48 protein-coding genes and 2 pseudogenes (2 of these 50 cut by a window edge) are annotated in these 57,671 nt (G+C 66.8%); 28 read left to right on the top strand and 22 right to left on the bottom strand.

Translation table 11 applies throughout. The features are described from left to right. On the bottom strand, nucleotides 1-127 hold the beginning of the coding sequence (locus H7K34_RS22615; protein ID WP_264064235.1) for a helix-turn-helix domain-containing protein. The gene continues 383 nt to the left of window position 1, outside the view; the window shows 127 of its 510 coding nt (coding positions 1-127); its start codon is at nucleotides 125-127; its stop codon lies off the left edge, out of view. Then, complete coding sequence (locus H7K34_RS22610; RefSeq protein WP_264064234.1) at nucleotides 124-3,153, bottom strand: MMPL family transporter; 3,030 nt, start codon at nucleotides 3,151-3,153, stop codon at nucleotides 124-126. The genes H7K34_RS22615 and H7K34_RS22610 overlap by 4 nt, the downstream gene beginning before the upstream one ends. A 231-nt stretch (nucleotides 3,154-3,384) precedes the next feature. Between H7K34_RS22610 and H7K34_RS22605 the strand changes: the two genes are divergently transcribed. Beyond that, nucleotides 3,385-3,912 carry a hemophore gene (locus tag H7K34_RS22605; RefSeq protein WP_264064233.1) on the top strand — a complete coding sequence of 176 codons (528 nt, stop codon included), beginning with the start codon at nucleotides 3,385-3,387 and terminating at the stop codon, nucleotides 3,910-3,912. A gap of 11 nt (nucleotides 3,913-3,923) precedes the next feature. Here the strand turns inward: H7K34_RS22605 and H7K34_RS22600 are convergent, their stop codons facing one another. After that, on the bottom strand, nucleotides 3,924-5,138 hold the full coding sequence (locus H7K34_RS22600) for a lysylphosphatidylglycerol synthase transmembrane domain-containing protein (RefSeq protein ID WP_372510836.1): 1,215 nt from the start codon (nucleotides 5,136-5,138) through the stop codon (nucleotides 3,924-3,926). Between the two features lie 122 nt (nucleotides 5,139-5,260). Between H7K34_RS22600 and H7K34_RS22595 the strand changes: the two genes are divergently transcribed. Next, nucleotides 5,261-6,406: an AI-2E family transporter gene (locus tag H7K34_RS22595; RefSeq protein WP_264064232.1), complete on the top strand. Its 1,146-nt coding sequence runs from the start codon at nucleotides 5,261-5,263 to the stop codon at nucleotides 6,404-6,406. A 13-nt stretch (nucleotides 6,407-6,419) separates the two neighbouring features. Here H7K34_RS22595 and H7K34_RS22590 read toward each other — a convergent pair whose 3' ends face one another. Genes H7K34_RS22590 through trmB form a run of 3 tightly spaced genes read right to left on the bottom strand, consistent with a single transcriptional unit; the run spans nucleotide 6,420 to nucleotide 10,853 of the window. Continuing rightward, entirely contained in the window at nucleotides 6,420-9,266 is a 2,847-nt protein-coding gene (locus H7K34_RS22590) for an MMPL family transporter (protein ID WP_264064231.1), read from the bottom strand. 52 nt (nucleotides 9,267-9,318) lie between these two features. After that, nucleotides 9,319-10,032 carry an NYN domain-containing protein gene (locus H7K34_RS22585; protein ID WP_264064230.1) on the bottom strand — a complete coding sequence of 238 codons (714 nt, stop codon included), beginning with the start codon at nucleotides 10,030-10,032 and terminating at the stop codon, nucleotides 9,319-9,321. Nucleotides 10,033-10,034: 2 nt separating this feature from the next. Further along, the gene (trmB, locus tag H7K34_RS22580) at nucleotides 10,035-10,853 is read right to left on the bottom strand and encodes a tRNA (guanosine(46)-N7)-methyltransferase TrmB (RefSeq protein WP_264064842.1); all 819 of its coding nucleotides are present in this window, start codon (nucleotides 10,851-10,853) and stop codon (nucleotides 10,035-10,037) included. Nucleotides 10,854-11,075: 222 nt separating this feature from the next. Between trmB and H7K34_RS22575 the strand changes: the two are divergent. From H7K34_RS22575 to H7K34_RS22545, 7 genes and pseudogenes are all read left to right on the top strand, one after another. Further along, a pseudogene (locus H7K34_RS22575) lies at nucleotides 11,076-12,132 on the top strand (hypothetical protein). Beyond that, nucleotides 12,129-13,661 carry a hypothetical protein gene (locus H7K34_RS22570; protein ID WP_264064229.1) on the top strand — a complete coding sequence of 511 codons (1,533 nt, stop codon included), beginning with the start codon at nucleotides 12,129-12,131 and terminating at the stop codon, nucleotides 13,659-13,661. The pseudogene H7K34_RS22575 and the gene H7K34_RS22570 overlap by 4 nt, the downstream one beginning before the upstream one ends. Before the next feature lie 176 nt (nucleotides 13,662-13,837). Beyond that, nucleotides 13,838-15,667, top strand: coding sequence for a phosphoenolpyruvate carboxykinase (GTP) (locus H7K34_RS22565; RefSeq protein ID WP_264064227.1), 1,830 nt, complete (start codon nucleotides 13,838-13,840; stop codon nucleotides 15,665-15,667). A gap of 166 nt (nucleotides 15,668-15,833) precedes the next feature. After that, complete coding sequence (locus H7K34_RS22560; RefSeq protein WP_108922103.1) at nucleotides 15,834-16,124, top strand: hypothetical protein; 291 nt, start codon at nucleotides 15,834-15,836, stop codon at nucleotides 16,122-16,124. A gap of 92 nt (nucleotides 16,125-16,216) precedes the next feature. After that, a complete protein-coding gene (locus H7K34_RS22555) occupies nucleotides 16,217-17,314 on the top strand; it encodes an alpha/beta fold hydrolase (RefSeq protein ID WP_264064226.1) in 1,098 nt (365 codons plus the stop codon). Nucleotides 17,315-17,394: 80 nt separating this feature from the next. Further along, nucleotides 17,395-18,912: a fatty-acid--CoA ligase FadD4 gene (gene fadD4 / locus H7K34_RS22550; protein ID WP_264064225.1), complete on the top strand. Its 1,518-nt coding sequence runs from the start codon at nucleotides 17,395-17,397 to the stop codon at nucleotides 18,910-18,912. 3 nt (nucleotides 18,913-18,915) lie between these two features. Continuing rightward, a complete protein-coding gene (locus H7K34_RS22545; RefSeq protein ID WP_264064224.1) occupies nucleotides 18,916-19,896 on the top strand; it encodes an enoyl-CoA hydratase/isomerase family protein in 981 nt (326 codons plus the stop codon). Here the strand turns inward: H7K34_RS22545 and H7K34_RS22540 are convergent. Together H7K34_RS22540 and H7K34_RS22535 are read right to left on the bottom strand one after the other, a co-directional pair. After that, nucleotides 19,890-20,330 (bottom strand): CD225/dispanin family protein, encoded by a 441-nt coding sequence (locus H7K34_RS22540; protein WP_108922107.1) that lies wholly within the window; start codon nucleotides 20,328-20,330, stop codon nucleotides 19,890-19,892. The genes H7K34_RS22545 and H7K34_RS22540 overlap by 7 nt on opposite strands. Before the next feature lie 112 nt (nucleotides 20,331-20,442). Then, complete coding sequence (locus tag H7K34_RS22535; protein ID WP_264064223.1) at nucleotides 20,443-21,609, bottom strand: acyl-CoA dehydrogenase family protein; 1,167 nt, start codon at nucleotides 21,607-21,609, stop codon at nucleotides 20,443-20,445. Between the two features lie 9 nt (nucleotides 21,610-21,618). Between H7K34_RS22535 and H7K34_RS22530 the strand changes: the two genes are divergently transcribed. The 3 genes from H7K34_RS22530 to H7K34_RS22520 are packed head-to-tail and all read left to right on the top strand — an operon-like array spanning nucleotide 21,619 to nucleotide 25,129. Further along, nucleotides 21,619-22,626: a MaoC family dehydratase gene (locus H7K34_RS22530; RefSeq protein WP_264064222.1), complete on the top strand. Its 1,008-nt coding sequence runs from the start codon at nucleotides 21,619-21,621 to the stop codon at nucleotides 22,624-22,626. An 11-nt stretch (nucleotides 22,627-22,637) separates the two neighbouring features. Continuing rightward, nucleotides 22,638-23,834, top strand: coding sequence for a CoA transferase (locus H7K34_RS22525; RefSeq protein WP_264064221.1), 1,197 nt, complete (start codon nucleotides 22,638-22,640; stop codon nucleotides 23,832-23,834). Next, nucleotides 23,828-25,129, top strand: a complete 1,302-nt coding sequence (locus tag H7K34_RS22520) for an amidohydrolase family protein (protein ID WP_264064220.1) — start codon at nucleotides 23,828-23,830, stop codon at nucleotides 25,127-25,129. Before H7K34_RS22525 ends, H7K34_RS22520 begins: the two co-directional genes overlap by 7 nt. On the opposite strand, the gene H7K34_RS22515 is transcribed toward H7K34_RS22520, so the two are convergent. Further along, nucleotides 25,126-26,028, bottom strand: a complete 903-nt coding sequence (locus H7K34_RS22515; protein ID WP_264064219.1) for an alpha/beta hydrolase — start codon at nucleotides 26,026-26,028, stop codon at nucleotides 25,126-25,128. The two genes, H7K34_RS22520 and H7K34_RS22515, sit on opposite strands and share 4 nt — an antisense overlap. 282 nt (nucleotides 26,029-26,310) lie before the next feature. Between H7K34_RS22515 and H7K34_RS22510 the strand changes: the two genes are divergently transcribed. The 8 genes from H7K34_RS22510 (at nucleotide 26,311) to H7K34_RS22475 (ending at nucleotide 34,354) form a co-directional block, all read left to right on the top strand. Continuing rightward, the gene (locus H7K34_RS22510; RefSeq protein WP_264064218.1) at nucleotides 26,311-26,967 is read left to right on the top strand and encodes a class I SAM-dependent methyltransferase; all 657 of its coding nucleotides are present in this window, start codon (nucleotides 26,311-26,313) and stop codon (nucleotides 26,965-26,967) included. After that, complete coding sequence (locus tag H7K34_RS22505) at nucleotides 26,964-28,196, top strand: molybdopterin-dependent oxidoreductase (RefSeq protein ID WP_264064216.1); 1,233 nt, start codon at nucleotides 26,964-26,966, stop codon at nucleotides 28,194-28,196. The genes H7K34_RS22510 and H7K34_RS22505 overlap by 4 nt, the downstream gene beginning before the upstream one ends. Before the next feature lies 1 nt (nucleotide 28,197). Continuing rightward, nucleotides 28,198-28,689: a hypothetical protein gene (locus H7K34_RS22500; protein ID WP_264064215.1), complete on the top strand. Its 492-nt coding sequence runs from the start codon at nucleotides 28,198-28,200 to the stop codon at nucleotides 28,687-28,689. 139 nt (nucleotides 28,690-28,828) lie between these two features. Further along, the gene (locus H7K34_RS22495) at nucleotides 28,829-30,064 is read left to right on the top strand and encodes an alpha/beta hydrolase (protein WP_264064214.1); all 1,236 of its coding nucleotides are present in this window, start codon (nucleotides 28,829-28,831) and stop codon (nucleotides 30,062-30,064) included. A gap of 15 nt (nucleotides 30,065-30,079) precedes the next feature. Next, nucleotides 30,080-31,489 (top strand): WS/DGAT/MGAT family O-acyltransferase, encoded by a 1,410-nt coding sequence (locus tag H7K34_RS22490; protein WP_264064213.1) that lies wholly within the window; start codon nucleotides 30,080-30,082, stop codon nucleotides 31,487-31,489. Nucleotides 31,490-31,616: 127 nt separating this feature from the next. Beyond that, nucleotides 31,617-32,402, top strand: a complete 786-nt coding sequence (locus H7K34_RS22485; protein WP_264064212.1) for a crotonase/enoyl-CoA hydratase family protein — start codon at nucleotides 31,617-31,619, stop codon at nucleotides 32,400-32,402. 138 nt (nucleotides 32,403-32,540) lie between these two features. Next, nucleotides 32,541-34,037, top strand: coding sequence for a class I adenylate-forming enzyme family protein (locus H7K34_RS22480; protein WP_264064211.1), 1,497 nt, complete (start codon nucleotides 32,541-32,543; stop codon nucleotides 34,035-34,037). A 20-nt stretch (nucleotides 34,038-34,057) separates the two neighbouring features. Then, nucleotides 34,058-34,354, top strand: a complete 297-nt coding sequence (locus H7K34_RS22475; RefSeq protein WP_264064210.1) for a hypothetical protein — start codon at nucleotides 34,058-34,060, stop codon at nucleotides 34,352-34,354. A gap of 27 nt (nucleotides 34,355-34,381) precedes the next feature. Here H7K34_RS22475 and H7K34_RS22470 read toward each other — a convergent pair whose 3' ends face one another. Next, on the bottom strand, nucleotides 34,382-34,951 hold the full coding sequence (locus H7K34_RS22470; protein ID WP_264064841.1) for a TetR/AcrR family transcriptional regulator: 570 nt from the start codon (nucleotides 34,949-34,951) through the stop codon (nucleotides 34,382-34,384). Nucleotides 34,952-35,400: 449 nt separating this feature from the next. Between H7K34_RS22470 and H7K34_RS22465 the strand changes: the two genes are divergently transcribed. Further along, nucleotides 35,401-36,225 (top strand): crotonase/enoyl-CoA hydratase family protein, encoded by an 825-nt coding sequence (locus H7K34_RS22465; protein WP_264064840.1) that lies wholly within the window; start codon nucleotides 35,401-35,403, stop codon nucleotides 36,223-36,225. Between the two features lie 48 nt (nucleotides 36,226-36,273). Here the strand turns inward: H7K34_RS22465 and H7K34_RS22460 are convergent, their stop codons facing one another. Both H7K34_RS22460 and H7K34_RS22455 read right to left on the bottom strand, forming a co-directional pair. Then, complete coding sequence (locus H7K34_RS22460; protein ID WP_264064208.1) at nucleotides 36,274-37,740, bottom strand: aldehyde dehydrogenase; 1,467 nt, start codon at nucleotides 37,738-37,740, stop codon at nucleotides 36,274-36,276. A gap of 41 nt (nucleotides 37,741-37,781) precedes the next feature. After that, on the bottom strand, nucleotides 37,782-38,552 hold the full coding sequence (locus H7K34_RS22455) for a class I SAM-dependent methyltransferase (RefSeq protein ID WP_264064207.1): 771 nt from the start codon (nucleotides 38,550-38,552) through the stop codon (nucleotides 37,782-37,784). Between the two features lie 40 nt (nucleotides 38,553-38,592). Here H7K34_RS22455 and H7K34_RS22450 point away from each other — a divergent pair, with 40 nt between their 5' ends. Further along, nucleotides 38,593-39,747 (top strand): glycosyltransferase family 4 protein, encoded by a 1,155-nt coding sequence (locus H7K34_RS22450; protein ID WP_264064206.1) that lies wholly within the window; start codon nucleotides 38,593-38,595, stop codon nucleotides 39,745-39,747. On the opposite strand, the gene H7K34_RS22445 is transcribed toward H7K34_RS22450, so the two are convergent. Both H7K34_RS22445 and H7K34_RS22440 read right to left on the bottom strand, forming a co-directional pair. Beyond that, nucleotides 39,744-41,441, bottom strand: a complete 1,698-nt coding sequence (locus H7K34_RS22445) for a hypothetical protein (RefSeq protein WP_264064205.1) — start codon at nucleotides 41,439-41,441, stop codon at nucleotides 39,744-39,746. The two genes, H7K34_RS22450 and H7K34_RS22445, sit on opposite strands and share 4 nt — an antisense overlap. A gap of 42 nt (nucleotides 41,442-41,483) precedes the next feature. Next, complete coding sequence (locus tag H7K34_RS22440; protein WP_108922123.1) at nucleotides 41,484-42,746, bottom strand: DUF3068 domain-containing protein; 1,263 nt, start codon at nucleotides 42,744-42,746, stop codon at nucleotides 41,484-41,486. 89 nt (nucleotides 42,747-42,835) lie between these two features. Here H7K34_RS22440 and H7K34_RS22435 point away from each other — a divergent pair, with 89 nt between their 5' ends. Beyond that, nucleotides 42,836-44,005 (top strand): acyltransferase family protein, encoded by a 1,170-nt coding sequence (locus H7K34_RS22435; protein WP_264064204.1) that lies wholly within the window; start codon nucleotides 42,836-42,838, stop codon nucleotides 44,003-44,005. Here the strand turns inward: H7K34_RS22435 and H7K34_RS22430 are convergent. The 3 genes from H7K34_RS22430 to H7K34_RS22420 are packed head-to-tail and all read right to left on the bottom strand — an operon-like array spanning nucleotide 44,002 to nucleotide 46,995. Beyond that, on the bottom strand, nucleotides 44,002-44,481 hold the full coding sequence (locus H7K34_RS22430) for a YbjN domain-containing protein (RefSeq protein WP_264064203.1): 480 nt from the start codon (nucleotides 44,479-44,481) through the stop codon (nucleotides 44,002-44,004). The genes H7K34_RS22435 and H7K34_RS22430 overlap by 4 nt on opposite strands. Nucleotides 44,482-44,529: 48 nt before the next feature. Next, nucleotides 44,530-46,017 (bottom strand): AMP-binding protein, encoded by a 1,488-nt coding sequence (locus H7K34_RS22425; protein WP_264064202.1) that lies wholly within the window; start codon nucleotides 46,015-46,017, stop codon nucleotides 44,530-44,532. Beyond that, complete coding sequence (locus tag H7K34_RS22420) at nucleotides 46,018-46,995, bottom strand: phosphotriesterase-related protein (protein ID WP_264064201.1); 978 nt, start codon at nucleotides 46,993-46,995, stop codon at nucleotides 46,018-46,020. A 165-nt stretch (nucleotides 46,996-47,160) separates the two neighbouring features. Between H7K34_RS22420 and H7K34_RS22415 the strand changes: the two genes are divergently transcribed. Next, a complete protein-coding gene (locus H7K34_RS22415; protein ID WP_264064200.1) occupies nucleotides 47,161-48,861 on the top strand; it encodes an acyl-CoA dehydrogenase in 1,701 nt (566 codons plus the stop codon). Between the two features lie 80 nt (nucleotides 48,862-48,941). Here the strand turns inward: H7K34_RS22415 and H7K34_RS26690 are convergent, their stop codons facing one another. From H7K34_RS26690 to H7K34_RS26995, 4 genes and pseudogenes are all read right to left on the bottom strand, one after another. Next, complete coding sequence (locus H7K34_RS26690; protein WP_457852192.1) at nucleotides 48,942-50,087, bottom strand: PPE family protein; 1,146 nt, start codon at nucleotides 50,085-50,087, stop codon at nucleotides 48,942-48,944. Between the two features lie 127 nt (nucleotides 50,088-50,214). Continuing rightward, nucleotides 50,215-51,303, bottom strand: coding sequence for a helix-turn-helix transcriptional regulator (locus H7K34_RS26825; protein WP_308205456.1), 1,089 nt, complete (start codon nucleotides 51,301-51,303; stop codon nucleotides 50,215-50,217). After that, a complete protein-coding gene (locus tag H7K34_RS22400) occupies nucleotides 51,264-52,322 on the bottom strand; it encodes a hypothetical protein (RefSeq protein ID WP_264064199.1) in 1,059 nt (352 codons plus the stop codon). Before H7K34_RS22400 ends, H7K34_RS26825 begins: the two co-directional genes overlap by 40 nt. An 85-nt stretch (nucleotides 52,323-52,407) precedes the next feature. Beyond that, nucleotides 52,408-52,710 (bottom strand): annotated as a pseudogene (locus H7K34_RS26995) (AAA family ATPase); the annotation flags it as partial. A gap of 184 nt (nucleotides 52,711-52,894) precedes the next feature. Here H7K34_RS26995 and H7K34_RS22390 point away from each other — a divergent pair. Then, the gene (locus H7K34_RS22390; protein WP_264064197.1) at nucleotides 52,895-53,584 is read left to right on the top strand and encodes a TetR/AcrR family transcriptional regulator; all 690 of its coding nucleotides are present in this window, start codon (nucleotides 52,895-52,897) and stop codon (nucleotides 53,582-53,584) included. Then, entirely contained in the window at nucleotides 53,581-54,516 is a 936-nt protein-coding gene (locus H7K34_RS22385; protein ID WP_264064196.1) for a R2-like ligand-binding oxidase, read from the top strand. The genes H7K34_RS22390 and H7K34_RS22385 overlap by 4 nt, the downstream gene beginning before the upstream one ends. Nucleotides 54,517-54,520: 4 nt before the next feature. Here H7K34_RS22385 and H7K34_RS22380 read toward each other — a convergent pair whose 3' ends face one another. Continuing rightward, the gene (locus tag H7K34_RS22380; protein ID WP_264064195.1) at nucleotides 54,521-55,897 is read right to left on the bottom strand and encodes an NADP-dependent succinic semialdehyde dehydrogenase; all 1,377 of its coding nucleotides are present in this window, start codon (nucleotides 55,895-55,897) and stop codon (nucleotides 54,521-54,523) included. 81 nt (nucleotides 55,898-55,978) lie between these two features. Here H7K34_RS22380 and H7K34_RS22375 point away from each other — a divergent pair, with 81 nt between their 5' ends. After that, a complete protein-coding gene (locus H7K34_RS22375) occupies nucleotides 55,979-57,625 on the top strand; it encodes an acetolactate synthase large subunit (protein ID WP_264064194.1) in 1,647 nt (548 codons plus the stop codon). A 5-nt stretch (nucleotides 57,626-57,630) separates the two neighbouring features. Continuing rightward, a protein-coding gene (locus H7K34_RS22370) for a LysR family transcriptional regulator (protein ID WP_264064193.1) crosses the window boundary here: on the top strand, nucleotides 57,631-57,671 show its beginning. 868 nt of this gene lie beyond the right edge of the window; only the first 41 of its 909 coding nucleotides appear in the window; the start codon lies at nucleotides 57,631-57,633; its stop codon lies beyond the right edge, outside the window.

Raw genomic sequence — 57,671 nt, 5'->3', positions numbered from 1 at the left:
CCTGCAGCGCCGAGCGGACGGCGGAGGTCGGCCAGAACTCCACCGGCTGGTCGAGATCATGAGGACGAGGTTCCGCGGCGGGCTGCTCGGGCGGCGGCACGCGTCGTCGGTCGGCTGCCAACGTCACCTCGCCTCCTCTAGCATTGCGACGGCCACCGACAGGCAGCGCTGCCTGACCTCATCCCAGTCTGCCTTGGCCTCTGGTTCTGACCAATGATCGTCAGGCAAATCCGAAGGATGCGGATCCGCGAGTTGACGGACCAACTCCGACGCGATCCATTGCTGTCTGGGCGGTTGACAACAGTAATACCTGTCCATTCCGGCCAGCACCACTGCCGCTGTTTCGGGTTCTAATGTGTCGACCATGTCAGCAAATTCGGCATAATCGCGGCTGCTGTTACGGCACATGATCAGGTAGCCCTTTAGGCGCAATGTCTCGGCACCGGTCGGGACCTGCAGCCGATCGCCGGTAGGCAATTGCACGTGGGTGGTTTCCACCGGGCTGCGACGTGCGAATTGCGGCGGGTTGGCCGATTTGGCGCCGGCCTCGAGTGCGTCGATGGCAACCGACAAACGCCCACGCCACAGCGTGACCGGATGCACCGGCCGGTCGCCCCACGGCATGGCTCGGGTGATGCTATTGCGCGACGCCAGGCCGTCGACCAACTTCTTGGCCCCCGACTGGGTACGCGGGTGGCCGTTGGTTCCGCTTTTCGGCCCGCCGGCGCCCACCGCGATGCTGACAGCGTCCTCGCTGATGTTGACCTGATGCGGAATCTGTCCGGGCCCCTGGCCGCGGGGTTCCTCGGTGTCCTTGCAGTTGCGCCCACAGCCGGTGAAGGCCAGCGGATCGGCCACGGTGATGGCGTCGGGTGCCAGGTGCTTGAGCTTCGCGGCCGACTTGAGCATCATCCGCAGGTCCGCGCTGGGCGCGGTCAGCGCCGAGATGTCGTCGGGGATGACGACGACATCGCCGAGGTCGACCTCGGGCAGCGGCCTGTCGAAGTCGACCGACGGCAGCACCCTGCGCAGCCATCCCGGCAGCCACCAGTTCCACTGCGCGAACATCGCCATCAGCGCCGGCACCAGCACCAGCCGCACCACAGTGGCGTCGACCGCGATCGCCACGGCGCACGCCACCCCGATTTCGGCGACCAGCGGCATGCCGGCGAACGCGAAGCCGATGAACACCGCGATCATGATCAGCGCGGCGCTGGTGATCGTTCGGGCGCTGGTGCTCACGCCGTAGGCCACCGCGTCGCGGGTGTTCCCGGTGTGTAGGAAGCGTTCCCGGATGCGGGTGAGCAGGAAGATCTCGTAGTCCATCGACAACCCGAACGTCATCGCCAGCACCAGCGGCGGAACGGTGCTATCGATCGACGTGATGTGGGCGAAGCCGAGATCCCGCAACCACCCCCACTGGAACACCATCACCAGGCTTCCGTAGGCGGCCGCGACCGAGAGCAGTGTCATCAGCACGCCCTTGAACGCCAAGAACACCGAGTGGATCGAGAGCAACAGCATCACGAACGCGATCGCCGCGACGAAGAGCAACACCAGCGGCTCGGTGGCCGACACCCGGTCGTCGAAATCCTTGATCAACGCCGTCGGGCCGCCGACATCGACGCGCGCCGTTCCCTCGCTGGGCACCCTGGGTAGCTGGGCGCGCATCCAGTCGACGGATTGCCGGGCGCCCATGTCCTCGGGATCGACCGACAACACCGCCGACAGCAAAGCGCTGCTGTTGTCGTCGGCGAATTGCGGCGGGGTGACCGAACCGATGTCGGGGGCCTGCGCCATGCGCTGCCGGATAGCGGCCAGCGTCTGGGTGTGCTCGGGCGAGGACGCATTGCCGTCGGGGAAGCTGACCATGACCTGGATCGGACCGAGCGCGCCGGGCCCGAGGGCTTGGGATGCGTCGGCGACGCCGGCGCGGATCTCGTGCGCGGAGTCGAACTGGCGCAGCAAGCTGTTGCCCAACACCATCGATGTCGCGGGTGCGGCCATCACAAGCAATACCGTGGCCGCCGCGATTGACGATATCCACGGCCGGCGCATCACCGATGCGACCCAACGGTTCCAGAACCGGGACTGCGTGCTCTCCGGGCGGCGCGACCAGTGCAGCAGCATCGATCTCTTGGCGGCGGCCCGGCCGAACGTCGCGAGCGCCGCGGGTGTCAAGGTCGTCGATGTCAGCATGGCCACCGCGACGGCCAGAATCGCGCCGGTGGCCATCGATTTCAGCGCCGGGGTGTTGATCAGGTAGATCCCGGTGAGCGAGGCGACGACGGTCATCCCGGACAGCACCACCGCCAGTCCGGAGGTGGCCATCGCGGCGTCTACCGCTTCGCGGTGCTGGCGCCCGGAACGCAGTTCCTCGCGGAACCGCATCAGGGTGAACAGTGAGTAGTCCACCGCGAGCGCGATGCCGAACATCGACACCGTCGAGGTCACGAACACCGACATCGTGGTGAAGGCGGACAAGAAGTAGACCAGGCCCATGGTCACCACGACCGTGCAGACACCGAGGGCCAGCGGTATCGCGGCGGCGGCCAGCGAGCCGAACACCGCGAGCAAGACGATCAGGATAATCGGCAGGTTCCAGCGTTCCGCCTCGGCGATGTCATGTTTGGTGTTTTCCGCGGCGGCGGCACTCAGCGCACCCTGCCCGATGACGTAGAGCCGCACTCGGCCGTTCGCGGTCTGTCCGGACTGGTCGCCCTTGACGCCCACTTTTTGGCGTAACCGCTTGGCGATGTCGCTGGTACCGGCGTTGCGGGAGTCGAGCCGCAGCGTCAGCACATAGGGCCGGTCGGGTTGCGGTGGGCGCTGGGTGGGGTTGGTTTTCTCCGTCACGCCGGGAAATTCGCCGGCGATTTGCCGCAGCTGTGCCACGGCGTCGTTCATGTCCTCATAGCTGGCGTCGGGGCGAGGGGCGGCGACCAGCGCAAGCGAGGAGGCTCCGAGGTCGTGGTACTGATCCTCGAGCTGGTCGTGGACCTTCAACGACTGCGAGCCGGACACTTCGAAACCACCGCCGGTAAGATTCCCGGACTGCGTCATGGCCAGATAGATCGCCGGGACCAACGCCAGCAACCAGCATGCGAAGACCAACAAGCGGTACCTGCGCAGACTGCGGCTGAGGCGCATCATAAACTGCTGGATTTCAGGCTCCCCGAATATCTCGCTTACGCGTGGTGGCGACGATACCGCAGCAGCCTATGCATTAGTTCGGCTTAACGAATTCGTGAGCTGCGCAGACGCCTCTGTTGCCAAGCTGCGGCCAAGTCGTTGCGAACCGGTGACCAAGCGGGATCTCGGTCACCCAGCTGGCAAGGCACCGGCCCGGATGGCAGGATGTCGCTGGGCCGAGCCGGGGGGGACATGAAGAAACTATTTGCGACCAGACGACACAAGCTCGTTGCAGGGGTGATCGCCGGCGCAGTGCCCGCCGCGGCCGCTGCACTGATGGCCGGGCCGCCGGCGACGGGCGCCACCGACCCGTGCGCCGCCAGCGAAATCGCCCGCACGATCGGTTCGGTCTCCAAATCGATGGGCGACTACCTGGACTCGCATCCCGAGACCAACCAGACGATGACCTCGATGCTGCAGCAGCAGGCCGGCCCGCAGTCATTCACCGGGTTGAAGACTTACTTCGAGGCCAACCCGAAGGTCGCCGCTGACATGACATCCATCGCGCAGCCGCTGACCAACCTGTCGACGCAGTGCAAGCTGCCGATCAGCATCCCGCAGGTGATGGGCATGATGCAGCAGGCGCCGGGCGCCGGCGGCTTACCCGCGTTGCCCGCCGCGCCGGCCGCTGGCCTGGGGATCCCGCCCGCGAAGACCGCGCCGGTCCCGCCCGCCGGTGGCGCGCTGGGTGGCCCGTCGCGGCAGAACAACGTCGGCTAGCGCCACAATCGCTAGCCGTTGGCGTCGGGCGGCGGTAACGGACCCTGCAGCGCGGCCTCGTCGGCGGCGGGATCGTCCCAGTGCCGCAGCCTGGGCTCGATCACGGGCAGTGGACCGGTTGGCGGGTCGTCGTCGGAGCTGTCCGGCTTTTCGGTCCGGAACACGAAGAAGAACACCACCCAGCCGATAGCGGAGATGAGAAGCCAGCTGATCAGCCGGTAGAGCAGCATCGCCGAGATCGCATTGGGCAACGACATGCCGCTGGATACCAGGCCGGGCACCAGCACCGCTTCGACGACCAACAGCCCGCCGGGCATCAGCGGAATCGTGCCGACGGCGCGTGCGGCCGCGTAGGCCACCGTCAGTCCGGCGATGGATGCGTGGTCGCCGGCGGCGTACGCGGCGAACGCCAGGCAGGCCACGTCAGCGATCCAGTTGAACATCGACCAGCTGAACGCCACCCCGAGGTCGCGCCGGCCCAGGCTGACCGACTCGAGCTGCATCAGAATCTCGCGCCACTTCGCCAGGCCGGTGTCGATGGGCTTGCCGCGCACCGAGTTGAACCGGGACAGGATGCGGGTGCCGATGCCCTCGATCAGCTCCGGCCGAGATGCCACCGTCTGAGAAAGCAGCAGCAATGCGATGAAGCCGCCGAGGGTGAACAACAACGAGAAGGGGTTGTTCTTCGCGCCCAGGAAGAAGGCGCCGCCCAGCCCGAGCAGCGCTAAACCCACGGCCTGCAGTACGCCCGACATCACCAGCTGCCAGGACGCCACCACGGTCGAGGCGCCCCAAATGCGTTGCTGTCGAAGCAGAAACGTCGCCGACAGCACCGGCCCGCCGGGCAGCGTGGTGCTCAGTGAGTTGGCGGCATAGAAGGCGGCCTCCGAGCGCAGTTGCTTCACGTGCACCCCAGCGGACTTCAGCAACGTGCGCTGGATCTGGGCGAAGCTGTGCATCGACGCGGCCGCCGCCGCTACCGCCGCGAGCAACCACCACCAGTTGGCCGCGAACAAGCTCGTCCATGCCTTGGCCAGCTGATCCCAGCCCAGCGCGACCTCGACGCCGAGCACGATCGCGACCACACCCAGGATCGCCCACCGCACCCACCAGTACTTGCCTCGCAACGTCTCGCCACCGCGCGCGGGCGCGGGCAACTCACCCTCGGGGGCGAATGCACCGCCGCCCGGGAAGCGGAGGTTGCGGATCGGCGCGTCGTGCGGCACGTGTTTTAGGGTAACCGCGCAGGTGGCGCGGTAATCGAGGCGCAACTCCGAGCGTGTCGCCGTCGTAACCGGATCGTGCTGACGCAGCCGCTCAGCAGGGCCGCGGCAGATAGGCTGACCGGATGTCGGCAAACACCGAAGACGCCTCGGTCGAACCCCTTGTCCGCAAGATCGCTGCCTGGGCGTGGCGTTTGCTGGTCATCCTGGCCGCGGCGGTCGCCGCGCTTTGGGTGGTGGCCAAGCTCGAGATCATCGTCGTCCCGGTGCTGTTGGCCCTGATGATCAGCGCGCTGCTGGTACCGGTGGTGGACTGGCTGGACCGACGTGGCCTGCCGCGCGGCGGCGCCGTCGCGCTGGTGTTGCTGGGCGGATTCGCGCTGCTGGGCGGCATCCTCACGTTCGTCATCACCCAGTTCGTCGTCGGGTTGCCCGATCTGACCGAGCAGGTCACCCGCAGCATCGACACCACCCGCAGGTGGCTGATCGAGGGGCCGGCGCATCTGCGCAGTGAACAGATCACCAACGCGGGCAATGCCGCGATCCAGGCGCTGCACAACAATCAGTCGAAACTGACCAGCGGCGCATTGTCCACCGCGGCCACCATCACCGAACTGCTCACGGCCGCGGTCCTGGTGCTGTTCACTTTGATTTTCTTCCTCTACGGCGGCCGCAACATCTGGCAGTACGTGACCAAGATCGTCCCGGTCGGCGTCCGCGACCGGGTTCGGGAGGCGGGCCGCGCCGGATACGGATCGCTGATCGCCTACGTCCGGGCCACCTTCCTGGTGGCCTTCACCGACGCGGCTGGGGTCGGTACCGGGCTGGCCATCATGGGCGTGCCGCTCGCGCTGCCCCTGGCCTCGCTGGTGTTTCTTGGCGCCTTCATACCGCTGATCGGTGCGCTGATCTCGGGGTTGGTGGCGGTGGTGGTGGCGCTGCTGGCCAAGGGGATCGTCTACGCGTTGCTGACGCTTGGCTTGCTGATCGTGATCAACCAAATCGAGTCGCATCTGCTGCAGCCGCTGGTGATGGGCCGCGCCGTCTCGATTCATCCGCTCGGGGTGGTGCTGGCCATTTCCACCGGCGGCGGGCTGGCCGGAATTGTCGGCGCCCTGCTGGCGGTCCCGTCGGTAGCGTTTCTCAACAATGCGATACAGGTGCTGCTCGCCCGGGATCCGGAGGCCGAAGCCAAAGAGCTGACCGACGACGCCGAGGATACGGCCATTCTCCAGCTCGAACCGGACCACGCGGAGCGCAAGCCCGACTAGGACGCGAACGGGGTTATAACCGTCCTTCGCGGCGCAGCAGATCCTGCGCGGACAGCCCGCCGCCGGCGCGGCGCCGCGGACGCGGATTCTCGCCGTTATCGCCCTTGCCGCGCGCGTTCATCTTCTCGGTGGCAGCGTCCGAGTCGTTGCCGTCGGGCCGCATCACCGGAAGCGCGGTGGTGGGATCGGCCGGGTCGCCCTTGCTCTCCCGGTTCCCCGGGGCCGGTATCGCCCGCGTCTCACCGGCCGATGGCGGCGGTGCCGGCGGCGTCGGGGGCCGCGCGGTAGTGGCCTCGGAGTTGGGTTGCGCCGAGAAGCGCGTTGTCTTGGCTTCCGTCGGCTGGCTGGGCTGCGACTGTGTGCGGGCGGCGCTCGGGCCCGCAGGCAGCTCGGCGGGAGGCCGGACTTCAGGCTGGGCCGACGGACCTGGACGGTTCGCGCGCGACGGCTCGGGCGGCGAAGCGGGGTGCGTGGGGTCGTGCGGCGCACGCGGTTTCGCGGCGACCAGGCTGGCGGCCACCGGCGGCCGAATCGCCCGGCCGTTGACGGAACTCCGCTTGCGCTCGTCGGGCAGGTCGATCTCGCCCAGGCCGATCTTGTTCTGCAGCCGCCGGGCCCAGCGCGGAGCCCACCAGCAGTCGTCGCCGAGCAGCTTCATCACCGAGGGCACCAGGAACATGCGGACCACGGTCGCGTCCAGCAACAGCGCGGCCATCAGACCGAACGCCAGATACTTCATCAGCACAAGGTCGGAGAACACGAACGAACCGGCGACCACGGCGAGCACCAGCGCGGCGGCCGTGATCAAGCGTCCGGTGGTCGCGGTACCGATCCGGATGGCTTCCGCGGTCGACATGCCGCGTTCGCGTGCCTCGACCATTCGGGACACCAGGAACACCTCGTAGTCGGTGGCCAGGCCGAAACCCACGGCGACGACCAACGCGATCACCACCACCATCAGCGGAGTCGGCGTGAAATTCAGCCAGGTGGAGAAGTGCCCGTCGACGAAGATCAACGTCAGGATGCCCATCGTCGACCCGAGCGTCAGCGCGCTCATCACCGCCGCCTTGACCGGTAGCACCACCGACCCGAACGCCAGGAACATCAACAACATCGTGGCGCTGAGCAACAGCACGAGCATCAGCGGAGCCTTGTCGAACAAACTGTGGATGCTGTCCTGTTCCAGCGCCGGCGTGCCGCCGACCAGCAGGGTCAGGCCCTTCGGTGGGTTGATGGCCCGCAGTTCGCTGATCTTCTTCGCGGCATCGTTCTTGTTGACCAGGCCGTTCTGGATCACGCGCACCGAGTCGTCCTTGGGCTGCGTGGTGCCGTTCGGACCGGCGACGCAGGGGTTGCCGGCGATGGTCGGGCACGGCCGCTCCTCCCACGTCTTGTCGGTGAACCCGGTGATCCCCGAGATCCGGTTGCGGATGTCGGCAACCTGCTGGTCGGTGACCTTGCTGTGGTTGTTGCTCTCGATCACCACGGTCAGCTGCTCGGTCCGGTACCCGGGGAAGAGCTTGTCGAAATGCTCCTGCGCCAGGCGCACGGAGTTTGTGGGCGGCAGGTACTTCTCGCTCATGCCGCCGAACGACAGGTTGCCCAACGGGATGACCAGCAGGATCATGGCGACGGCGATCGGGATGGCGAAGGCCAGCGGCCGTTTCATCACGAAGTTGACGAGCTTGCCCCAGAAACCGGCCTCTACTTCTTCGCGGGTCTTGGTCTTCTGCAACCGGTCGGCGAGCCAGTTGAGGTAGGCCCGCGAATACTTCCAGTTGCGCAGGAACGGCACCCGGAACGCGGTCCGCACGCCCAGCGCGTCGACATGGCGCCCCAGGATGCCCAGGCACGCCGGCAGGAAGGTGATCGACAGCAGGGCAGCAAGGCCCACCGCGGCGAAGATCGCGTAGGTCAGTGAGTGCACGAAGCCCTGCGGCAACACCAGCAGGCTGGCGCTCGAGGCAATGATCAGCACGGCCGAAAACACGATGGTCCGCCCGGCGGTCATCACGGTGCGCCGCACCGCGGCCTCGGTGTCGTAGCCCTCGGCGATCTCTTCCCGGAACCGGCTCACCACGAAAAGTCCGTAGTCGATCGCGATACCCAGACCGACCAGCGAGACCACCGGCTGGGCGAAAAAGTGCACCGGCCCGAACATGGCGACAAGCCGCAAGATGCCCAGCGCGCCCGCGATGCTCAGGCCGCCGACGATGGCCGGCAGGCCGGCCGCGACCGCGCCGCCGAAGACCAAGAAAAGGACCACCGCGACCAACGGCACCGCGAGGACCTCCATGCGGCGCTGGTCGGTGGCGATGGTGCCGGTCAGGGCGTTGGCTATCGGCTCGAGGCCGGCGAGTTGGACGGTACCGCCGTTGAGTTTTTGCAGGTACGGGACGACGTCCTTGTAGTTGTTGAGGATGGTGTCGTCGTCGTCACCCTTCAGCGGGATGCTGACGAAGGTGTGCTTTCGGTCATCGGAGACCATCCCTTTGATGATGGGATTGGTGCTCTCGGGCGCGGCCAGCCAGCCGGCCCAGCCGACGATCTGGTCGGGGTGGTCGTTCTTCAGCTTGTTGAGCTCGCCGACGACTTTCTCTCGCCACGCCTGGTCGTCAACCGTCTGCCCGTTAGGGGCGGTGAGGGTGGCGACGACGTGGCTGGTGCGGTCGCGGCCGTAGGTCTTGTCGCCCAGTATCGAGGCCTTGACGGATTGGCTGCCCTCGTCGTAGAAACCACTCTGCGTGACATGCCTACCCAGGCTCATCCCGAAGATGCCGCCGCCAAGGCACAGAGCCACCATGACCCCGATCACGATGTACCGATAGCGGTACACGGTTCGACCCCACCAGGCGAACACGTAAGCTCCTTACTGGATCACTAACAGCGACCCGCGCATTGGTTTTCCAGTGTCACACACGCGCGGTCAATAGCGCGGACAGCGGCCGGAACGGCTGCAGCCATGCTCCCTGGTCGGGCAGCGAATCCAAACCGATCCGCGGCAACGGCTCCCGGAAAACACCTTCGATGTCCTCCAGGTCGACGAAGTCCAAGGTATCCGACGCTAGCGCCCAACTCGCGTGTTCGCGAAATCCGATTACTTGGACAGGCGTTGCACCACCAACCCCGCTACGTGCGATTTCTTCCAGCGGCTGACGGAACGCTTGACCGTCGGCGGACGCGACAACCAACGCTGCGAGGCCTTCTTGACGCCGCAGCTCGATGTGCCCGAGCATGTCCCGGTCGACATCGCTGTCTTCATCTATTTTCGGCTTGGCAAAAACCGCAAATCCCACGTTACGCAACGCATCCACCCAGGGCCGGACGACGTCGGCGCTGCCCGGGGCGATGTTGGTGAACACGGTGGCCTCGGGTTCGACGACGACGCCCGGGCGACCGGCGCTGACCTCGGCCGTCCGCGTCAGCAGCCACCGACCGAGCGCGTCGAAGCGGGGACGTTCCAGCGCCGTGGGGCGGCGGCCCAGGATCGAGCCCAGACCCATGTCGAGGTTGGGGGCGTCCCAGACCAGCAGCACGCGCCGCGGCGGCGTATCGAGGCCGCCAGGGTCGACGCCGGACGGCACCGTCGCTGAAGCGGTGGCGGTCGCTTCTTCTGTGAGGCTCATGCTCAGCGCCTTCTCCAAATGAACTCGGATACGGAGCTGCCCACTTCTTGGGCTTTCATCTCGTACTTGGTGGTCGGGCGGACTATCGAGATCGGCAGCCGGCTGCCGGGATCGGCGCGACACAGTCGGGGTTCGCCATCGCCGACCTCAGCCATCTGCTCGGCGTAGCCGCTGTGATCCGTCGCCGCATGCAGCACACCACCGGGGAGTAACCGGTCGGCGATCAGGCCAACCGTGCCCGGCTGAAGGAAGCGGCGCTTGTGGTGACGTGCCTTCGGCCACGGGTCCGGAAAGTAGAGACGGAAGCCGGTCAGCGAACCCGGCGCGATCAGATGCTGCAGCACCTCGATCCCGTTGCCGCGGATCAACCGGATGTTTCGCACCTGCTCGCGGTCGATCGCGCACAGCAGCTGGGCCAGGCCCCGCTGGTAAACCTCCACCGCGATCACGTTGATTTCAGGTTCCTCGCGCGCCATTGCCAGCGTCGATATGCCGCTGCCGCAACCGATCTCGAGCACTAGTGGAGCTTCCCGGCCGAACCAGGCGCGGGTGTCCAGCGGTTCGAAGCGGCGCGGAATTTCGGAGCGGCCCACCGTCGGCCACAGCCGCTCCCAGGTCTCCCGCTGGGCGCCGGACAGGTTGGACCGCCTGGAGCGGAAACCCGTGGCGGGCAGATAGCCCCATTCGGCGGCGCCCGAACCCGTTGGCTCCGGTGCTGGCGTCATGACGTCTTCGGTTTCCAGGCCGGCTCCCACCTCCGCCCGTGCATCGGGACATGTCCCGATCCCGGGTTGCGCATGCATTTGTCCATGGTGGCCCATGAACCCCCGTTGTAGCCGCTCCTGGTCCAGATTGATACCCAACAGTTGCCTTCAACTGGTAACAGATAGACGGTGGCTCGCAACTCGAGGACGCAAGTGCCACTATGCGGTAGGGCCGGACCGGCTGGTCCGCAACCGGGCCAGCCGGCGGCGACGACCCCGCATTCGACGGGAGCAACGCCGGCGCGGGGAGCCGGCCGATCGGGATCGAGCAGGCAGGAAATGAAGGTACGGGGGAACCAGGTTTTCGTCGATGAGCTGGCGCGATTTGCTGCTCGATGTGCCGACGCACATGTGAGCGCGATCGCCGAGAAAGCCGCGGCACCGCTGCGGGTGGCGGTACGCGGCCGTCCGGGAGTGGGCCGCGGCACCGTGGTGCGCGCCCTGGCGTACGCCACCACCGCGCCGGCAATCACGGTGCTGCCATCCGCGGGTGGGGCCGACGTCGTCGTTCAGGTGATCGCTGAAGTGGTCAAACCCGAGGACTCCAGGGTGATCGCGACGGCCGGTTGCCCGGTGCTGGCGGTGCTCAACAAGGCCGATCTGCTCGGCTCGCTATCGGGGCGCGCCGGCGACGGGCCGGCCGCGGCCGCGCAGCGCAGGTGCGCGGAACTAAGCAAGCTCACCGGGACGCCGGTCGAACCGATGATCGCTTTGCTGGCCGTCGCGGCGCTGCGGGGACTGGACGGCACGTCGTGGGCGGCGTTGCAGACCTTAGCCGCCCATCCGACTGGCCTGGACGGCTCCTTCGAGGGATTCCTAGCGGCCGATAACCCCGTGCCGACAGACACCCGGCTGCGGCTGCTGGACACCCTGGACCTGTTCGGCACGGCGCTGGGCATTGCCGCGGTCCGCCGGGGTGCGACGCTGGCCGGGGTCCGGGCCCTGCTGCGCCGGATCAGCGGCGTCGACGCGGTGATCGCCACGGTGTCGGCTCTCGGCGCCGAGGTGCGTTACCGGCGGCTGCTTGAGGCCATCACGGAGCTGGAGGCCCTGGCCGTCGGTCGCGCGGGGATCGGCGAGCAGGTCAGCCGGTTCTTGTCCCGCGATGACACGGTGATCGCGCGGATGGCCGCCGCCGTCGACGTGGCCGAGGCGGCAGGGCTGGATGTCGACTCCACCGATCTGGACGACGACGACCCGGCCCGACACTTGTCCCGCGCGTCGCGCTGGCAGCGCTACAGCCGCGGATCAGCGAGCGCCCTGCACCGCGCCTGCGGTGGCGGACATCGCCCGAGGATCGCTGTGGCTGTGGTCGGCCGCGCAGGAGGCACGATGAGCGGCGATTCGGTGGCCCAGGTCGACGAACTGGTGGCGGCGATCGGGCCGCGGCTGGAGTCGCCCCCCATCAGCCGCCGCGACGTCGTGTTAGTGACCGGGCCGTGGATGGCCGGTGTGACCGGGGTGGCCACCGTGCTGGGCGAGCGGCTGCCCGAGCATGAATTCGTCGAGTCGACGGACCTGCAGCCCGGCGAGGCGCCGATGGCGGTGGTGTTCGTCGTCTCCGCGGCCGCCGAACTCACCGAATCCGACTGTGCCCTGCTCGACGCCGCCTCCGAGCACACCGACGTGGTCGTCGGCGTGGTGTCCAAGATCGACGTGCACCGCGCCTGGCAGGACGTGCTCACCGCCGACCGCGACAGGCTGGCCGCACACGCGCCGCGCTACCGCCAGGTGCCCTGGATAGGTACGGCGGCCGCGCCCGACCTGGGCGAGCCGCAGGTCGACGAAGTTGTCGAGGCCGTCTCGGCACAACTCGCCGTTTCCGATGTCGAGCGGCGAAATCGGTTGCGGGCCTGGGAATCCAGGCTCCGTACGGTCGCGCAGCGGTTCGATCGCGACGCGGACAGCGCCGGCCGGCGGGCCCGGGTCGACGCGCTGCGCGAGGAGCGCAGCACCGCCCTGCGTGAGCGCCGGCAATCGAAATCCGAACGCACCATCACGCTGCGCGGCCAGATCCAGCAGGCGCGGGTTGCGCTGTCGCACTCGGCGGTCAACCGATGCTCGTCGGTGCGAAGCGAATTGCAAGAGCAGGCCGCGCGCCTGCCCCGCCGGAGCTTGGCCGGCTTCGAGGCGCACGCGCGTGCCCGGGCCGCCGAAGTCGTCGGCGAGGTGTATGAAGGCACCACCCGGCACCTCGATGGCATTGCGCGCGAGCTCGGCACGCCGATCGACCTACCGCCCGTCGAGCTGCTACCGGCCGTCAACGTCGCGCCCCCGCCGCTGAAATCGCGGCGGCAGGAGACCTGGCTGATGATGCTGTTGGGCGTCGGGTTCGGGGTAGGCGTCGCGCTGACGCTGTCTCGCCTGGTGGCCGGCGTGGACCGGCGGCTGAATCCGGCGGTCGAGATCGCCGGCGCCGCGGCCTGCGTGGCGGTCGGCTTGGCGGTCACCTTCCTGGTGGTGAACCTGCGCGCCCTGCTGCGTGACCGCGGGCTGTTGGATCGTTGGGCGGGCGATCTGACGTCGTCGCTGCGGTCGGTGTCCGAGGAGCTGGTCGCGACGCGCGTGCTGGTTGCCGAGACGCTGCTGACCAGCGGGCTCGTCGTTCGTGACGAGGCGGACCACGCGCAAGTGTCAGATCAGGTGAATGCCATCGACGCCGAACTGCGCGAGCATGCCATCGTGGCGGCACGGGCCACGGCGGTCCGGGACCGGGAAATGCCCATCGTCGCGGCCGCGCTGGACGCGGTGCGTGCAGAACTCGGGGAACCGGGTATACGTCAACCCGATGACCCTGCCGAGAACGCCGACAGGCAGAAAACCCCCAAATCAGCTTCGAGGAGCACCGATGAGAACAATTTCTGACCTTTTAGGAGCTTCTGAATCGTTGTTGTGAGAAGGCTTATACCCGCCCAACCCTTCCCCAGCAAGGGGATCGCGATAACCTGTAGCTAACGCCACCATGTCAATATCTGTGTGGGCGACTGCATATGCAATCACACTGTGCCCGCACCATACGGAGATGAATTCAGGAGAGTTCGATGACCTCAGCGACCATTCCCGGTCTGGACACCGCACCCACGAATCATCGGGGGCTATTGGCGTGGGTAGAGGAGGCTGCGGAGTTGATGCAGCCCGACCGGGTTGTGTTCGCCGACGGCTCCGACGAGGAGTTCAACCGGCTGGCCGCCCAACTGGTCGAGGCCGGCACCTTGAAGAAGCTGAACGAGGAGAAGCGCCCCAACTCCTACCTGGCGCTGTCGGACCCGTCCGACGTGGCGCGCGTGGAGTCCCGGACCTTCATCTGTTCCGAGCGTGAGATCGACGCCGGCCCGACCAACAACTGGACGGACCCGGCCGAGATGCGGTCCACGATGACCGAGCTGTACCGCGGCTGCATGCGCGGTCGCACCATGTGGGTGGTGCCGTTCTGCATGGGTCCGCTCGGCGCCGACGACCCCAAGCTGGGTGTGGAGATCACCGATTCGGAGTACGTCGTCATCTCGATGAAGGTGATGACCCGAATGGGCAAGGCGGCCCTCGAGAAGATGGGCGACGACGGATTCTTCGTCAAGGCGCTGCACTCGGTGGGTGCCCCGCTGGAGCCCGGCCAAAAGGACGTGCCGTGGCCGTGCAATGACACCAAATACATCACCCACTTCCCGGAGACCCGCGAAATCATGAGCTACGGCTCGGGCTACGGAGGTAACGCGCTGCTGGGCAAGAAGTGCTACTCGCTGCGGATCGCCTCGGCGATGGCACACGACGAGGGCTGGCTCGCCGAGCACATGCTGATCCTCAAGCTGATCTCCCCGGAGAACAAGGCGTACTACTTCGCCGCGGCCTTCCCGTCGGCGTGTGGCAAGACCAACCTCGCGATGCTGCAGCCGACCATTCCGGGCTGGCGCGCCGAGACCCTCGGTGACGACATCGCGTGGATGCGGTTCGGCAAGGACGGCCGGCTGTACGCGGTCAACCCCGAGTTCGGTTTCTTCGGCGTCGCGCCGGGCACTAACTGGAAGTCCAACCCGAACGCGATGCGCACTATGGAGGCCGGCAACACCGTCTTCACCAATGTCGCGCTGACCGACGATAACGACGTGTGGTGGGAAGGCCTGGAAGGCGAGCCCGACCACCTGATCGACTGGAAGGGCAACGACTGGGTCCTGCGCGAGACGGATACCAAAGCGGCCCACCCGAATTCGCGGTACTGCACCCCGATGTCGCAGTGCCCGATCCTGGCCCCGGAGTGGGACGACCCGCAGGGTGTGCCGATTTCCGGCATCCTGTTCGGCGCGCGCCGCAAAACCACGGTGCCGCTGGTGACGCAGGCCCGCGACTGGCAGCACGGCGTCTTCATGGGCGCCACCATGGGCAGCGAGCAGACCGCCGCTGCCGAGGGCAAGGTCGGCACCGTGCGCCGCGACCCGATGGCCATGCTGCCGTTCCTGGGCTACCACGTCGGTGACTACTTCCAGCACTGGATCGACCTGGGCAAGAACTCCGACGAGTCGAAGCTGCCAAAAGTGTTCTTCGTCAACTGGTTCCGCCGCGGCGACAAGGGTGAGTTCCTGTGGCCGGGCTTCGGCGAGAACAGCCGGGTGCTGAAGTGGATCGTGGACCGCATCGAGCACCAGGCCGGCGGCCAGGACACCGCGATCGGCATCGTGCCGACGGCCGACGATCTGGACCTCGACGGGCTCGACGCCGAAGGCGGCGACGTGACCAAGGCGCTGGCGGTCAACGCGGCCGAGTGGCGTGAGGAACTGCCGCTGATCGAGGAATGGTTCGAGTTTGTCGGCGACAAGCTGCCCACCGGCGTCCGCGACGAGTTCGAGGCGCTCAAGCAGCGGCTGTCCGAAGCGGACTAACACCGCAACCAACGTTGAATCGGGCTGGCGCGCAAGACGCGTCGGCCCGATTTCTATACGGGGAGGCGTTGTCGGCAAACGGCATACGGCCGATTCCGCTTTCGTGTTTGGAACCCCACGCTTCGGTGTATAGATAGCTAACACCCCGATTCTGGAAGGCCCGACGATGAAGTCAACGACAACCTCCGCGCTCACGATTGTGGTTGCGGCGGCAGGAATTCTGTTCAGTGGATGTTCGGCGTCGCAGGTGATCAACACCGGCGGGGACACCAAGTGCAAGGACTTCACCACCCAGGACGAGAAGAAGCAGAACGACGAAATCAGCAAAATGCTGAAGGACAAGAGCGGCGCCGACCCGAACAATCTCGAGATCTCGGCGACCCGGTTGTCCGCGCAGACGTATTGCCAAACGTTGGGCAAGCCGGACAGCAAGATCTCTGAGGCGCCACACGGCTGACGGGTTCGCCGCAGCCTGCTAGTGAGAACCTAGTACTGCCGAGTTGCGCACGGGCGGTACCGCTGAACATCATCGAATCGTGGACGGACTCGATGATTGTTGATCGCCGTCGTGCGCTCGGTGGGGCGGTCGCGGCCGCGGGGCTACTTGCTTCCGGCTGTCAGACCGCGCCCGCTGGGACGCGCGGCGCTGAACCCGCGGTGCCCTGGCCCGATGGCGACACCCTCGGCATCGGCTTGGAGGGCTATCCCTACCCGTACCCGGTGCAGTATCTGGACGTCGCGCACGTCGCGCAGGCGATGTGGATCGATCGTCAGGCTCCGGAGTCCGAGCAGCGGGCGCGACTGGCGTACATGGATATTCACCCGGAGAGCGGGCAGCCAAGGGGTGCCGTCCTACTGGTGCACGGAAAGAACTCCTTCGGCGCGTATTGGCGCGAGCTCATCCAGGCGCTGCGCCACGAGGGTTACCGGACTATCGTTCCCGACCTGGTCGGCTGGGGTAAGTCCACCAAGCCCTCGACATTGACCGCGGAATCACTGGTGTCGCATCTCCGCTCGCTACTCGATGCGCTCAAGGTGAATTCTGTTGCCGTCGTGGGGCATTCAACCGGCGGACTGGTGGGCATGCATATGGCCCGGCTGCTGCCGGAGCGGGTGGGATCGCTGGTGCTGGAGAGCCCGATGGGACTCGAGGACTATCGGAACGGGCTGATCCGGCAGGTGGGACATCAGGACTGGGCGCGCGACGAGCGGTCCTCGACCGCCGATCAAATCCGGCAGTACATCGCGCACTACTTCGTCAACAAGGATCCGCGATTCATCGATCCGTTCGTCGCGGTGCGCACGGCAATCGGACGCTCGCCCGAGTTCGAGCGCTGGGTGCAGAGTTCGGCGGCGGCAACCGACATGCTGCTCAACGAGCCCGCAGTGGATTTCGTCGCAACGCTACCCGTGCGCACGCTATTCGTCTGCGGCCTGTCCGACCGCACCTATGTGGGCGCAAAGTACACCGCACCCAACCATCAAGCCGTCAAAGGGAATATCGCCGCGATGGCGCAGGGATTCGCCGCCAGGATGCCCGCCGCCCGTTTCGTCGGTCTGCCCGAGACCGGCCATGTAGCGCATCTGGAGTCACCGGCGGCGTTCCTGGCGCCGGTGCTGGAATTTCTGCACTTGAACGCCGGGTAGTCCGGGCGGCGGCGTAGTCATGAGGCCCCGTCCGCGGGCCACTTGACACCCGTCAAATTCGACGGCGGTACAGTCCAAGCATGCAGATCCGCTCCTATCTCGGCGCCGACAATCCGGCGATCATTTTGTACCCATCCGGAACGGTCGTCACCTTCGATGACCTGGAAGCACGGGCCAATCGGCTGGCACACCGGTTTCGTCAGGCGGGTCTGACCGAGGGTGACAGCATCGCGATCCTGATGGAGAACAACGAGCACATTCACGCGGTGATGTGGGCGGCTCGCCGCAGCGGTCTGTACTACGTACCGATCAACACCCACCTGACCGAGGCCGAGGCGGCCTACATCATCGACAACAGCAATGCCAAGGCGATCATCGGCTCGGCGGTGCTGCGCGACACCTGCGCCGGCCTGGCCGAGCATTTGCCGAACGGGATGCCGGAACTGCTGCTGATCGCTGACGGTGATCTGCCCGGCTGGGATCGCTACCCGGAATGCGTTGCCAATCAACCAGATACGCCGATCGACGACGAGATCGAGGGCGACCTTCTGCAGTACTCGTCGGGCACCACCGGCCGGCCAAAGGGGATCAAACGCGAATTGCCGCACGTCCCACCCGAAGACGCGCCGGGCATGATGTCGGCTCTGGTCGGATTCTGGATGGATGCCGAAACGGTCTATCTGAGTCCGGCGCCGCTCTACCACACCGCGCCGTCGGTATGGTCGATGACGGTGCAGGGCGCGGGAATCACCACGGTGGTGATGGAGCGCTTCGATCCCGAGGGCACGCTGGACGCGATCCAGCGGCACCGGATAACGCACGGCCAGTTCGTGCCGGCGATGTTCGTCCGAATGCTGAAATTGCCGCAGGACGTTCGTGATTCGTACGACCTGTCCAGCCTCAAACGGGTCATGCACGCCGCCGCGCCGTGCCCAGTGCAGATCAAGAAGCAGATGATCGACTGGTGGGGCCCGATCGTCGACGAATACTACGCGTCCTCGGAAGCGCACGGATCGACGCTGATCTTCGCCGAAGACTGGCTGGCGCATCCGGGTTCGGTTGGCAAACCGATGGCGGGCGGTGTGCACATTCTCGACGAGAACGGCAACGAGCTGCCGTCCGGCGAGGCCGGTGAGATCTACTTCGAGGGCGGGCACTCGTTCGAATACCTTAACGACCCAACGAAAACCGCCGCATCCCGTGACAAGCGCGGTTGGGCCACTGTCGGAGACATCGGCTATTTAGACGACGAGGGCTACCTGTATCTGACCGACCGGCGCCACCACATGATCATCTCCGGCGGGGTGAATATCTACCCGCAAGAAGCGGAGAACCTTCTGGTTACCCATCCGAAGGTGTTGGACGCCGCGGTGTTTGGAGTTCCTGATGACGAGATGGGCCAGCGGGTCGTGGCAGCCGTACAGACCGTCGACGAAGCCGATGCCACCGACCAATTCGCCGAGGAGCTGCTGTTGTGGCTGCGAGACCGTCTGTCGCACTTCAAATGCCCGCGCTCGATCGCGTTCGAGGCGCAGCTGCCGCGCACCGACACCGGCAAGCTCTACAAGAACGGGCTGATCGAGAAATATTCGGTGTGACCGATGTTCCGGGTGGTCCAGCTAGCGGACTCAGCATCGATCGGGCCGGAGGACGGCTTGGCGTCGCCGCCCGGCGTGATCGTCGTCGCCGGCTCGGCCGCTGAGATTACTCAAAGTCAATCCTGGCTGGAGGCAGCGACTTTCACGCTGACCGAGGATGACTGCGACGACCGCCGCGTCGTTACCGTCGACTCGGTTCCCGAGACGCTTGCCGAGCTGTGCAAGCGCTGCGAACACTGGCCGCAGGCCAGCAGCGTCTGCGACGACGTGTTACGCACCGTGGCGCCCGAAGGCTCCACGTTGGCCGGTGTGCTGACGGAATCGCTGGCCTACTCCACGTTGCAGTCCGGTCCGGAGTTCGCGCGCTGGCTCGACGAACGCAGGCAGGCCCGAATGCCCGAGATCGCCGACCCGGTGCACGCGGAGCGCCACGGCGACACCCTGCGAATCAGGCTTAACCGCCCGGTTCGTCACAACGCATTCTCCACCGATGCGCGCGCCGCGCTGCTCGAGGCGCTGACCGTCGCGCAGCTGGACCCGTCAGTCACCGGGATTGTGTTGAGCGGCAACGGTCCATCATTTTGCAGCGGCGGAGACCTGGCCGAATTCGGTACCTTTGCCGATCCCACGAGCGCGCATCTGGCCCGCACCCGTCACAGCCCGGCCCTGGCGCTCGGTGCGCTCACCGCGCGGTTCGGCCGCGCCTGCCGCGCCGAGGTGCATGGGCGAGTGCTGGGCAGCGGATTAGAGATGGCCGCGTTCTGTGGATGGGTTGAGGCGCATGAAGATTCGCTCTTCGGTCTGCCCGAATTGGGTCTGGGGTTGATCCCGGGCGCCGGTGGAACCGTCAGCGTGACGCGCCGTATCGGCCGCTGGCGTACAGCCTATCTGGTGCTGTCCGGCCGTACCGTCGGCGCCGATACCGCGCTGCGCTGGGGACTAGTGGATGCGACTTACCTTGGCCCGCAAAGGGTTGCTCAGTAGCCCGAGAATGTGGTGCCCGTCGTTGACGGGATGCTCGATACGGCGACCACGGCGATCACGATGTACAGGATCGCGATGATCGCGTACGTCACGCCACCCGCGATGGCACCGATGATCGCCCACTTCTTGGCGTTGCTCGACGCCTCCTGCGCCTCGGCGGCCCGGCCCTGGGCCCACAATCCGGCGACCTTGTTGGAGTAGACAAGCGACACGATCCCAAACGGCAGGCAGCACAGGACCGTGCACAGAATCGCCCAGACGAGGTAGTTATCCGGCTCCTGCTGGCCCGGCCAAGCCCCTGGCTGCTGGCCCGGCCAGCCGCCAGGCTGTTGCGGCTGCTGCCAGCCCTGCTGCGGTTGGCCCTGCCACTCCGGCTGCTGCGGTTGGCCCTGCCATTCGGGGGAACCTTCGTACGGCCCTGGGGGATAACTCATGGCAACCGACTTTCTTTCGGTCCAACAGGTTTACTCCCGCGCCGGTTTGCTGGTGCGCAAGTCAGGCAAATATAGCGCACAAGCGGTGGTCAGGCGCTAGATCCAGGTTTGCTCAGATGCCGCCGCGAGTCACCAGCTGCCCGGCAATCACATTGCGCTGAATCTCGTTCGTGCCTTCACCGACGATCATCAATGGCGCGTCGCGAAAGTAGCGTTCGACGTCGTACTCGGTGGAGTAGCCGTAACCGCCGTGGATGCGTACCGCGTCCAGCGCGATCTCCATCGCAACCTCGGAGGCGAACAGTTTGGCCATCCCGGCCTCCATGTCGCAACGTTCGCCGCTGTCGTAGCGCTCGGCGGCGTAACGGGTGAGCTGGCGGGCGGCGGTGAGTTTGGTAGCCATATCGGCCAGGTAATTGCCGACCGACTGATGCTTCCAAATGGGCTGGCCGAAACTCTCCCGCTGCTGGGCATAGGCCAATGCGTCCTCGAGCGCCGCGGTCGCAACGCCCAGAGCCCGGGATGCAACTTGGATGCGGCCCGTCTCCAGCCCCTTCATCATTTGCGAAAAGCCCTCGCCCACACGGTCTCCCAGGACAGCCGACGCGGGCACGGAGAAGTTGTCGAAGGACAGCTCGCAGGATTCGACACCCTTGTAACCCAACTTGGGCAGGTCCCTCGAGATCGTCAGACCCGGCCCGTGTTCGACGAGCACAATCGAGATGCCCTTATGGCGCGGCGTGGCGTTCGGATCGGTCTTGCACAGCAGCGCGATCAGTCCGGAATGGCGCGCGTTGCTGATCCAGGTTTTGGCGCCGTTGATCCGCAAGCCTCCTGAGCCGTCCGGCAGTGCGGTGGTCGACATGTTCTGCAGATCGGAGCCGCCGCCGGGCTCGGTCAGCGCCATCGTGGCCCGCACCTCGCCGGTGGCCATCCGCGGCAGGTAAGTCCGCTTCTGCTGCTCGGTGCCGAACAGCGTCAGCAGCTTGGCGACCACGGTGTGTCCGCCCATCGCACCGGCCAGACTCATCCAGCCGCGGGCCAGCTCCTGGGTGACGCGCACATAGCCCGGCATCGACACCGGCGACCCGCCGTATTCCTCGGGAATGGCCAGGCCGTAGATACCGATGCGCTTCATCTGTTCGATCCACGCCTCGGGATAGGTGTTGGCGTGCTCGACCTCGCGGACGGTCGGTTTGACCTCGCGGTCGATGAACGCGCGCACCGTGGCGACCAGCATGTCTTCTTCGTCATTGCGTCCGCTGCTCACCCTTGCCATTGTGGCGTTGTGACTTATGCCGATATCCGCGAGGGTGGTCCCTACTTCGACGACCTCTCGATAGGTCAGGTCTTCGACTGGGCACCGGTTGCGACGCTCTCGGCGGGTTTGGCCGCCGCGCATCAGGCGATCGTGGGGGACCGATTGCGACTGGCGATGGACCTGGACCTGTGTGCCGCCGTGGTCGGCACGCCCGGTCCGCTGGCGCATCCGGGGCTGGTGTGCGATGTCGCCATCGGGCAGAGCACGCTAGTCACCCAGCGCGTCAAAGCCAATCTGTTCTACCGGGGGCTGACCTTCCATCGATTCCCGGTGATCGGGGACTCTCTCTACACCCGCACCGAAGTCGTTGGGCTGCGTGCGAACTCGGTCAAGCCCGGCCGGCCTCCGACGGGACTCGCGGCGTTGCGGATGACCACGATCGATCAGGCCGACCAATTGGTGCTCGACTTCTACCGCTGCGCCATGCTGCCCGCGAGCCCGCACTGGAACCCCGATACCGGGCCGGCCGACGATCTGTCCACCGTCGGCGCCGACGCGGCACCGCCTGTGGTGGCACCGGCCGCGCAGTGGGACGGCGATGCCTTCCGAAAGCGGGTTCCCGGACCGTATTTCGATGCGGTCATGGCTCCTGCGGTGCTGCACAGCACCGGCGACGTCGTCACCAGCGCACCGGAACTGGCCAGGCTCACGCTGAACATTGCAGCGGTACATCACGACTCGCGGGTAGGCGGGCGCCGCCTGGTATATGGCGGGCACACCATCGGGCTGGCGCTCGCGCAGGCCAGCAGGCTGTTGCCGAACTTGGGGACGGTGCTGAGCTGGGAGTCGTGCGACCACACCGGGCCGGTGTACGAGGGCGACACGTTGTACAGCGAGTTGCACGTCGAGTCGGCCGAGCCCACCGACAACGGGGGCGTCCTGGCCCTGCGATCGCTGGTCTACGCGGTCGGCGACGGGGTCGGCGAGCCCGACCGAGCGGTGCTGGACTGGCGACTGCGCGCGCTGCATTTCTGACCCGGAGGACAATGGTCCAGGTGCACAATGCGGTGTCCCGGTGGGGGGGCAGCGGCCTGGCCTGCCTGACCGGCCTGCCCGATGGGCCACCCGACTTCTCCCGCGCCGAGGTGCTGGCCCGCGCCACCCGCGTCGCCGCGGCCGTCGGTGATCGGCTGGATGTCACCGTCGATGCGACGACGTTGCTGACCGGGCGGGCCGGATTGCTCGGGTTGACCCGCGGCGGGCAGATCTCGGCCGGTGGCGGCACCCGCCTGCTCTCGGCCCGCGACGGCTGGTGTGCGATGACGCTGACACGCCCTGACGACGTCGCCGCCGTCGCCGCGCTGCTAGAAGTCGACGAATCACCCGTCGACCCGTGGCCGATGTTGCAGCGCTGGGCCCCAACACGTTTCGTATCCGCGATCACCGAGCGGACGAGTCTGCTGGACATCCCGGCGGCCGGCCTCGGCGAGGTTGCCGAAGCACCGCCGCGCATACAGCAGATCAGCACCCGGGCCGGGCCGCGCCGAATCGCCGACCTGCTGGTGGCCGACCTGTCGTCGATGTGGGCCGGACCGCTGTGCGGGCAGCTGCTGGCTCGCGCGGGAGCCACCGTCGTCAAGGTGGAAAGCCCGCGCCGCCCGGACGGTACCCGGGGCGACAATCGGGAATTCTTCGACTGGATCAACGGTGAAAAGCTCTCCTACTGCCTCGATTTCACCGACCATGCCGACGACTTGCGCGAGTTGCTGGCGGTCGCCGATATCGTGATCGAAGGTTCGCGGCCCGCGGCGCTGGCCCGGCGCGGACTGGGCCCGCGCGACATCGCACCGCGCCCCGGCCGGATCTGGTTGCGTATCAGCGGGTATGGCGAGGATTCCACCCGACCCGCGTTCGGGGACGATGCGGCGGTGGCCGGGGGTCTGGTTGGCGCCAGCGCCGAGGGACCGGTGTTCTGCGGGGACGCGATCGCCGATCCGCTCACCGGCCTGGAAGCGACCTTGGCCGTGGTCGCATCACTGTCCCGCGGCGGCGGCGAGTTGATCCACGTCTCGATGGCGGAGATCGCGGCGGGGTACGCGGCTCTACCGGGCGCCACGTCGGCCTCCGAATGCCCGGCGCCATCGCCGCAACCTGCGCTGCCGCACCGCCGGGCCGCCGAACTGGGTGCCGACAACGGCGCCGTAGGCCACCTTATCTCTGAAAGACGGCTACTGTCATGCTGATTCGGCGGGCGACGTTGCTGAACGGCACCGCGACCGACATCCGGGTCGGCGCGCAGATCGACGAGGTGGGCGACGGTCTGACCGCCCAACCCGGAGAGACCGTGTTCGACGCGCGCGGCGGAACCGTGCTGCCCGGCCTGCACGACCATCATGTGCACCTGCGTGCGGCCGCCGCTGCGTTGGACTCGCTGATGCTCGGGCCGCCGCGCGTCTTCAGTAAAGATCAACTGGCACAGGAATTGTCGAATGCCAGGCCGAAAGCCGACGGATGGATCCGGGCGATCGGCTACCACGAATCCGTTGCCGGTGCGTTGGACCGCGCGGCGCTCGACGCGATGGTGACCGACATTCCAGTCCGCATCCAGCACCGCAGCGGGGCCCTCTGGGTTCTCAATTCCGCGGCATTGCACCTGCTCGGAATGGCCGACCACCCCGATGGGCGGTTGCGCGCCAGCGACCGTTGGTCGGAGGCGCTGCGGCGTCACCACGCCGATCTCACCGAACTCAGCCGGCGTCTCACCGCGAGTGGCGTCACCGGAGTCACCGACGCCACACCAGATCTCGACGCGGATGACATGGTGTCGCTGTTGGTGGCGCATCGCCACGGCGAGTTCCGGCCACAGCCGACCTTCCTGGCCCCGGGCAAGAAAATCTTGCACGACGACCGTCTCGACCTGGAGGCGCTCACCGGATGGATCGCCGATCACCACGCCGACGGGCAGCCGGTGGCCGTGCACTGCGTGACCGCTGCACAATTGGTGGTGACCATCGCGGCACTGCGCGCCGCCGGTAGTCATCCGCACGACCGTATCGAGCACGCCGCTGTCGTCGACGACGACAATCTGGCCGACCTCGCCGAGCTCGGGCTCACGGTGGTGACCCAGCCGAATTTCGTTGCCGAGCGCGGAGATCAGTACCTGGCCGATGTTCCCGCGGCCGAGCACTCCTGGTTGTGGCGGGTCGCGTCGCTGCGCAAAGCGAAGGTGCGCGTGGCTCTGTCGACCGATATGCCTTTCGGTCGCGGTGACCCGTGGGCGGCGATGCGTGCCGCGGTGCGGCGCACCACGCCCAGCGGGGCGATTTTAGGAGTCGGCGAATGTGTCTCGGCACCAGACGCTTTGACGATGTTTCTGGGCTGTGCCGATCAGCCGAGCCGGATCAGGACCGTCGACGTGGGGCAGCCGGGCGACCTCTGCGTGCTGACTGAGGCGCCCGCGGCGGTGCTGGCCGAGCTGGACGCCGGGCTGGTGGCCGCGACCGTGATCGGCGGCGCGATCGCTTACGCGGCGGACTAGCGCGCGGCTGCCAGAGCGGCTCCCAAAGTCTCGCACTGGCTGTCGAAAAAGCGCTGTGACACTTGTACTTTCGGCGCCACCAGGTCGAATCCGTGGAAGGCGCCGGAGATGATCTCGACTTCGCACGGCACTCCGGCCGCGCGCAGGCGCTCGGCGTAGCCAAGGTCTTCGTCGTGGAACAAGTCGTGCGTCCCCACGCCAATCCACGCCGGCGCCAAGCCGCTGAGGTCATCTCGTCGGGCCGGGACGGCGACCTGCGGGTCGGCATCGCCCAGATACGCCGTCCAGCCGAACTGATTGCTGCGGGTGTTCCACAGGCGATAGTCCGGCTTCTCGGCGGTCAGGGAACTTCGATCGTCGAGCATCGGGTATGCCAACAGCTGGAATAGGGGCGCGACTTCGCCGCGGTCTCGGGCCAGGAACGCCAGTGCCGCCGCCAGACCGCCACCGGCACTGGCGCCGCCGATCGCCAGCCGTGTCGGATCCACCGCGGGGAGCCTGGCCAGCCAGGTCAGCGCCGCGTAACAGTCGTGCAGCGGAATCGGGTATGGATGTTCGGGTGCCAGGCGGTATTCCACCGACGCGACGGTGATGCCCAGCCTGGTGCTGAATCCGTGGCACACCCGATCGTCTTGCTGCGCGCTGCCCATCACGTATCCGCCGCCATGTATCCACAGCAGCGCCGGCGCGGGTTCGGTGACAGCGGGTGGCCGGAACAGCCGGATGCCGGCGCCGCAACCCAGGGTGATCACTTCGGCGTGGCGCGACGCGCCGGGGTTGCGGCGCTCTCGCAAGGTGGTCAGGACCCGGATGGTGGACAAGCTCCGGGGAGTGACCAGTTGTCGCGGGGCGAAGCGCGCGATCCGGCGCAAATCTGGGTGAACGTCGCTGTTCGGCACCGGTTCAGTATCACCGAACGGAAAAACAGCCGGCCGGGGGCTTGACCACGTTGGTTCCGCGAGTTGTCGACGCCGTCCCCGGCGGGTTTCGCATTCGCCGACATCCGTAGCCATCCAAGCTCGCCTCGGCTCCGAATGATCCGCGTGACGCAATTCGTCCTGTCGAATGCCCAGCGTTGATCGGCGTGGTTAACCGGCGCGGTATCGGGGTATCGATCGGAGTGATTCATATGCTGGCGCCCCGCAGGTGCGCCCGATCGTGCACGACGCGAGGGACGTGAAATGCTGGGGCAACTTTACGAGCGTGCACTCGGCGGCGAGCGATGTTGGATTCGTCATGAGGACGGCGAGGTTCGAATTCTGCCGGCACACCGCTGGCTCGGCGCCCGATGTCCCTCGAACGGCGGATTGGTCGATGCCCTTGACGAGGTCTTCGACGAGGCCGTCACGCAGATGTGCAGCGGGCCGACGATCGAGCTCGGTTGCGGGCCGGGGCGATTGGTGGCTCGGCTGTTCGAGCGGGGGATACCCGCACTCGGCATCGACCGGTCCGCCACCGCGATTCGGCTGGCCGGTCGCGGTGGCGCACCGGCGCTGCTGGGCGACGTATTCGAACCGCTGCCCGGGATGGGCCGGTGGCAGACGGTCCTACTGGTCGACGGCAACGTCGGCCTCGGCGGGGACCCTCGGCGAATTCTGGGTCGCGCCGCCGAGCTGCTGCGCCACGGTGGGCGCTGTGTGGCCGAGTTCGAGGCCGATGCCATCGGTATCCGGGCGCGCTGGGTGCGGCTGGAGTCGGCCTGCGATGTCGGGCCCTGGTTCCGCTGGGCATCGGTCGGAGTGGACAGCGCCGCCGCCCTTGCGGCGCAAGTGGGCCTGACGTTGAGCGGTGTTCGGCTGATCGGCGGCCGGGTGATTGCGAGTCTGGCCGCACCGTGAGCGGCTTGCTCGCCCGGTTCCGCAGTCCACTGCGCGGCCCGTGGCTGACGTCGGTGTTCGGGCTGGTGCTGTTGGTGGCACTGCCGCTGATCACCATCACCGGGCTGCTGTCTTACATCGCCTATGCGCCGCAATTCGGCCAAGCCATCCCTGCCGACGTCGGCTGGTTGCGGCTGCCGTTGTTCGCCTGGCCTACCCGTCCGTCCTGGCTGTACCGGCTGACCCAGGGCATCCACGTAGGGCTCGGGCTGGTGATCATCCCGGTGGTGCTGGCCAAGCTGTGGTCGGTCATCCCGCGGCTGTTCGTCTGGCCGCCGGCGCGCTCGGCGGCTCAACTGCTGGAGCGGTTGTCGCTGGTGATGCTCGTCGGCGGGATCCTGTTCGAGATCGTCACCGGAGTGCTGAACATCCAGTACGACTACATTTTCGGGTTCAGCTTCTACACCGCGCACTACTTTGGAGCGTGGGTCTTCATCACCGGATTTCTGATGCACATCGCGATCAAGCTGCCACGCATGATCACCGGGTTACGGGCGCTATCGCTGCGCGAGGTGTTGCGCACCAGCCGCGCCGACACCCGACCCCAGCCAGCCGACCCCGACGCCCTGGTGGCCACCGATCCGGCCGAACCGACAATGAGCAGGCGCGGCGCCCTGGCATTGGTCGGCAGCGGCGCCTTGTTGATCGCGGCACTCACCGTCGGCCAGACCGTCGGCGGGTCTGCCCGGGATGCCGCGCTGCTGCTGCCGCGGGGGCGGGGCAGGGGTGATTTCCCGGTCAACAAGACTGCCGCCGCCGCCGGAATCAGCCGTGAAAGTGTCAGCGAGAGTTGGTCATTGATGCTGCGCGGCGGGTCCACGCACATCACGCTGGACCGCGCCAGGCTGGCCGCTATGCCGCAAACCACCGCACGCCTGCCGATCGCGTGCGTCGAGGGATGGTCGACCGTACAGACCTGGAGCGGGGTGCGGCTGGCCGAGCTGGCCCGCCTCGCGGGCGTGCCCAGGCCGCGCTTGGCGCGAGTGGTGTCACTGCAGCGAGGCGGTGCATTCGGGGAGGCGACGTTGCAGGCCAACCAGATTGGCGATCCCGACGCGTTGCTGGCACTACGGGTCAACGGCGCCGATCTGTCATTGGACCACGGTTATCCGGCCCGGATCATCGTTCCCGCGCTGCCCGGTGTGCACAACACCAAATGGGTGTCGACCATAGAATTCGAAGGCGATTGAAATGCCTGGGTTCTCAGCGCGTTTCACTGCGATCTACGGGTCCCGCCCGCTGCACCTGCTGACGATGGTGTCCGGGTTCGCCCTACTGGGCTACATCCTGGCCACCTTCAAACCGGCGACACTGTGGAACCCCGGCAGCTGGTGGCAGTCGATCGCCGTCTGGTTCGCCGCGGCCGTGGTTGCCCATGATCTGCTGCTCTTCCCGCTCTACGCGCTGGCCGACCGGGCGCTTCCCGCGAGTCGGCGAACGGCTCGCGGCCATCCAAAAGTGCTCGCCCGCAACTATATTCGGATTCCGGCTCTGGGGGCTGGATTGACATTGCTGATCTTCTTGCCCGGCATCATCGAGCAGGGTGGGCCGACCTATCAGGCGGCGACCGGACAAACCCAGCAGCCCTTCCTGGGTCGGTGGCTGCTGCTCACCGCGACGCTGTTCGGGATGAGCGCTATCTGCTACACAATTCGGCTCGCCGTGGCGCGCCGCCGCGCCTAGCGTAGCGAAGGCAAACACACTGTTAAGAACTGCAATTTCGGCAATTCAGCAAACGTTGTTCCGGACCATTCTGCGACATCTTTAGGACTTCTACGCAATCGTCAGTTTCCCTCGACGACGTGCGGGTACAGTCCCCTACATGACGGCGAGGGTCCCGAGCATGACACCGTGTTTGAGATGGTTGCTGCGGGCGCGTCCCGGTGACTATGCGCTGGCATTAAGCGTTGCCGGTGCTTCGCTGCCGGTAGTGGGAAAGCACCTAGAGCCGCTCGGCGGATTGACCGCGATGGGGGTCTGGGGCGCGCGACTTGCGCCAGAGGCAATTGCCACGCTGCGCAAGGACTGGCGGAAGCCGGGCGTCAGCGAGGAGCGCCGCCGGGACCGGGAAAGCATGCACGACGTCTCCGTTGCCGCCCTGCGCGGAGTCGTCGCGGCCGCGGATCTCGACCTGGAATGGCCGGTGGCCGACAAAACGCCGCCGATCTTGGATGCGCTGCGACAGCGCCGCTACCTGTACCGCCGGGCGGTCCACTACGGGGACCAGCCAGGCCAGGTGCTCGATGTGTGGCGACGCAAGGATTTGCCGGCCCAACCCGCGCCGGTGCTGATCTTCGTCCCCGGCGGCGCCTGGGTGCACGGCCGCAGCATGGGGCAGGGGACTGCGCTGATGTCGCGACTGGCCGAGCAGGGCTGGGTGTGCCTTGCGATCGACTATCGGGCGGCGCCATATCACCGCTGGCCGCGTCACATCACCGACGTCAAGACGGCAATCGCGTGGGCGCGCGCCAACGTCGACAAATTCGGCGGCGATCGCGAATTCGTCGCGGTGGCAGGCTGTTCGGCCGGCGGGCACCTGTCCGCGCTGGCCGGCCTCACCCCCGACGACCCGCAGTTCGAGCGGCGGCTGCCCGAGGGCGCCGACAGCTCGGTGGACGCGGTGGTCGGCATCTACGGTCGCTACGACTGGGAGGACCGGTCCACCCGCGAGCGCGATCAGTTCGTCGACTTCCTGGAGCGAGTGGTGGTCAAGAAGTCCATCGGTCGCCACCCCGAGGTGTTCCGCGACGCGTCGCCGATTGCGCGGGTGCACCGGAATGCTCCGCCGTTCTTGGTGATTCACGGCAGCAAAGACAGCGTGATCCCCGTCGAGCAGGCTCGCAGCTTTGTCGAGCGGCTGCGGGCGGTCTCGCATTCGATGGTTGGCTACCTGGAGTTGCCCGGGGCCGGACACGGCTTCGACCTGATCGACGGTGAGCGTGCCGGCGTGGCGGCGCACGCGACTTCGTTGTTCCTCAACCAGGTCTATCGCACCAAGGCACAGATTGAGGGCAAAAGAGGTCATCTAGCTTCGCTGCTGAGTAAGGTCCTCCCTTGAGGGGAAGGGGCAGCGATGAAACGGCTGAGCGGCTGGGACTCGGTACTGCTGTACAGCGAGACCCCCAACGTGCACATGCACACGATCAAGGTGGCCGTCGTCGAGATCGACCCGGATCGCCATGACTTCGACATCGACTCGTTTCGCCAGGTCATCGGGGCCAGGCTGAACAAGCTCGAGCCGTTCACGTATCAGCTCGTCGACATCCCGTGGAAGTTCCACCATCCGATGTGGCGGGAGCACTGCGAGGTCGACCTCAGCTACCACATTCGCCCGATGCGGCTGCCCGAGCCGGGCGGGCGGCGCGAATTGGACGACGCGATCGGGCGCATTGCCAGCACGCCGCTGGACCGCGCTTATCCGCTGTGGGAGATGTACTTCATCGAAGGTCTGGCCAACAACCGGGTGGCGGTGGTCGGCAAGATTCACCACGCGCTGGCCGACGGTGTCGCGTCGGCCAACCTGATGGCCCGGGGCATGGACCTGTTGCCGACGCCGGAGAGTGGCCCCCAGGTCACCGACCCCGCGCCCACCAAACCGCAATTGGTGCGCTCGGCCTTTTTCGATCATCTCCGCCAAGCCCGCAAACTGCCCGGGACCTTCCGCTACACGGCGCAAGGGATCGGCCGGGTCCGGCGCAGCTCACGCAAGCTCTCGCCGGAGCTGACGATGCCGTTCACCCCGCCGCCCACCTTCCTCAATCACCGGATCACCCCGGAACGCCGTTTCGCCACGGCCACCCTGGCGCTCGCCGACATCAAGGAGACCGGAAAGCGTTGCGGCGCAACCATCAACGACGTGGTGCTGGCGATGTCCACCGGAGCGTTGCGCACCTTGCTGCTGCGCTATGACGGCACGGCCGAACCGCTGCTGGCCTCCGTTCCGGCGAGTTTCGACTTCTCACCCGAACGCATATCGGGCAACTACTTCACCGGGATGATGGTGGCGTTGCCGGCCGACCTCGATGATCCGCTGGCCCGGCTGCAGGCCTGCCACGACAACGCCAACTCTGCCAAGGAGGCCTTCCATCTGGTTGGCCCCGAATTGATCAGCCGGTGGTCGAACTACATGCCGCCGCTGGCCACCGAGTCGTTTTTCCGCTGGGCGTCGGGCCGCGACGGCCAGAACAAGGTGCTCAACATTCCGATCTCGAATGTTCCGGGGCCCCGCGAGCGCGGCCGGGTCGGCGGTGCGCAGGTCACCGAGGTGTATTCGGTGGGGCCGTTGACCGCCGGCAGCGGCCTCAACATCACCGTGTGGAGTTACGTCGACCAGCTCAACATTTCCGTGCTGTCCGACGGCGCCACCGTCAAGGACCCGCACGAGGTCACCGAGGCGATGGTCGCTGACTTCATTGAATTGCGCAGGGCTGCAGGGCTTTCCGAAGAGCTGACGCCCGTTGAGGTCGCGATGGCGCCGGCCTGACCGGCCCGGCCGCCGCATCCGGGTAACCCGATTCTTTGCTGGTGCCAATGCCATTTCTGCCGGCGGCTACCATCGGTCTTCAAACAGCCACTGGTTACTACTGCTAGTCGAAGGAGCTCGTAGCACCGTGAGCACTGGGAACGAAGAAGTCAACGAACCCGAGGTTCTGGTCGAACAACGCGGCCGGATCCTGATCATCACGATCAACCGGCCCAAGGCCAAGAACGCGGTCAACTCCGCGGTCGCCAATGGCCTGGCCGCGGCCGTGGATCGGCTCGACGACGAGCCCGGCCTCTCGGTGGGCATCCTCACCGGGGCGGGCGGCTCGTTCTGCGCGGGCATGGACCTCAAGGCGTTCGCCCGGGGCGAACTGCCCATCGTCGAGGGCCGCGGCATGGGATTCACCGAGCGTCCGCCGGTTAAGCCACTGATCGCGGCTGTCGAGGGCTATGCGCTGGCCGGTGGTACCGAGTTGGCACTGGCCACCGACCTGATCGTGGCGTCCAAGGATTCGGCCTTCGGCATCCCGGAGGTCAAGCGCGGGCTGGTCGCCGGCGGCGGCGGGCTGCTGCGGCTGCCGCAGCGCATCCCGTCCGCTATCGCGATGGAGCTGGCGTTGACCGGTGAGAACCTCAGCGCCGAGCGCGCGCACGCCCTCGGGATGGTGAACGTATTAGCCGAGCCCGGTTCGGCGCTGGACGCCGCGATCGCGCTGGCGGAAAAGATCGCCGCGAACGGGCCGCTGGCGGTGGCCGCCACCAAGCAAATCATCGTCGAGTCCCGCGGCTGGAGTCCCGACACCATGTTCGCCGAGCAGAACACGCACCTGGCTCCGGTGTTCTCCTCGAATGACGCCAAGGAGGGCGCGATCGCATTCGCCGAGAAGCGCGCGCCGCAATGGACCGGCACCTGAGACTCGACAGGCGCGTTACTCGCCGCTGGCCCAGGTCGACGGCGCTGGGCGGCAAGATAGCCGCGTGATCTAAACTACAGTCGAGCATGACACTTCTGCCCAGCTTTGTAACGTGTTGATACCGGAGAACCTTCCAGCGTGAGCATTTCTTTGCTTCTCGAGATGGCTGCGTCGAGCAACCCCGATCGCACCGCCGTCGTCTCTGGTGACCTGCGGCTAACCACGCAGGAGCTCAGCGATCTGGCCGACGGCGGCGCGGGGGTCATCGCGGAATCGGGCGCCCAGCACGTCGCCTATGTGGGCGTCGGCGGCGCGATGCTGCCGGTGCTGATCTTCGCCGCGGCGCGCGCCGGGCTGCCGTTCACTCCGCTCAACTATCGGCTGTCCGCCGACGGCATCCAGGCGCTGATCGAGCGCCTGCCGCAACCCCTGGTCATCGTCGACAGCCGCTATCGGGACATGCTCGGCGACTCGCCCAAGCGTGTGGTGGGATCCGACGACTTCCTGACGGCCGCGCGCAACGCCGAACCCGCTGCGGAGTTTCCCGATCCGGACTCCGTGGCGATCGTGCTGTTCACCTCGGGCACCACGTCGCAACCCAAGGCCGTCGAACTCTCACACAACAACTTGACCAGTTATGTCACCGGAACCGTCGAATTCGATTCGGCCGGAGCACAAGACGCGGCGTTGATCTGCGTGCCGCCGTATCACATCGCCGGGGTCGGCGCCGCGCTGTCGAATCTGTATGCCGGGCGCAAGATGGTCTACCTGCCCAACTTCGATGCAGGCGAATGGGTACGGCTGATCGGCGCCGAGCAGGTGAGCACCGCGACGTTGGTACCGACCATGCTGGACCGCGTCGTCACCGTGCTCGAGACGGGCGGCCATCAGCTTTCGTCGCTGCGCAACCTGGCCTACGGCGGGTCGAAGGTCGGCCTGCCCCTGGTCCGCCGGGCGCTCGAGCTGTTGCCGGGTGTCGGCTTCGTCAACGCCTACGGGCTGACCGAGACGAGTTCGACGATCGCGGTGCTGACGCCCGACGACCATCGTGCCGCGCAATCGGCGTCGGAATCCGCCGCCGTCAAGCGGCTGGGTTCGGTCGGGCGTCCGGTACCCGGCATCGAGATCGAGATCCGCGATGACCAGGGCAAGGTACTGGGCGCCGGTGAGACCGGTGAGCTCTTCGTGCGCGGGGAGCAGGTCTCCGGCCGCTATACCGGGATCGGTTCGGTGCTCGACGAAAACGGTTGGTTCCCAACCAAAGACATCGCAATGCTGGATGATGAGGGCTACCTGTTCATCGGCGGGCGCAGCGACGACACCATCATCCGCGGCGGCGAGAACATCGCGCCCGCAGAGCTGGAGGAGGTGCTGGTCGAGCATCCGCACGTGCGCGATGTCGCCGTGGTCGGGGTCGAAGACCCGCAGTGGGGACAGGCGATCGTCGCCGTGGTGGTGCCGCGGCCCGGCGTCGACCCCGATCCCGAGGAATTACGCGAGCATGTCCGCAAGAGTTTGCGCGGTTCGCGTACCCCCGACCGCGTAGTGTTTCGCGACGAGCTGCCGACCACACCCACGGGCAAGGTGCTCCGCCGGGAGATCATCGAAGGATTGCAGGCCGCACCGGCCGAGTAGTAAGCAGAGGACGAAAAATCATGATTAAGAACGGAACCCGCCTCGCCAGCCAGGTGTGTGACACCCAGGTGATCGTCGTCAGGAGCGCCGACAGCCTCGACGACCTGCGCTGCGGTGGTGTGCCGATGGTGCCGATCGGCGGCGAGCGCTCGGGCGAGCTCGACCCGGCTTTCTCCGACGGCACGGTGATGGGCAAGCGGTATGTCGACGACGCCGGCGCCGAGGTGCTGGTGACCAAGCTGGGGGCGGGAAGCCTGAGCATCGGGCAGACCGCGCTCGCGCTCAAAGAGGTCAAGCCGCTACCGGCGAGCGACTGAGATTCCCCGGCTGGGCCGTTAGCCGTCCTACTTACCCGGAATTCCATTCCGGGTAACGAATTCCCTTGCCTTGATTAGGAATTCGAGCTGTTCGCCAACCTGACTGAGCGGGCGGACACTGCGAGTCGAGCGGGATAGCACGATCGCACCCTCTAGCGCGGAGATCGACATCACCGCCAGTGAGGCCGCGTCGTCGTGGTCGAATCCGTCATTCATGAAGGCCCGGGTCAATGCCGTGCACCACCGGCCCAAGATCATGCCGGCTTCGTTGGTCAGATCCTGATCGGTCTCGTCCGCGGTGATCGCGGCCGCGACCACCGGGCAGCCGGCCAGGAAGTCGCCGTCAGTCAGCAGACGCTCCCAGAGTCGGATGAACGCACGGAGCAACGCCCTGGCGCCGTGTTCGGCGGCCGCATCGATGGTGGCGGTGATGGAATCCCCCGAAAATCGCAGCGCCTCGCTCAGGATCTGGTTGCGCCCTTCGGGAAAGTGGTAGTAGACCGAACCGCGCGGGGCGCCGCTGCGCGCCAGCACGGCGTCGATGGTGACCCCGGCGGCCCCGCGCTCGCGCATCACTTCGGCGGCGCTGACGAGCATCTTGGTCCGGGTGCCGCCGCGCTTCCTCGGCGTGGCTTGCGGCGCGATATCGCTCTTGGTCGGCACTTTCGTACCTCCTGGGGCAGACGTCATGCAGCGTGCGAATGCCGCGATACCGGCCAGTGCATATTACGCGGACTGAACCGGAACGACCGGCGTTTCAGGTCGGGCACCTCGCGGGTGAATCGATAGCCGGCGACGTTGAGCTCGATATCCACATAATTTTCTCCCGGCCTAGTCCTGCTTTCATGCGCCGGGGCCGGCGGCTCATGATTATGCTGAGAATCATATAAGACACTGGTCTACTAAGCAACTTGTTAGCGGTACTAAACTCGCAGACCAGGGAAATGTGTGACGTAGGTCATTTTTTCTTGTCTAGTTCGAAGCTTAGCAAACCGTAAGGATTATGCCTTATTGCATAATTTCTGCCGGTGAGCTTCACTGGGGCGATGGCACCCACGTTCAACAGCCCGACTGGGCAGATCCTTCCCGCCCTCGACACGGTGACCCTGGAGCGTGACGGCCACGTTTTGCTGATCGGCTTGAACAGAGCTCACAAACGCAACTCGTTCGACCGCTCGATGCTCGCCGATCTCTCCCGCGCCTATGCCCTGCTGGAGTCTGACGAGTCGCTGCGCGCGGGAGTGCTGTTCGCCCACGGCGACCACTTCACCGCGGGTCTCGATCTCGCGGACGTCGGCCCGGGCATCGCGTCCGGGGAGAATCCCTTCCCCGACGACGGCCGGGACCCGTGGCGCCTCGACGGCGCGTGGACAACACCGCTGGTCGCTGCCGGGCACGGCCGGTGCATGACGCTGGGCATCGAGCTGCTGTTGGCCGCCGACATCCGCGTCGCCGCCGCCGACACCCGGTTCACTCAGCTCGAGGTGCGGCGCGGGATGTACCCGTTCGGCGGCGCGACGATCCGTCTGCCCCGGGCGGCCGGCTGGGGCAACGCCATGCGCTGGCTGCTCACCGGCGACGAATTCGACGCCGCCGAGGCGCACCGGATCGGGCTGGTCCAGGAGGTGGCCGACGACGCGGCGGCGGCCCTGGCCCGGGCCCGCGACATCGCGCACACCATCGCCGAACGCGCGGCGCCGTTGGGTGTGCGCGCCACGCTGGCGTCCGCGCAGTTGGCGCATGTCGAGGGCGAAGCCGCGGCGATAGAGCGGCTGCGGCCCGTGGTCACCGAGCTCTTCGCCAGTGCGGACGCCGCCGAGGGCGTGCAGTCGTTCATCGAGCGCCGCGACGCCCACTTCGTCGGGCGCTAGCGCCTTTTCGCGTCGAGCGTCACGCCAGCGTGCCGCGGCCCGCGACTATCACTCGACGGTGTAGCCCATCGGCATCAGCACGCTCTTCTGCTGGGTGAAGTGCTCGACACCTTCGGGCCCGTTCTCGCGGCCGATGCCGGAGTTCTTGTAGCCACCGAACGGGCAGCAGGGATCAAAGGCGTACCAGTTGATCGCGTAGGTCCCGGTGCGGATCTTCTCCGAGATCTCGATGCCCTTGGCGATGTCGGTGGTCCACACGCTACCGGCCAGGCCGTAGGCCGAGTCGTTGGCGATCTTGATCGCGTCCTCTTCGCTGTCGAAGGGGATGATGGCGAGCACCGGCCCGAAGATCTCCTCCTGGGCGATCGTCATCTTGTTGTCGACGTCGGCGAACACCGTGGGCTGCACGAAGAAGCCGTTGGCCAGACCTTCCGGGCGGCCGCCGCCACACACCAGGCGGGCGCCCTCCTCGATGCCCTTGGCGATGTAGCCCTCGACGCGGGCCCGCTGCTTCTCCGAGATCAGCGAACCGATCTGGGCGGCCGGGTCCGACGGCGGACCGACCGGTAGCGCCTGCACGAATTGGCTTACCGCGTCCACGATTTCGTCGTAACGCGAGCGGGGTGCCAGGATGCGGGTCTGGCCCACGCAGGCTTGCCCGGTGTTCATGATTCCGGAGAACACCAGCATCGGGATTGCCGACGCCAGGTCGACGTCCTCGAGCAGGATGGCCGCCGACTTACCGCCGAGCTCCAGCGTGCAGGGCTTGAGCATCTCCGCGGCACGACGGCCGATCTCCTTGCCGACGCCCGAGCTGCCGGTGAAGGTGAACAGGTCGACTCCCGGGTTGGACGTCAGCGCCTGGCCCGTCTCGATACCGCCGGGCACTACCGACAGCACACCCTCGGGCAGGCCGGCCTCGGCGAAGATATCCGCCAGAGCGTTTGTGGTCAGCGGGGTTTCGGCAGCCGGCTTGAGCACCACGGTGCAGCCGGCCAGCAGTGCCGGACCCAGCTTGTTGACCGCCAGGAACAGCGGCACGTTCCAGGCGACGATCGCGCCGACGACGCCGATCGGCTCGCGGTGCACGATGGTCTGCCCGTAGGAGCCGTTGCGAATCTCGCGCCACTTGACCTGGTCGACCGCCGGGCGGGCGAAGAAATTCATCGCGCCCATCGAACCCATCCAGTGCATCGTCTCGATGGTGGTCGGCGGCTGGCCGGTCTCACCGGCGAGCAGCGCGCTGAGCAGCTCCTTGCGCTCCTCCATCAGCTTGACCACGTTGGCGATGACGGCCGCGCGTTCCTTCGGCGGCGTCGAGGGCCAGGGGCCGTTGTCGAACGCGGCGCGGGCCGCGGCGACCGCGGCGTCGACGTCTGCCGCCGCTGCCGCCGGCGCCTTGCCGAAGTACTCGCCGGTGGCCGGGCAGCGCACCTCGAGAACTTCAGAGGTCGACGGCGCCGTCCACTTGCCGCCGATGAAAAGCTTGTCGTATTCGGTCTTTATGTCGCCCATGGCGCCACCCTACATAAGCCGGGGCAAAACGAGAACATGTTTCATTCTTGCGGCTGTAAGACCAGCACCAGATTACTCACCATGAACTCGCGCAGCACCGGCACCGACGTCAGCCACCAGGCCCATCGCGGGTGGTAGCGGGGGAATGCGGCCAGCAGCGCCCCGGTGTCGGCGGCCCAGTTCAGCCCGTCGGCGGCGGACACCGCGAACAACGACGACCCGTAGTCATTCTTTGCCCGATGTCCGTGTTTGCGCGCATACCGTGCGGCCGCCCGCTTGCCGCCCAGATAGTGGGTCAGACCCATCTCGTGGCCGCCGAAGGGGCCCAGCCAGACGGTGTAGGACAGCACGACCAGCCCGCCGGGCTTGGTCACCCGCAGCAGCTCGGCGCCGAGCTGCCACGGCCGGGGCACGTGTTCGGCGACGTTGGACGACAGGCAAATGTCGACCGAGTCGTCGGCGAACGGCAACGCCATGCCTGACGCCCGGACGAACGTATCCGTCGCACCCGCCACCGCGGGACCGGCGGCGTGCATTTCGCTCGGGTCGGGTTCGACGCCGAGGTAGCGAACACCGGCCTGGGCGAAGGCCTCGGCGAAATAGCCCGGCCCGCCGCCGACGTCGAGGAGGGTGCGGCCGGTCGGCGGTTCGCCGCGGGCGGCCAGCCAGAGGTCGCCGACCATCGCCGCGGTATCGGCCGCCAGCGCTCCGTAGAAGCGGGCCGGGTCCGGCTGTTCATAGCGGAACTCGGTCAGCAGCCGCACCGAGCGCGACAGCTTGGCCCGTCGCGCAAAGACGTCAGTCACCGCCACCGGCCACACCCTACGTCGGGCAACGGCTACGCTGACCATGATGTCTGGTCTGCGCTCGGTACTGCTGTTGTGCTGGCGCGACACCGGACACCCGCAAGGCGGCGGCAGCGAAGCCTATTTGCAGCGCATCGGCGCGCAACTGGCCGCATCCGGCGTCACGGTCACCCTGCGCACCGCCCGCTATCCGGGTGCGCCGCGCCACGACGTCGTCGACGGCGTTCGAATCAGCCGCTCGGGCGGGCGGTACTCCGTTTATGTGTGGGCCTTGCTGGCGATGGCTGCCGGCCGGCTGGGGCTCGGCCCGCTGCGGGGCGTGCGGCCCGACGTCGTGGTCGACGCCCAAAACGGTCTGCCGTTTTGCTCCCGGCTGTTGTACGGCCGCCGGGTGGTGGTGCTGGTACACCACTGCCATCGCGAGCAGTGGCCGGTCGCCGGGCCGTGGTTGGGACGGCTGGGCTGGTTTGTCGAGTCGTGGTTGTCGCCGCGGTTGCACCGGCGTAATCAGTACCTGACGGTGTCGCTGCCGTCGGCGCGCGACCTGGTTGCCCTGGGCGCGGACAACGAGCGGATCGCGGTGGTGCGCAACGGCCTGGACGAGGCGCCGGCCCAGTCGCTGTCCGGCCCGCGTTCGGCCGTGCCGCGGGTGGTGGTGCTTTCGCGGCTGGTGCCGCACAAGCAGATCGAGGACGCGCTGGAAACAGTCGCCGACCTGCGGCCGCGGCTACCTGAGCTGCATCTGGACATCCTCGGCGACGGCTGGTGGCGTCAACGCCTGGTCGACCACGTCCGGCGGCTCGGCATCAGCGACGCGGTCACTTTCCACGGCCATGTCGACGATGTGACCAAACACCATGTGTTGCAAAGTGCTTGGGTGCACGTGCTGCCTTCGCGCAAAGAAGGCTGGGGCCTCGCGGTCGTCGAGGCCGCACAGCACCGGGTGCCCACCATCGGCTACCGATCCTCGGGTGGGCTGTCCGACTCGATCGTCGACGGGGTGACCGGGATGTTGGTGGACAACCGCGCCGAGCTGGTGGACCGCCTCGAACAACTGCTGTGCGATCCGGTGCTGCGCGACCAACTCGGTGCCAAGGCGCAGACGCGCAGCGGCGAGTTCTCCTGGGCGCAAAGCGCTGACGCGATGCGCGCCGTGCTGGAAGCGGTGCAAGCCGGCGAGTTCGTCAGCGGCGTCGTCTAACCGCGGCCGCGCCGCCGGACACCGGCGACCAGTGCGCCGCCGCCGCCGACGACCAGCAACCCCAGCCAGGCCAGGTGTGCGATCACCGTGGTTAGGCGATCGGCCGATGACGCCGCGGGGGTGTTGCCGCCGATCCGGTACAGCGTCAGTTCCTCGTCGCGGAACACCGGTGTCAGCGCGCCCAGGGTGCGCGCGGCCGAACCCATGTCGCCGGCGCTGTCGGATTCGACGACCAACCACCCGACGCCGGCCGGGGCCAACGCCGACGGAGCAGGCCCGGACAGCAGCAACTGCTGGATCGACCGGGCGCGCTCACCTTCCCCGGGCACGACCAGCCCGGAGATCGCCAAGTCGCCGGTGCTCAGCACGTCGGCGCACAGCCAGCGCGGCAGCGGATCCAGCACCGGCGCCGGACCCGACCACACGAAGCGCCGCATCGAGCCCGCGGGCAACACCGCGACCGGCGCGGGCGCACCGTTGATCGTCGCCGCCACGGCAGCCCACCCCGGCGGGTAGTGGGCCGGCGCGACCTTGCCGCCGGCGCCCCACGCCAAGTCGGGCAACACCGCAATCAGCGCGAGACAGCCGGCCAGCGCCGTGGCGAAGTCTGCCCCAGCGGGCACCCACCGCCGCACTGTCACCACCGCCCCGGCTCCCGCGAGTGCGTATCCGGGCATCGCCAGCGCGACCCACTTCTGCCCGTCGCGCAGCACACCCAAGCCGGGTGCGGCGTCAACCATCACGCTCAGCACGTGCAGTCCGGGGCCGGTGGCCAGTGCGGCCGGCACCACCACCGACACCGCCGCCAACACCAGCAGCGGCGCCACCGCCGGGCGACGTATCACCGTCGGTAAACCGGCCACCACCACGCAAAGCAACACCAGCGCCGAGATCACCGCGAAAAGCGTTGCCCGGGAACTGGGTACGGCCTCGCCATTCCAGATGCCGCCGAGGCTAGCCAGGCTGACCAACGTACCCAGACCGGGCTCAGCGCGCGGCGCGAACGCGAGAACGCCCAGGGTGCTCGCCGCTTTGGGGGTGGCCAACGACGGGCCCATCGCCGCGGCCGTCAGCCACGGCAGCGCCGCCACCAGCGCGGCACCCAGCGTCGCCGCAGCGCACAGCCACCGCGTCCGGCCCGCACCCGGTGCGGCCACGCACACCAGGCTCACCGTCGCGGCGAGCAGCAGCCCGGTCGGGGTCAGTCCGGCCAGCGCGATCCAGAACGCCAACGCGAAAAGGCCGGAGGCTTGCGCCGAGCGCAGCCTGCACATCGACGTCGCCACCCAGGGCAGGCAGCCGTAGCCGACCAGCAGGCTCCAATGCCCCTGCAGGAGTCGTTCGGCGACATAGGGATTCCAGATCGCCAGCGTGACCGCGACAAATTGGCCGGACATGCCGGCGCACGGCAGAGCGGTCGCGACGAGTCGCGCCGCACCCCAGCCCGCCAGCCACAGCCCCGCGACGAGCAACACCTTCACGACGACACCGCCGTCGATGAAGTGCGAGGCCAGCGCCACCGCGAAATCCTGGGGCGTCGCCCGCGGCGGAGCCGTCAACCCCAGCGCGGTGTCCGACAGGTACGAGCGCGGCGTGGACACCGCGTCGCGCAGTAGCAGGTATCCCGGCCGCAGCAGCGGCGCAACAACGAGCAGCGCCAGGACCAACGCATATCCGGGGAGCGACCAAAGCACCGCCCGGCGGTACGGCGCGGTCACCGTCGGCGCGACCGCGGGCTAGTCCCGGTCGGGCGGGCCGGGAGGGTTCGGTTCGGGCGACCCCGGTTCGGGCGGATCGCCGTCGGGCGGATCGTCGTGCGATTCGGAGCGCTGGGTGGGCAGCTTCTCGGTCTCGGCCTCGGCGCCGGGCACCCGTTCCTCGAGCCCGCTGCGACCGAAGAACTCCTCGTCACCACGGTCCAGGCCGGGGTCGGTCAGCGCGCTCTCGGTCCGCAGGCTAAACGATGCCAGCAGCCCGCCGCCGATCAGCGCGATCAGGCCGACCGCGGTGAACGTGATCGGCAGTACCCGCGACCACAAGGCGAGGCGGTCACGCTCGTCGCGGGCCGCGTTCACCTGAGATTCCACGGTGTCCTCGTTGGAGGTGACCTTGTAATCGGCCAGCGTCAGCTCCGGCTTCACCGGATCGCGGGCAAAGAAGTGGTTGGCGTGCTCGGTCTCTTTGATGATGGTGCCCGAGACCGGGTCCACCCAGAACGTCCGCTGCGCCGCGTAATAACGAGTCATCGTGATCTGCTCGGCGGGATCGCCACCCTGGATGCCCCACATCGCCGCGGACGTCGTCACCTTGCCGTCTTCGTCGCCGGCGTATAGCGACGGGTACTTCACCGGCGCCACCAGCTTGCCGTCGGCGCTGTAACCGATGTTCTGCGTGAAGCGGTACGCCGTCAGGCCATTGACGTCCTCTTGGGTGTCGTAGTTGACGTCGTAGGTCTTCTGCGCGACCGGGTCGAAGTACGGATAGGTCTTCTTCTCGGTATGGAACGGGAAGCGGTAGGACAGGCCGTCGTGCCGCACCGGGATCGAGGTGGGCGGGTTCTCGTCGTTGAAGGTCCGCGGCTTCTGCACGGCGCCACCGGTGTGGGTGTCGTCCGAGACGGCCATCGCCGTCTTGCGGTTGAGCGTGACGGTGTCGACGATCGCCAGCAGCAGCCCGGTGTCCTTTTGCTTATCGGTGCGCCGAAGGGAGGTGCCGACTTGCAGCGTGACCACGTCGGCGTTGGCCGGCGACTCGACGCTGATCTGCTGCTGGGAAACCAGCGGCACGTTCTGGTTGACGACGACGTGATCGGTGGATAGCGACGACGAATCGAGCGCCGTACCGCTGCCGTCGCCGACCAGGGTGGTGTCAATGTTGAGCGGGATCTTGGTAATCCTGCTGGTCGTGTAGGTCGACAGCAGCAGCGCGGCGATCAGCAGGGCGGCCCCGAGTCCGATGATTCCGCACGCGGCGAACCGCAACATAACCGCTCGGTTCACGTGGCCGTGCCCTCCCTAATGCGCTAGGCAAATCCGTTTGACCCTAACAGCAGTACCCGATTCGGCAGGTAACACTTCGCAGGCAGACTGTGATCGTGACCGATAGCCAGCAGGCGGGTGGAGTCCGTAGCTTCCTCCCCGCCGTCGAGGGTATGCGCGCCTGCGCGGCCATGGGTGTGGTCACTACACATGTGGCCTTTCAGACCGGACACTCCAGCGGTGTCGACGGCCGGCTGTTCGGCCGCTTCGACCTCGCCGTAGCGGTGTTTTTCGCGCTGTCGGGGTTCCTGCTGTGGCGGGGTCACGCGGCAGCGGCGCGGGAGCTGGGATCGCGGCCCCGCACCGGTCACTACCTGCGCTCGCGGGTGGTGCGCATCATGCCGGCCTATCTGGTGGCGGTCGTCGTGATCCTCACCCTGTTACCCGACGCGGATCACGCCAGCCTGACGGTGTGGCTGGCAAACCTGACGCTCACCCAGATTTATGTGCCGCTCACCCTGACCGGCGGCCTGACCCAGATGTGGAGCCTCTCGGTGGAGGTGACCTTCTATCTGGCGTTGCCGATTCTCGCGTTGCTGGCCCGCCGCGTTCCGGTAAGTGCCCGGGTGCCGGTCATTGCCGCGCTGGCGGTGCTCAGCTGGGCGTGGGGTGGGTTACCGCTGTTTTCGGGGCACGCGGGATCCGGCAATCCGTTGAACTGGCCGCCGGCCTTCTTCTCCTGGTTCGCCGCGGGCATGTTGCTGGCCGAGTGGGTGCACAGCCCGGTCGGACTGCCACACCGGTTGGCGCGACGGCGCGTGCTGATGGCGGCCATCGCGTTGCTGGCCTTTCTGGTGGCCGCCTCACCGCTGGCAGGACCGGAGGGGTTGACTCCGGGCACCGCGACGCAGTTCGCGGTGAAGACCTCGATGGGCGCGGTGGTCGCGTTCGCATTGGTCGCGCCGCTGGTGCTGGATCGCGTCGGCACCCGTCACCGGCTACTGGGTAACAACGGCATGGTCACCCTGGGCCGCTGGTCCTACGGCCTGTTCATCTGGCACCTGGCCGCCCTGGCGATGGTGTTCCCGGTAATCGGGACGTTCCCGTTCACCGGCAACATGCCGACGGTGTTAGCGCTGACGCTGATCTTCGGCTTCGCGATCGCGGCGGTGAGCTACGCCCTGGTCGAGTCGCCGTGCCGGGAGGCGTTGCGCCGCTGGGAGAAACGCGAGACAACCGCTCAGGTGGTTGATGCCGAGGCGGACCCGATAGCACCCTAGCCGGTGCGGTCCATCCACTCTTCCAGGGCATCCGCGGACGGCAGGCAGATGGCCTGCTCGATCTTGTCGATCAGATCGGCCCCGTACTCGACGGTGGACCTGATGAAGTTGCCCAGCGCCGCCAGGTGGACGCCGTCGGTCAGCAGGTAAGCACTCTCACCCACCACATTGACGTAGTTGGTCGCAGCGGTCTCGCGCACAAACGCCTTGGGCCAATGGTTGTCGCGATTCCACTCGTTCACCAATTCCATCAGGCGCGGGCGCTCGCTGGCGTGGTAGTACCTGGCCGGGCTGACCGAGATCTCCAGAATGTCGGGCCGCAGTCCGTTGATCCGCAGATTCACGTGCAGCTTGCCGCGCTCATAATTGGACAGCACCATCATGAATTCCCCGCCGTCGTCGCTGCGGAAAAACCGCAACTGGCGTGAGCACAGATAGCGTTCGATCAGCTCGGTACTCAATGGCTCGATCTGCATGCCCTCATGGTGGTGCCGGGGACTTGGAAGATTCTTGGTGCCGTCTGGTCAGCCCGCTTCAGCGGCCGGCTGTCGGGCCATGATCTCGGCCCGCACCGCCGATCGCCGGGCCTTGCCGGCGTCGTCGCGCAGCGGGGTGTCGACGAATTCGACCGTGTGCGGCACCTTGTGCCCCGCGATGTTGGCGCGCAGAAACTCCTGCACACCCGCGGCATCCAGGGTGGAGTCGTCGGCCGTTTGCACCAGCGCGTAAGGCACCTGCCCCAGATCGCCGGCATTGGGATCGGGGACGCCAACTACTAAGCAGGACAACACATCCGGATGTGCCGACAGGGCATTCTCGATCTCCGCGGGGTAAACGTTGCGGCCGCCGACGGTGAACATGTCGACCCGCCGGTCCGACAGATACAGAAACCCGTCGGAGTCGAAGTAGCCGAGATCGCCCAGCGAGTCCCAGCCGTCCCGGCTTTTCGCAGTCGCCCCGACGTAGCGATAGGTGGGCGCGCTGCCCGGGCTGGGCCGCATGTAGATCTCGCCCACCACACCGGGCGGACAGGCGTTGCCGTCGTCGTCAAGCACCTTCATCTCGCCGGCGACGACCACGCCCACCGAGCCCCGGTGGGTCAGCCATTGGTCACCGGAGATGAAGGTCACTGCCTGTAATTCGGTGCCGCCGTACAGTTCCCAGATTTTTTCCGGGCCCAGCAGATCGATCCACGCCTGCTTGATGGCCGGCGGGCACGGCGCCGCCAGATGCCAGAACCGCCGGATCGACGAAAGGTCGTAGGCCTGCGGGTCGGCCTGGTAGACCGGCAGCGTCCGCTGCATGATCGTCGGCACCGCCGTCAGGAACGTCACGCGATGGTCGCTGATCAGTCGCAGGAATTCGTGCGGGTCGAATCGGCTCATCAGCACCAGATGCTGGCGCATCAGCAACGCCATCGTCGCCGCGGTGAAGCCGGTGTTGTGGCTCAACGGCACCGGCACCAACGTGGTGTCGCCCTCTTGGGCGCCGAGCGGATAGCCGATGGCTGCCGGTATCCGGCTGTCGCCGCCGGACTCGATCAGTTTGGGCCGCCCGGTGCTGCCGCCCGATCCCATCGCCTTCCACACCGGCGAAACCGCTTCGGGCAACGCGGCGTCGGACAGCGTCAGGTCAGGAGTGAAATTGATTGGCATACTTGGTATTTCGGGGTGCTCCTGACCCACCAGCAGAGCGGGTGGACGCAAGTCCAGCAGCCCTGCGAGCTCTGCGGCCGGCAACCGTGCCGACAGCGGTTGTGGCACCGCGCCCAGCTTCCAGCACGCCACTGCGGCCTGAATCCACTCGACCGAGTTGGGCAGCACCATCGTCACGTAGTCGCCGACGCCTACGCCGCGCTCGGCGTAGGCGCGGGCCAACCGGTTCGTCGAGAGGTCGAGCTCGGCGCGCGTGATGGTCAAGCCGTCGCAGGTGAGCGCCGGCTCGTCGGGGGCGAGCTCGGCCAGCGCCGAGATCTGCGTACCGATCGGCGGGATCGGTTCACTCTGGGTCATCTAGTAAGCGCCCGTCCGCTCGAAGATGCGCCGCGGATTGTCCGCCAGCATGGTGTGCAGTTGCTCGTCGGTGACGCCGCGCTCTTTCAGCGCAGGGATCACGTCGTTGTGGATGTGCAGGTAGTTCCAGTTCGGCATCATCTGCGGCACCAGCTCTTCGGGCAGCGCGTCGAAATAGCAGTTGGCGTCGTGCGAGAGCACCATCTTGTCGGCGTGCCCGCGTTCGCACATCTGAGCAACCGTGTTCACCCGGTCCTCGAACGGCAGGTAGGCGTCGATGCCGAACCGGTCCATTCCGATAAAGGATCCGGGTGCGATGAGTTCCTCGAGATATCCGATGTCGGTGCTGTCGCCGGAATGTCCGATGATTACCCGGCTTAGGTCGACGCCCTCCTCTTCGAAGATGCGTTGCTGTTCCAGCCCGCGGCGCAGCCCGGCGTGAGTGTGCGTGGAGATCGGCACCCCGGTCCGTTTGTGCGCCTGCGCGACGGCGCGCAGCACTCGCTCGACGCCGGGGGTGACGCCGGGTTCGTCGGTCGCGCATTTGAGGATTCCGGCCTTAATTCCGGTGTCGGCGATGCCCTCCTCGATGTCGCGGACGAACATGTCGGTCATGATCTCCGGGCCACCCAGCAACCCGCCCGGGCCCTCGTAATGGAACCGTAGTGGCAGATCGTTGTACGTGTAAAACCCAGTTGCCACAACGATATTCAGCTCGGTGGCCGCCGCGACGCGGGCGATTCGTGGGATGTAGCGGCCCAGTCCTATGACGGTGAGGTCGACGATGGTGTCCACACCACGAGACTTGAGCTCGTTGAGCCGTTCGACGGCGTCGGCGACCCGTTTTTCCTCGTCGCCCCAGGCTTCCGGATAGTTCTGGGCGATCTCGGTAGTCATGATGAACACGTGCTCGTGCATGAGCGTCACGCCGAGATCGGCGGTATCGATGGATCCACGCGCAGTATTTAGTTCGGACACCTCGCTGATGCTAGGCCCGCCCGGCGGTCATTTAACAGAGGCAATTGCGGGGACAATTCGGATTTTCGCTGGCAACCATATGATGAGGCCCAGATCGCCGGTTATTGGCGTACCGTCGGCCGCGTCCGTTTCGCTCACCCGTTTGACCGCACCGGGAGTCATGTCATGTTGCTCAATCCTAACCATCTGCAACGCCGCTACCCCGACCGTCGCTCGGGCGAGATCATGGCCGCCACCGTGGACTTCTTCGAGTCCCGGGGCAAGGCCCGGCTGAAGGCTGACGACCATGCGCGGGTCTGGTACTCCGACTTCTTGAACCACATCGGGCAGGAACGCATCTTCGCTTCCCTGCTCACGCCGTCGCAGTACGGGTCCTCGGACGACTGCCGCTGGGACACCTACCGGATCAGCGAGTTCGCCGAGATCGTCGGCTTCTACGGGCTCAACTACTGGTACCCGTTCCAGGTCACTGCGCTTGGCCTGGGCCCGATCTGGATGAGCGACAACGAGGACGCCAAGCGTAAGGCCGCCGCGCAGCTGGACGCCGGCGAGGTGTTCGGCTTCGGCCTGTCCGAGCAGACCCACGGCGCCGACGTCTACCAGACCGACATGATCTTGACGCCCAAGGACGGCGGCTGGATCGCCAACGGCGAGAAGTACTACATCGGCAATGCCAACGCGGCGCGAATGGTGTCGACGTTCGGCAAGATCGCCGACACAGACGAATACGTCTTCTTCGTCGCCGACTCCCAGCACGACCGCTACGAGCTGATCAAGAACGTCGTCAACTCGCAGAACTATGTCGCCAACTATGGCCTGCGCGACTACCCGGTGACCGAGGCCGACCTGCTGCACCGCGGCCCCGGGGCGTTTCACGCCGCGCTCAACACCGTCAACGTGTGCAAGTACAACCTCGGCTGGGGCGCGGTGGGCATGTGCACGCACGCCATGTACGAGGCGATCACTCACGCCTCCAACCGCTACCTGTACGGCACCGTCGTCACCGACTTCACCCACGTGCGCCGCCTACTCACCGATGCCTACACGCGACTCGTCGCGATGAAGATGGTCGCGACCCGCGCCAGCGACTACATGCGCAGCGCGTCGGCCGACGACCGTCGCTACCTGCTTTACAGCCCGCTGACCAAGGCGAAGATCACCAGCGAGGGCGAGCGCGTGATCACGGCCTTGTGGGATGTGATCGCCGCCAAGGGCGTGGAGAAGGACACCATCTTCGAGGCCATGGCCCGCGAGATCGGCCTGCTGCCAAGGCTGGAGGGCACCGTCCACATCAACATCGGCCTGCTGGCCAAGTTCATGCCCAACTACCTGTTCGCGCCGAACAGCGAGCTGCCGCTGATCGGGCGTCGCGACGAAGCCGTCGACGACTCATTCCTGTTCAACCAGGGGCCGACCGGCGGATTGGGCAAGGTCCGCTTCCACGACTGGCGCGCGCCGTTCGAGAGCTACGCGCATCTGCCCAACGTCGCCCTGCTGCGCGAGCAGATCGACGTGCTGGCCGAGATGCTGGCCAGTGCTACCCCAGATGCGGTGCAGCAGCAGGACATTGACTTTGCGTTCGGGGTCGGGCAGCTGTTCGCGACGGTGCCCTACGCCCAGCTGATTCTGGAGGAGGCGCCGCTGTCCGGGGTGGACGAGGCGCTGATCGACGAGATCTTCGCCGTGCTGGTGCGCGACTTCAATGGCTACGCCGTCGAATTGGGAGACAAACGCGCCACGACCGACGCGCAGGCCCGCTTCGCGATGCGGATGATCCGTCGCCCGGTGTTCGACCAGTCGCGCTACGACCAGGTCTGGAAGGAACACGTCCTGCCGCTCAACGGCGCCTACCAGATGCGGCCGTAGCTTCTTGCTCCTAACCGTCGAGTGTGCGGCTGGACGCACACTCGAGACCCACTGTGCGGCTGGACGCACACTCGAGCGAGCTAGTCGGCGGCGGCCGAGAGAGCGTCCAAAAGTGCGTCGACGTTGAGCTGGGGCTGGATTGCGGCGGTTCCCGCCAGGCCGGGCGCGCTGGTTGCCGTGGCCGCGGGGGCAGCGGCCAACGCGCTCGATGAGCTCGAGACGACCGGGGCGACGGGGACGAAGGTCGGCCCGGCGACGACGGTGCCGCTATTAATGGCCGTGACTAGGCCGGTGCTGGCGTTGATGGTGATTTCGGCGCCGGCGCTGCCGGCGGTGACGGACCCACCGGGGATGGTGACGGTCGCCGCGGGGCCTCCGATTTGGGTCATGGTGCCGGCATCGAGGACATAGTTTCCCGGAGAGAAACTAATTTGAGTGAAAGGACCCAGCGTAGATTGCCCCCCTGGGCCCGTAATGGTGATGGTGCTGATCTGGAACTGGGGGGAATTCCCCGGCGGGATTGTGAAGTTGATGGGGTTCCCGGTGGTGGCGGTGAAGGTGACGCCGGGGTCGATGGTGGCGCCGCCGGGTGCGATGTTGGCAGTGCTGCCGGGGGGCAGGGGCGGGTCGATGAGGTTGGCCTGCTGCGTGGCGAGGCTTTGGGTCATCTGGGTCAGGGATTGGGTGCGCGCGGTGGTGGTGTTGGCGGTGGTTTGGGCCAGCGAGCGGGCTTGGTCGTCTTGGCCTGACGGGTTGGTGATTTGCGGTGGTTCGTCAAACAAGGTCATGGTGGAGGCGTCGGCGGCGTAGGTGTACATGGCGGCGGCGTCTTGGACCCACATCTGCGCGTATTGGGCTTCGCAGGCCGCGATGGCCGGGCCGTTTTGCCCGAAGAAGTTCGTCGCGATCAACGCCATTAACAGCGTGCGGTTGGCCGCGATCACCGGCGGGGGCACCGTCATCGCGAACGCCGCCCCATACGCCGCGACTGCGGCGTAGGCCTGGGTGGCCGTCACCCCGGCTTGGGCCGCCGCGGCCTGCAACCACCCCACATAGGTCGCGGCCGCGCCCGACATGGCCAGCGACGACGGCCCGAACCAGGACAGGCCGGTCAGGTCGGCGATTTGCGAGGAGTACCCCGCCGCCGCCGATTCCAGCTCGGCGGCTATCTCATCCCAAGCCGCCCCGGCCGCCAGCAGCGGTCCCGACCCGGGGCCGGTATACATCCGGGCCGAGTTGACCTCCGGGGGCAGCAACCCGAAATCCACAAGACATGTTGTGCCGAAACGACGACAGCGCTATCCGGGAGCGACTACTGCAATTTTCTGCCGCTTCAGCAAACGACTACTGCAATCACCGTCCGTTGCTGCGAAGTAACGATGCTCCGCCGATGACACTGGCCAGACCAGCGCGGCCGGTCACCCCGGCCTTGCTGCACGCCCGATAGATGTGGCTCTCGACGGTCCGCACGGACAGTGACACCGCTTCGGCGATCTCGCGGTTCGATAGGCCCCGGGCAACCAGCACTGCGATCTCGCGTTCCCGGTTGGTGAACGGCGGCGCGTAGGAAGCAGCCTCGATGGCGGGGCTGGTCGCGCCGTGACACCGTGCCGCCAGCCGGTGTGCACGTGCCGCCGCGGTCATCGCACTGCCGGCGAGGCCCGCGCGCCGGTGTGCCGTAGCGGCTTGGCCCGCGGCGTCGGCGCCGGCCAGCAGGTCGCCCATTGCCTCGAATTCGGTTGATACCCGGTCGAGTTCGCCCGCGTCGTCGGCTGCCAGCGCCGCCGCGTAGCGCGCCGCGACTGCAACGCGCGGGCCTTCGACGAGCGTCGAAAGCTCCGTGAGTCGCTCGGCCCCATCGGTGTCGTCGAATTGCACCGCGGTCTGCAGGCACCACACCTCGCGCGCGAGTTGGTCGTGGCTACGCGCGAACTCCGCCGCCTTTCGCGCCAGTTGGCGCGCTTCGGTCAGTCGTTGCTGGGATGCGGCCAACCATGCCTCGGTCAGTAGTTCGGTCGACGTGAGGTAGACGTAGGCGGGATGCCGGTGTGTCCGCGCGGTGTGCAGCGCGCGCTCCGCCCCGGCGCTGTCGCCGGATCGCGCCAGCGCCTGCGCGCGCAGCAGATGGAAGCGGTAAAAGCTGTTCACCACGTGGAAACTGTTCGTCATTTCGGCCTCGACCTTGTCCGGCAGGTGCCGCAGCGCCGCGGAGAGGTCGCCGGCGGCCAACATCACCATGCCGTCGATCTCCGCTACCACCGCTCGTACGTCCGCCGGCTCTTCGCGGTGCGCGCGGCGGTGACGTTTGGCCACCTCGACGGCCTCGGCGATGCGTCCCGCCGCCACCAAGCCGAAGGTGTGAAATTCGGTCAACGTCTGACGAAGGAAATTGCCCTGCTCACTCAGCGCGAGTGCCTCGACGCCGTCGATGGCCTTTGCCACGGCCTGATCGGGTTGACCGAGTTCGCCATGGGCCATGCTTGGTAGCGGCGCGCACCATGCGAGGCCTTGAGCGCGTCGTCGATGAGCCGCCAGGACCGCTCCGGAGATCGCATGCCCCACAACAGATTTGACGCACGCATCACTACGTCGTTGATGAAGGCGGATTCCGTTGCTTCGTCGACCTCCACGCCCTCGAGAACTTCCAGCGCAAGCTCTCCCTTATCCCTCATGAAAAGGGAGTAGGCGAGCGGTATTCGCGCCTGTGCGCCGATACCGGTTGCGGCGGCGGCAGTGAAGAGCCGCTCCGCGGTCTCGAAGTCCAATAGCGAACTCGCCGCCGTGGCGGCCGCGAGCAGCACGTCCGGCTCGGGCGGAAGGTCCGACTCCAGCCAGAGCAGCCCCCGCTTCATCACCTCCGCCGCGCCCCCACCATCTTTCATCGCGGTCGCGACCTGGCCGCGAAGGCGCCGCAGCCGCGAGGAGCCGCAGCGATTCAGGCGCACCTCGGCAAACATGGGGTGGCCGATGTACACCTCCTTGGCGGACAACCGGATCAATTCGCGCTGCTCGGCCTCCTCGATGGCCTCCTGCCCGGCGACCAGTCTCAGGCACTGCCAGTCGACCGGTTCGGAGATAGCCACCAGATCGACGACGTCGCGGACATCGTCGGGAATGGCGCCGATCTGTGCGTCCACCAGCTCCGCCAGCGATCCCGACAGGCCCGGGCTACCCAGCCAGCGCAGTGCGCCGTCGTCGTTCGTCATGCGTCCCGCGTGGAACTCTTGCTCCACTAGCTGCCGCAGGAACAACACATTTCCGCGGGTCAGACGCCACAGCTCGTCCCCGCACTGCTGATCCGGTGCGCACCCGGACACCGCCAGCAACAGTTCGTCGGTCTGAGCGCGGGTCAACGGGTCGATCTCGCGCCGGGATACCAGGCCGTCTTTCCAGAGCGCCGTCACCGCGGCGGGGGCCGGCTCGCCCGTCCGAATCGTGACGACCACCGTCGCGGCCCGCAACTGCGCGAGTTGATGCAGTACCAGGGGCCGACAGATCGTCGAGCAGATGTGCATCGTCGACGAAGACCAGCAGACGGTCTGGTTGGGTGTCGGCGGTCAGCGCATCGACGACCCGGCGCGCCAGTGCGTGGGGCGCGCCCTCCGCGTCGTCGGTCCATGCGGCGAAGGCGGCCAACGGAATTGGGCGACTGGTCACCGTTGCGGCCGTGCCGCGGACCGTCCACCCGGCATCGGCGGCCGCCCGCACCGCCTCGCGGGCCAACCGCGACTTGCCGACCCTGGCTTTGCCCGCCAACGCGACTCCTCGCGGGCCATCGGTGGTGGCGAACAGCCGGCCGACCTCGTCGATCTCCTGACGTCTGCCGACGATGGGCCAGTGGTCGAGCACCAGCAAATATTAGCTAGCAGCTGCGTTCTTCACCTGTTATTCGGCCTGCATAGCTCGTCATCGTCGAACGTCCGGTCCGACCGAACACTCCGGCTGGGCGCAGGTACGGAGGCTCCCGCCAAGACCCTTGACTGTGACGCGGCTCACGTTATGATGACCAGTGGTCATTGAATTGAGGTGAACCATGCCAACGGTTACCTGGGCGCGCGTCGACCCCGCTCGTCGCGCCGCGATCATCGAGGCCGCCGAGGCCGAATTCGGGGCGCACGGATTTTCTGGTGGCAGCCTGAACGTCATTGCGCGGCGGGCCGGCGTCGCGAAAGGCAGCCTCTTCCAATACTTCGCGGACAAACGCGACCTGTATGCGTTCATCGCCGACATCGCCAGCCAGCGGGTGCGCGGCTACATGGAGGACCGCATCCGCGAACTCGACCCGAGCCGGCCGTTCTTCGAGTTTCTGACCGACTGGCTCGACGCGTGGGTCGCCTACTTCGCCGATCACCCGCACGAGCGTGCGCTGCACGCCGCGGCGACCTTGGAGGTCGATACCGACGCCCGCATCAGCGTGCGGTCCGTCATCCACCGCCACTACCTGGAAGTGCTGCGGCCGCTGGTGCGCGACGCACAGGCGCGGGGCGATTTCGGCCGCGAGGCTGATATCGACGCGATGCTGTCGCTGCTGCTGCTGATTTTTCCGCACCTGGCGCTGGCTCCCTACATGCGGGGTCTGGACCCCGTCCTCGGGCTCGACGAGCCCAGCCCCGAGCAGCCGGCGCTGGCCGTGCGCCGGCTCATCGCGGTGCTGGCCGCCGCGTTCGCGGCACCGAATGCCTCCGATACCCCAGCCCCATTGCGATCTGAGGAGGTCACATGAACCGAACCCGAATTGCCTCAATGTCCCAAGGCGGACTCAACTGGGATAGCTTGCCGCTCAAGCTGTTTGCAGGCGGCAATGCAAAGTTCTGGAATCCAGCCGACATCGACTTCTCCCGCGATCGGGAGGACTGGGAACGCCTCAACGACGACGAACGCAGCTACGCGACCCGGTTGTGCGCCGAATTCATCGCCGGCGAGGAATCGGTGACCCAGGACATCCAGCCGTTCATGGCCGCGATGCGCGCCGAAGGCCGGCTCGGCGACGAGATGTACCTGACGCAGTTCGCCTTCGAGGAAGCCAAGCATGTCCAGGTCTTCCGGATGTGGCTTGACGCGGTCGGCATCACCGAGGACCTGCACTATTTTCTCGACGACGTCCCGACCTACCGCACGATCTTCTACGAAGAGCTGCCGGCGTGCCTCAGCGCGTTGACAATCGACCCGTCACCGGCCGCCCAGGTGCGGGCGTCGGTCACTTACAACCACATGGTCGAAGGCATGCTGGCGCTGACCGGCTACTTCGGTTGGCACAAGATTTGTGTGGAGCGCGGCATCCTGCCGGGCATGCAGGAGCTGGTGCGGCGCATCGGTGACGACGAGCGACGCCACATGGCGTGGGGAACCTTCACCTGCCGGCGCCACGTCGCCGCCGACGACGCCAACTGGGGTGTCTTCGAGGCGCGGATGAACGAGCTGATGCCGCTCGGGCTGCGCCTGATCGAAGAGGGCTTCGCCCTGTACGACCCGATGCCCTTTGGTCTGTCGGTCGACGAGTTCATGCAGTACGCCTCCGACAAGGGCATGCGGCGGTTCGGCACCATCTCCAGCGCGCGCGGCCGCCCGCTCGGCGAGATCGACCTCGACTACTCGCCGCTACAGCTCGAAGACACCTTCGCCGAGGAGGACGAGCGGGCGCTGGCAAGCGTCTAAGCGGCTAGCCCACCCAGACCGTCTTGGCGTTGCAGAACTCCCGAATGCCCAGAGCGGCCAACTCGCGGCCGTAGCCGGACCGCTTGACGCCGCCGAAGCCCAACTCGGGGTAGGACACCGTCATCCCGTTGATGAAGACCTGGCCCGCCTCGATCTCGTCGATGAAGCGCTGCTGCTCGGCCTCGTTGTTGGTCCAGGCGTTGGACCCCAGCCCGAAGGTGGTGGCGTTGGCGATCTCGATGGCCTCGTCGATGCCCTCGGCGCGGTACATCGATGCGACCGGACCGAAGATCTCTTCGGTGTAGAGCGCCATGTCCTTGGTGATGTCGGTGACCACTGTCGGCGGGTAGAACCATCCCGGCCGGTCGGGAGTCTTTCCACCGCAACGGATTTTGGCGCCGGCCGCGGCGGCGTCGTCGACCTGCTTGGCGATCTCGTCGCGGCCCGACTCGGTGGCCAGCGGGCCCACGTCGGTGTCCGGGTCGGTGGGGTCGCCGACTTTCAGCGCCTGCATGCTCTCGATGAACTTGTCGACGAACGCGTCGTAGATGTCGGTGTGCACGATGAACCGCTTGGCGGCGATACAGGACTGGCCGTTGTTCTGGGTGCGGCCGGTGACCGCGGTCTTGACGGCCTCGTCGAGGTCCACCGACGGCATCACGATGAACGGGTCACTGCCGCCGAGCTCGAGCACGGTGGGCTTGATCTCGTCGCCGCAGATCGCCGCGACGGACTGGCCGGCCGGCTCGCTGCCGGTCAGGGTGGCCGCCACCACCCGTGGGTCGCGCAAAATACCCTCGACCGCGCCCGACGAAATGAGCAGCGTCTGGAAGCAGTCCGCCGGGAAACCGCCGCGGGCGATGACGTCAGACAGGTAGAGCGCCGACTGCGGCACATTTGAGGCGTGCTTGAGCAGCCCGACGTTGCCGGCCATCAACGCGGGCGCGGCGAACCGCACCGCCTGCCAGAGCGGGAAGTTCCACGGCATCACCGCCAGCACCACGCCGAGCGGCTGGTACCGGATGTAGGCCTTTTTCGCGCCTACCTTGCTGGCGTCCGCCGGCTCGTCGGCCAACAGCCGCTCGGCGTTCTCGGCGTAGTAGCGAAAACCCTTGGCGCACTTGAGTGCTTCGGCCTTGGCCGAGCGCAACGTCTTGCCCATTTCCAGCGTCATCATCGCCGCGACCTCGTCGGCCTCTTTTTCCAGCAGGTCGGCGGTGGCGTTGGCCCACTGCGCGCGCTGGGCGAAGGTGGTGTTGTGCCGGTAGTCGAGGAACCGTGCATGCGCACGCGCGATCGCGGCATCGACTTCCGCGTCGGTTGCCGGGGTGAAGGTTTTGACTGTCTCGCCGGTGGCCGGGTTTATGGTCGCGATCGACACGCTGACTTCCTCTGCTCGCGGTGGGTTGATAAAACGTCCAACTCACAGCCTGCCACTATCGTTCCAGTAGGGAGGTGGCGGATGAGTACAGCCGCACGGCTGATGGTCCAGTGCCTGGAAAATGAGGGCGTTTCCGTGGTCTTCGGGCTGCCCGGTGAGGAGAACATCCGGTTCGTGCAGGCGCTGGCGTCCTCGCGGATCCGCTTTGTGCTGACCCGCCACGAGCAGGCCGCGGCATTCATGGCCGAGATGTATGGACGCGTCACCGGCCGGGCCGCGGTCGTCTCGGCGACCTTGGGACCGGGTGCGATCAACATGCAGCTCGGGGTCGCCGATGCCACCACCAACAGCACGCCGCTGGTCGCGATCTCCGCGCAGGTCGGCGAGGATCGCGAGTACAAAGAGTCGCACCAATACGTCGACCTGGTCTCGATGTTCGCCCCGATCACCCGGTGGGCCGACGGCGTGCCCACCGCGCGCGCCATTCCGGAGATGTTCCGCAAGGCGTTCAAGGTCGCCGAGGCAGAGCGCCCGGCCGCGGTGTATCTGGCCGTGCCCGAGCACATCGATGCCGATCAGACCGACTACGACCTGAGCCCGTTGCCCCGTAACGTAGTCCACGCCGAGGCGCCGGCGGCCGGTCAGGTGGCCCGCGCGGTCGACATCCTGCGTAACGCCAAGCGCCCGGTGCTGCTGGCCGGGCACGGCGCCGCCCGCGCCGACGCCACCGAGGCACTGATCCGGTTCTCCGAGGAATTCGGCATCCAGGTCGCCAACACCTTCCACGGCAAGGGCGTCATGCCCGACGATCACCCCAACAGCATCGGGACCATCGGGTTCATGCGACACGACTACGTCAACTTCGGGTTCGACCACGCCGATGTTGTCATCGCGGTCGGATACGAACTTCAGGAATTCGACCCCGTCCGGATCAACCCACAAGCCGACAAGAAGATCATCCACATTCACCGTTTCCCGGCCGAGGTCGACATGCACTACCCGGTCGGCGTCGGGATCATTGGCGACATCAGCGACTCACTCAATGCGGTGACCGACGCACTGGCCGGTCACCGCATCAACCATACCGACGAAGTACCGGGCGCCGGTTTGCTTGCTGAGGAATTCGCTCGGGGGCAACAGGATTCGCGATATCCGCTGGCGCCACAGCGGATCGTCGCCGATATTCGGGCCGCGCTGGGGCGCAGCGATGTCGTGCTGGTAGACACCGGCGCGACCAAGATGTGGATGGCACGGCTCTACCCGACTTACGAACGCAACACCTGCCTGGTCTCCAATGGCTTGTCCACGATGAGTTTCGCGCTGCCGGGTGCGCTCGGCGTCAAGCTGGCACGGCCCGAGTCGAAGGTGCTCGCGGTGGTGGGCGACGGCGCGTTCCTGATGAACTCGCAGGAAATCGAGACCGCCGTCCGGGAGGAGATCCCGCTGGTCGTGTTGATCTGGGACGATGGCGGTTACGGCCTGATCGAATGGAAGATGGACCTCGAGCTCGGGAATCACTACTACGTGAAGTTCGGCAACCCCGACATCGTGAAGTACGCGGAGAGCTTTGGCGCCAAGGGTTATCGGATCTCTCATGCCGAGGAGCTGCTGCCGACGCTGCGGGCCGCGCTCGACGACGACGGGGTCTCGCTGATCTGTTGCCCGGTGGACTACTCCGAGAATCTGCGGCTCACCGGCCGGCTCGGTGAGCTGGACGAAACGCTTTAGCTTTCATGCTGTTTCGTCAGCTGGAGTACTTCGTCGCGCTGGCCCG

Origin of the sequence: Mycobacterium montefiorense (assembly GCF_025823255.1) — a bacterium.
GTDB lineage: Bacteria > Actinomycetota > Actinomycetes > Mycobacteriales > Mycobacteriaceae > Mycobacterium > Mycobacterium montefiorense.
This window is presented reverse-complemented; position numbering and strand designations above follow the sequence as displayed.

Excerpts from the sequence above, each read along its gene's own strand:
- H7K34_RS22425 (WP_264064202.1), bottom strand. The coding sequence starts at position 46,017 with ATGACCCAGAGTGAACCGATCCCGCCGATCGGTACGCAGATCTCGGCG.
- H7K34_RS22490 (WP_264064213.1), top strand. The coding sequence starts at position 30,080 with ATGAAACGGCTGAGCGGCTGGGACTCGGTACTGCTGTACAGCGAGACC.
- H7K34_RS22450 (WP_264064206.1), top strand. The coding sequence starts at position 38,593 with ATGTCTGGTCTGCGCTCGGTACTGCTGTTGTGCTGGCGCGACACCGGA.
- H7K34_RS22415 (WP_264064200.1), top strand. The coding sequence starts at position 47,161 with ATGTTGCTCAATCCTAACCATCTGCAACGCCGCTACCCCGACCGTCGC.
- H7K34_RS22595 (WP_264064232.1), top strand. The coding sequence starts at position 5,261 with ATGTCGGCAAACACCGAAGACGCCTCGGTCGAACCCCTTGTCCGCAAG.
- H7K34_RS22555 (WP_264064226.1), top strand. The coding sequence starts at position 16,217 with ATGATTGTTGATCGCCGTCGTGCGCTCGGTGGGGCGGTCGCGGCCGCG.
- H7K34_RS22545 (WP_264064224.1), top strand. The coding sequence starts at position 18,916 with ATGTTCCGGGTGGTCCAGCTAGCGGACTCAGCATCGATCGGGCCGGAG.
- H7K34_RS22460 (WP_264064208.1), bottom strand. The coding sequence starts at position 37,740 with ATGGGCGACATAAAGACCGAATACGACAAGCTTTTCATCGGCGGCAAG.
- H7K34_RS22605 (WP_264064233.1), top strand. The coding sequence starts at position 3,385 with ATGAAGAAACTATTTGCGACCAGACGACACAAGCTCGTTGCAGGGGTG.
- H7K34_RS22510 (WP_264064218.1), top strand. The coding sequence starts at position 26,311 with ATGCTGGGGCAACTTTACGAGCGTGCACTCGGCGGCGAGCGATGTTGG.
- H7K34_RS22565 (WP_264064227.1), top strand. The coding sequence starts at position 13,838 with ATGACCTCAGCGACCATTCCCGGTCTGGACACCGCACCCACGAATCAT.
- H7K34_RS22375 (WP_264064194.1), top strand. The coding sequence starts at position 55,979 with ATGAGTACAGCCGCACGGCTGATGGTCCAGTGCCTGGAAAATGAGGGC.
- H7K34_RS22525 (WP_264064221.1), top strand. The coding sequence starts at position 22,638 with ATGGTCCAGGTGCACAATGCGGTGTCCCGGTGGGGGGGCAGCGGCCTG.
- H7K34_RS22570 (WP_264064229.1), top strand. The coding sequence starts at position 12,129 with ATGAGCGGCGATTCGGTGGCCCAGGTCGACGAACTGGTGGCGGCGATC.
- H7K34_RS22540 (WP_108922107.1), bottom strand. The coding sequence starts at position 20,330 with ATGAGTTATCCCCCAGGGCCGTACGAAGGTTCCCCCGAATGGCAGGGC.
- fadD4 (WP_264064225.1), top strand. The coding sequence starts at position 17,395 with ATGCAGATCCGCTCCTATCTCGGCGCCGACAATCCGGCGATCATTTTG.
- H7K34_RS22585 (WP_264064230.1), bottom strand. The coding sequence starts at position 10,032 with ATGAGCCTCACAGAAGAAGCGACCGCCACCGCTTCAGCGACGGTGCCG.
- H7K34_RS22500 (WP_264064215.1), top strand. The coding sequence starts at position 28,198 with ATGCCTGGGTTCTCAGCGCGTTTCACTGCGATCTACGGGTCCCGCCCG.
- H7K34_RS22475 (WP_264064210.1), top strand. The coding sequence starts at position 34,058 with ATGATTAAGAACGGAACCCGCCTCGCCAGCCAGGTGTGTGACACCCAG.
- trmB (WP_264064842.1), bottom strand. The coding sequence starts at position 10,853 with ATGGGCCACCATGGACAAATGCATGCGCAACCCGGGATCGGGACATGT.
- H7K34_RS22560 (WP_108922103.1), top strand. The coding sequence starts at position 15,834 with ATGAAGTCAACGACAACCTCCGCGCTCACGATTGTGGTTGCGGCGGCA.
- H7K34_RS26690 (WP_457852192.1), bottom strand. The coding sequence starts at position 50,087 with ATGTATACCGGCCCCGGGTCGGGACCGCTGCTGGCGGCCGGGGCGGCT.
- H7K34_RS22535 (WP_264064223.1), bottom strand. The coding sequence starts at position 21,609 with ATGGCAAGGGTGAGCAGCGGACGCAATGACGAAGAAGACATGCTGGTC.
- H7K34_RS22470 (WP_264064841.1), bottom strand. The coding sequence starts at position 34,951 with ATGCTCGTCAGCGCCGCCGAAGTGATGCGCGAGCGCGGGGCCGCCGGG.
- H7K34_RS22610 (WP_264064234.1), bottom strand. The coding sequence starts at position 3,153 with ATGATGCGCCTCAGCCGCAGTCTGCGCAGGTACCGCTTGTTGGTCTTC.
- H7K34_RS22495 (WP_264064214.1), top strand. The coding sequence starts at position 28,829 with ATGACGGCGAGGGTCCCGAGCATGACACCGTGTTTGAGATGGTTGCTG.
- H7K34_RS22390 (WP_264064197.1), top strand. The coding sequence starts at position 52,895 with ATGCCAACGGTTACCTGGGCGCGCGTCGACCCCGCTCGTCGCGCCGCG.
- H7K34_RS22430 (WP_264064203.1), bottom strand. The coding sequence starts at position 44,481 with ATGCAGATCGAGCCATTGAGTACCGAGCTGATCGAACGCTATCTGTGC.
- H7K34_RS22465 (WP_264064840.1), top strand. The coding sequence starts at position 35,401 with ATGGCACCCACGTTCAACAGCCCGACTGGGCAGATCCTTCCCGCCCTC.
- H7K34_RS22520 (WP_264064220.1), top strand. The coding sequence starts at position 23,828 with ATGCTGATTCGGCGGGCGACGTTGCTGAACGGCACCGCGACCGACATC.
- H7K34_RS22385 (WP_264064196.1), top strand. The coding sequence starts at position 53,581 with ATGAACCGAACCCGAATTGCCTCAATGTCCCAAGGCGGACTCAACTGG.